Raw genomic sequence first — 57,671 nt, 5'->3', positions numbered from 1 at the left:
CTTGATCCCATTGCAGCAGCTATTGAATCAATGCATACTTATTCTTTAATTCATGATGATCTACCTGCCATGGATAATGATAACCTCAGGCGGGGTAAACCTACTTGTCATATTCAATTTGGTCAAGCAGAAGCAATTCTTGCTGGCGATGCCTTACAATCGCTAGCTTTTAGCTTATTATGCGAGAATCAACATATTGATAACCAAAGTAAAATTAATATGATTAGCGAACTCGCTAACGCCAGTGGTCTTGTGGGTATGTGTTTAGGTCAATCACTTGATTTACAGGCTGAACAACAAAAGGTAACCCTTGAACATTTACAAAATATCCATAATTATAAAACCGGTGCTTTAATTCAAGCAGCAGTTAGGCTTGGTGCTTATGCTAGTGGTGAGGTAGCCAAACCCTATTATCAAATCTTAGATGACTATGCTCAAGCTATTGGGTTAGCATTTCAAATTCAAGACGACATCTTAGATATTATTGGTGAACAAGAACTAATGGGTAAACCACAAGGTTCAGATATTGCACTTGAAAAAAGTACTTATCCAGCATTAATTGGCTTACAAAATGCAATCGAAATGACTAACGCGTTATATCGGCAAGCTATCGATAGTCTGCGACAAATACCTTATAATAGTCAACCATTACAAGATCTTGCTGGTTTTATTATTAATCGAAATAGTTAACCTAATAACTAGATGATAAAAATGAATTTAGATAAATTTCCTTTATTAAAGCAAATCAATTTTCCCACGGATCTTAAACGTTATCCGCTATCGCAATTGCCAGCGATTTGTCAGGAATTACGACAATTTTTATTAGATAGTGTTAGTCAATCTAGTGGCCATTTAGCTTCAGGTTTAGGTGTAGTCGAATTAACCGTTGCTTTACATTATGTCTATAACACTCCATTTGATAAAATTATATGGGATGTAGGGCATCAAGCTTATCCGCATAAAATCCTTACTGGTCGACGTGATCAGATGCTAACCATTCGCCAAAAAGGTGGATTGCACCCTTTTCCTCATCGTTATGAAAGTGAATACGATGTGTTAACAACTGGCCATTCATCAACATCTATTAGTGCCGCGCTAGGTATTGCTATTGCTGAACAACAAAAGCAATCAGGACAAAAAGTAGCAGCAATTATTGGTGATGGAGCATTAACCGCTGGTATGGCATTTGAAGCAATGAATCACGCAGGTCATATAAAACCTGATATGCTAGTCATTGTTAATGACAACGATATGTCGATTTCTGAAAACACCGGCGCACTTAATCAGCATTTAGCGCAACTTTTATCAAGTAAAGCTTATACCTCTTTTCGTGAAAGTGGTAAAAAAGTCCTTTCGAATATTCCGCCATTAAAAGAATTATTCAAAAAAACCGAAGAACATTTAAAAGGATTAGTGACTCCAGCCATTTTATTTGAAGAATTAGGCTTCAATTACATTGGCCCAGTAGATGGTCATGATGTCGAAACACTTGTAGCTACCTTGCAAAATGTGAGGCAGCTAAAAGGACCACAACTACTGCACATTATTACTCAAAAAGGTAAAGGCTATGGCCCTGCCGAACAAAACCCGACTTTATGGCATGGTGTTCCCAAATTTAATCCCAACGAAGGGACTTTACCGATTTCAAAGAAAGTTGCACCAACCTATTCCAAAATATTCGGAGATTGGCTGTGTGAGATAGCCGAACATGATAAACGTTTAATGGCAATTACCCCTGCCATGGGCGAAGGCTCTGGTATGACTGAATTTGCAAAACGCTATCCCAATCAATTTTTCGATGTGGCCATTGCTGAGCAACATGCGGTAACGTTAGCCGCAGGCTTTGCTATTAGTCAATTTAAACCGGTAGTAGCCATCTATTCCACTTTTTTGCAACGTGCGTATGATCAAGTGATCCATGATATTGCTATCCAAAATTTACCTGTCCTGTTTGCTATAGATAGAGCTGGTATTGTTGGCGCTGATGGTGAAACCCATCAAGGGGCTTTCGATTTAAGTTTTCTACGCTGTATTCCTAATCTTGTTATTATGACTCCGAGTGATGAAAATGAATGTCGACAAATGCTTTATACAGGTTATTTACATAATGGCCCATCAGCGGTACGTTATCCTCGTGGTGAAGGATGTGGTGCTAGCTTACAACCACTCAATCCAATACCATTGGGACAATCAAAATACTGTCGTGAAGGTGAAAATATTGCTTTACTTAATTTTGGCACATTATTACCTGAAGCTTTACAAGCAGCCGATCAAATAAATGCTACAGTGATAGATATGCGTTTTGTAAAACCACTAGATGAAAAAGTCCTTTTGCACATTGGTCAAAGCCATAATATACTTGTCACCATCGAAGAGAACAGTATCAAAGGTGGGGCTGGAAGCGCCGTCAATGAATTTTTGTTATCGAAAAAAACAAAATGTGATATTTTAAACATCGGATTGCCTGATGTGTTTATTCCACAAGGATCACAACAAGAAATGCGTGATGAAGTTGGATTAAACGCCAAACATATAATCGACAAAATTAATACATTTATAAAACTATAGGTTAAATATGGAAACTCAAGCTGTCACGGTTCAGATTTTTGGGCGAACTTTAAAATTTAATTGCCCTGTTGAAGAAGTTGACGCACTTACAAATGCGGCTAAAGATTTAGATGCACGCTTAACAAATTTACGAGAAAAATCACCACAAGTTGGCAGCGATCAACTTATTATGACTGCTGCACTAAATATATCTTATGAACTAACAAAAGAGAAAGAAAAAAGCGATGAGTTTGCTAATAGATTAAAAATGCTACAGCAGTTACTTGATTCCGCTTTAAATACCAACAATTAGTTAGCTTAAACGTAAATAATCAACAAAGACTATTGTATGATTCTCTAAATTTTGTATTATATTAATTATCTCTGAGATGCTCGGGATAAGGGTTAGTCCCCTGAGCCGATATTCTTTAATTTAGAGTGGTGTGGTTTTTGATTGGTGTGTATGCCTAATTTATTTAGGAAACCTAAAAATTAAAACATGCAACTCACCTTGAACCTTGGGTTCAAGGGTTACGACCCTAACGACATCTTGGAGTGCTTCTTTACTTTTCTTTTTCAATCGATAACTAATGAATATTCGGCAAGCGATACGTCAAAAAAGACGTGATTTATCTCCACAACAACGCTGTAATGCGCAGCAAATTATTTATCAAAAAATTAAAAATCATCCAGCTTTGAATCAAGCTGAAAATATCGCTATTTTTTTGTCATTTGATGGGGAAGTCGATACTAAACCGATTATTGAATATCTATGGCAACAAAACAAATCAGTCTACTTACCAATTACCCATCCATTTTGTAAAAATCACCTACTCTTTTTAAAGTACACCACAAATACGCCACTCATAAAAAATCATTTTGGCATCTTTGAACCAGAACTTAATGTCAATAATGTCATTCCGTTTGTACAACTTGATATCGTCTTTACACCATTAGTTGCTTTTGATGAACGAGGTTATCGTATGGGAATGGGCGGTGGCTATTACGACCGAATGCTAGCAAATTATCAACAACAACAGATATTACCTATTGGGCTCGCATTTTCCTGCCAAAAATTGGCCAATATTGATAATCAACCTTGGGATATCAAATTGCCAGAAATAATTTATGCTTAAACAGGCATTATCATAAAATCAAACAAACTATAAGTAATCAATAACTGGTTACTTTAGCTTATTCGACTTTTTCAGAATGGCTGCCATTAGCGGACGATGGCAATGATAAATCATGTCAGATTTTAACATCACTAATTCGGCTAACGGTACAGTCCAATCAGGTATTTCAGTAGTCTCTGGATGTTTTGGATCAATCGGATTATCTACAGTATAAAGCTCAGTACTAGCAAATAAATCTTGCTTTTTAGCAATATCTACATCATCACTGTCGCTAAGCATTTTACAGTTATCTAATAGTTCTTGGGCAAATTGTTCTGGCCAATCATCCGCAAAGTGCTTAAATTTAGCAAAGCTTGCAATGTGCCTCAACATATCACGAAACAGTAATAAATAGACCATTTGAACATTTCGCCCAGATAAACTAGCAAGCTGTTCGTCAGACAATTTGTTATTGAAAACACTAGGCCCCCATTTAAAAAACAGAGTATCTTTATACAAATTGATGATATGTTTAGCTGCACTATATTTCGACTTAACTAAACTATCAATTTCACGCGATAGTTGCATGGTAGGATAACCAACATTATTACGACCATTTAAGTCTCGTTCTGATAAAGATTGTGTTTTTTTGCTGGGTAAAAGTTTTTTCAAAAATCCTAACATGATATATCACTCAAACTATCTATTTTTTTGTCTAACAATTTCAAATAAGCAAATACCTGTCGCTACCGAAACATTAAGTGAAGAGACAATTCCTGCCATAGGTATACTGACTAGCTCATCACAATGCTCTTTAGTTAATCGACGCATACCTTCGCCTTCAGCCCCCATTACTAAGGCCAGAGATAAGTTTTTTGAACTTTTATAAAAATCAGTCTGATAAAGTGTGCTGGTTGCTTCACCGGCAGTACCTACAATCCAGACTTGATATTCATCTTGTAACATCCGCATAGTTCGAGCTAAATTGGTAACTCTAACTACAGGCACGCTTTCAGCGGCGCCACAAGCAACTTTTTGTGTGGTTGAGTTAAGTGGTGCAGAGCGATCCTTTGGCACAATAATAAAATTGACACCAGCGGCATCAGCGGTACGAATGCAGGCACCTAAATTATGTGGGTCGGTCACACCATCTAAAATTAAAATAACCGGAATGGGATGTTGTTCCATCAATAATGGGATATCATTTTCTTGGTAACCACGGCTTGGTTTTACCATCGCTAATATACCTTGATGAACACCATTTTTTGATTTTTCATCTAGATATTGTCTATTGGTTACTTTCACTGTTAAACTTAACTGTTCTAATTCTTGAACAAGGGCTGTCAAGCGTTTATCTTCTCGACCTTTAGCGATAAAAACTTCAATAATTCTTTCTGGAGCACGCGTTAACAATGCTTCAATGGCGTGGATACCGTATACTGTTTCACTCATCTATTAATTACTCTTTTTTTCTCTTATTACTTGATGTCGATGCTGATTTAGATTTAGTCTTAGATGCCGCTTTAGATTTTGCTTTAGCTTTTGTTCGTTTTTTACTTTTCACTTTAGCTTCTGCTTTATTTGCTACTTTAGCGTTCGCTTTTTTCTTTTTGCTATCAGGTGGACTTTTAGCTTTGCGTTTTACTGGTAAATCAGTAGCAAAACTTATATCAGCTTTATTAGCTTTATCTCTTGCCGTCTTACCTTGACGTTGTGGCTTATTATTACTGCCGACCAAAGAAAAATCAATTTTACGCTCTTCTGGATTAACATTATCGACTTTTACTTGAACTTTATCACCTAAACGATAACTAAAGCGAGTATTCTCACCAATTAGACGATTACGTGATGCATCATAAATATAATAATCATTTTCCAGTGACGAAACATGCACTAAACCATCAATAAACAGATCATCTAACCGGACAAAAAAGCCGAAATTAACCACACTAGAGATAGTACCATTGAATACCTCACCAACATGATCTTGCATATAGTCACATTTTAGCCAATCAACGACATCACGCACGGCTTCATCCGCACGACGTTCAGTCATTGAGCAGTGTTCACCAAAATAAAGCATTTCGCTAATGGTATAACGATGCCCACCAGTTTTACTGGTTTTATGTTGTTCATTCGCCAGTACCCATTTAATGGCTCGATGTAATAATAAATCAGGATAACGACGAATTGGCGACGTGAAATGAGCATATTCTTCAAGCGCTAGGCCAAAATGACCACGATTTTCGGGATCATAAATTGCTTGCTTCATTGAGCGTAAAATTACAGTCTGTAACATCTCATGATCGGGTCTTGCTTCAACATCAACCATTAATTTGGCAATATCTTTAGGTGTTGGATTTGCTCCACCGCCAAGTGATAAACCGAGTTCACTTAAAATACTGCGTAAATTATTCATGCGATCTTCATCCGGTCTATCATGCACGCGGAATAAAGACGGAATCTCAGCATTAATGACCAATTTTGCCGCAGCAACATTGGCTAAAATCATACACTCTTCAATAATTTTATGTGCTTCATTACGCTGTACTAATTCAATACTCTCAATACGTTTATCTGCATTAAAAATAAATTTTGGTTCTTCTGACTCAAAACCGATTGCGCCACGAGTAACCCGAGCATTATCTAATACCTTATATAAGCCATAAAGATTTTCAAGATGAGGCACTAACTCTCGATAGTGCTCACGTAACTCTTTATCACCTTCTAAAATTTTGGCAACCTTAGTATAAGTTAAGCGAGCATGCGAGTTCATTACAGCTTCATAAAATTGATAACCAGTTAAACGTCCTTTATTAGACACCGTCATTTCACAAACTAAACATAAACGATCAACTTGTGGATTGAGAGAACAAAGGCCATTAGATAACACTTCTGGTAACATTGGTACCACTCGTGATGGAAAATAGACCGACGTACCTCGTAAGCAAGCCTCTTTATCTAAAGCTTTACCGTTGCGAACATAATAACTCACATCAGCAATTGCTACCCATAACCGATAGCCGCCACCACGATTTTTTTGACAATAAACCGCATCATCAAAATCACGGGCATCTTCACCATCAATAGTAACTAACGGTAAATCTCGTAGATCTTTACGTCCTTTTTTAGCGTTTTCTGGCACTTGATCACTAAATTTGTTGACCTCTTTTTCAACTGCTTTAGGAAATTCGTAAGGGATTTCATGATTACGTAGCGCAATATCTATTGCTAAGTTGGTTCCCATAATCTCACCGAGAACTTCTTTAATAATACCTACTGCTTTTTGACGACGCTCAGGACGTTGTTGTAATTCAACAACCACAACTGACCCCATTCTTACGGTGCGATTTGGTTTACCCGCGATTAAAATATCAAAGTTTAATCGACTGTCATCGGGGACCACAAAACCAACACCTTGTTCAATAAAATATCGTCCAACAATTTGATTAGTTCTTGGTTCTAAAATACGCACTACTCGTGCTTCTGTTTTACCTCGATATTGGCTTCCAATTGGTTGTGCTAATATAACATCGCCCTGTAATACTTTTTTCATTTGTTCAGGTGATAAAAAGTAATCTTCCGGTTTTCCTTCTACCCTTAAAAAACCAAAGCCATCACGGTGGGCAATAACACTCCCCTTCACCATATCGAATTTTTCCGGTAAGGCATAACACTTACGACGTGTAAACACCACTTGGCCATCACGTTCCATCGCCCGCAATCTTCGATGTAATGCTTCTTTTTGTTCATCATTCTTAATTGATACTGCTTGAGCTATTTTATCTAAATTAGCTGGTTTTGCTTCTTGAGTTAAATAGTCCAAAATCAGCTCACGGCTGGCGATCGGCGAATCATATTTTTGCGCCTCACGATCATAAAATGGATCTTTTTTCATATAGAACGTCCTGCGATGGAATATTGAGTTTAGAATAACATAGAGTTGTTTAACTTAAAATCTACATCCTAACGATTATTAGCAATATACACATTATTTTAATTACACTATAATTATAAATTTATAATTTTCGAAAATTAAATAATTAACATTCTGATTAAAAATTATTAATTGTATGTTCACCTAATCGATCGGTTAATCATATGAAGTATATTATTGTTTTTATCTCCTTTATTGGGTTAAATAGCTGTTTATCAACAGCGATAGCGGCTAATAATCTAAACTCTATTAATCTGCAGCAACAAAATCAAGCATCAAATCCGTTCAGAAATAAAAGCAAAATATCTAATGCCACAATCGACAAGATTAAACCCTTAATTGAAAATTGGCTCGATTATTATCATTTAGATATAACTAATTTTTATACTGGAAATGAAAGTTCTTGGCTATTTGATAAAAATTATCACGGTATTCATAACCAAAGGTTTGAATCTGCTACTGATGATGTTTACATACCACAAATGTATGACTATTCACCAAGTAAACAAAAATATATTAGTTTTTTAAATGTTGATCATGATACCCAATCTGATAAATATATTTTTTACGGCAATGATGATTGCCAAGAAATCTATTTAATCGATCGTAAAAATAAAACCAAAAAGATCGTGCTTTGGTTTGGTACAACCCAATTTTTAGAAGCCATTTTTTGGCTAGATGAAGATCATTTTATTGCTGTTGGCTATCAAAAAGATGAGTTAAATGATAGGCATTTTATATATATATTGGGTCCCGATAATAAAATGACTGATTATTATTTTGACTCAAACTCAACAGAGCTGAAAACAGACTATTTTTATCAAAACTTAAACAAAAGAGGAGTGAAGAGAGATAATTGATTATTAATATTCATAATTTTTTTAACGCTGTTGTTATAACAATACTTAACTTTAGTAAAAGTTGATACTAACAAAAAAGGATAAAATGAGATTTTAGGCAAATACATAGTTTAATCTATCATTTCAAACCTAATCCTCCTAAGGTAGATAAACCTATCTCAATGACTCTCTCACTCAACGCCAACAATGATAGCAACCTTAGTTAGCTTTTTCGTTCACAAACGTAAATAAAGCAATATGACCCTTTATCATGAATGATCTTTGATGTTTTGATGATCAACGCTTAACTAGGGTAAGAGGTCAATAACAGTAAAATAAGTAATACCACTAAAAAGATCTACCGGCATAACCAATAGCAGTGAAATGATTTTAGCAAAGTGCTTAAAATTTACTAAAAAATAAACCAAAATGAAATAGTGAATCTTGATGACCTAAATTAAACGGCTTTAGTTATTGGTTGGATAAATTGGGTGATGAAAATTATAATGTATTTCGATATTTTTTAATTAACACAATGTGTTATTTTAATTTTTATTATATTTGATTGCTTTCTAACTGATTTTCTTCAGCAGATAAAATTCTAATAGTTCAAAAAATCGACGTAAAATATTTTCATGTATAAATTATTAACTTTTGTAAAATACCGACAAAATATCATTTAAAAGCAATTATCTAATAATGCTAACAAGCAAATTTTAAGTATTAAAATTGCTTGTTAACAATTGAGTTAGGTTGAATGTAACACATATTAACGTTCTAAAATGCTTTTTTAATTTTTTACAATATTATCGTAGGGTTATTTATGCTGTTCGCATGCGAACAGTTTGATTTTATCTTAATCAAAAAAAGGACTGTTATAGTCCGTTTCCTTGTCTAAAGAATAATCTTTCCATACCTTTTACAACATTTTTCGAGAGTTTTTCCGATAGCTTTTGTTTACGTTGATAGTTAACTGCTATGATTTTATGCGTGTCTAGATGCGATAAGATAAAATCATCACTGGTACTAATTTCGTCGACTAAGCCCTTTTCTTTAGCCTGTGTTGCAAACCAATGTTCTCCTGTAGCAATCTGTTCAATATCAATATTAGGACGATACTCTTTTACAAAGTCTTTAAATAATAGATGAGTCTCTTCTAATTCTTGTTTAAATTTTTGGCGACCTTCATCGGTGTTTTCACCAAACATGGTTAAAGTTCGCTTGTATTCACCTGCTGTTTGCAATTCAATATCGACATCATGTTTTTTAAGTAATCGATTAAAGTTAGGAATTTGCGCAACTACCCCAATTGAACCAACAATAGCAAATGGTGCTGCAACTATTTTGTTGGCTGTACATGCCATCATATAGCCGCCACTGGCTGCAACTTTATCTACCACCGCAGTAAAAGGAATATTTCGTGTTCTAAAGCGTAATAATTGCGAAGCGGCCAGCCCATAACCATGCACTACTCCACCAGGGCTTTCAAGTTTTACCACAACTTCATCTTCTGGTTTGATGATAGCTAATACGGCAGTAATTTCTTGGCGTAACTCTTCAACTTCATGTGCGTCCATACTACCATTAAATGATAGAACAAACAGTTTAGGTTTTGTCTGTAAAACTGATGTTGTCTCAGATGATTTTACAGTATCGACCGACGACGCATTATCGGTTTGTTTCTTATTTAGTTTAGCTGCTTGTTTAGCCTGTTTCTTTTCAAGTTTTTTTTGTTTTTTCAGATCTTTAGTGAATTGTTTGGCTTCGGCCTCGTCCATACTAGACATTAACATTTCATCTTTAGCTTGTTCATACTCTTTACTTATATCTTTGACTGACATTCGCCCAGCAACTGTGGATGATTTTCGACGCTGACATAAAATAAATATTAATATTGCTAGAATAGCAACAACAACGGTTACTGTTTCAGCCAGGAAAAGCGAATACTGTGAAAACCAATTCATTTGACAATTATCCTATAGTTTAAAAATTTGCCCATTATAACAATATAATTAAAGATTGTGCCGAAAATCAATAAAGATAAAATTGTTGCTTTATTCGGCATTTTAAATTCTTTATACTGACAACCTGTTTAATATTATACGAGAACGAATATGCCTTTACGTCCAATAACTGAAATCGCAAAACAATGTAATATCCCTGATGAATATGTGCTGCCTCATGGTAAATATGTCGCTAAAATTGATTTATCTATTATTAAAGCAAATCAAAATAAAGCTCAAGGTAAATTAGTATTAGTGACAGCAATAACCCCAACGCCACTCGGTGAAGGAAAAACCGTCAATACTATTGGATTAAGTGAAGGTTTAAATTATTTGGGAAAATCTGCTATCGCTTGTATTCGTCAACCTAGTTTAGGGCCAGTGTTTGGCGTTAAAGGTGGTGCAGCAGGTGGGGGACAGGCTGAAGTATTACCAATGGAAACATTAAATCTTCATCTTACTGGCGATATCCACGCTATAACTGCAGCCCATGATCTGGCTTCAGCAGCATTAGATTCTCGACTTTACCATGAAGAACGTCTGGGTGAGGAATTTACAGCACAAACAGGTTTGCCTCGTCTAAATATCGATATAAACCGTATTGTCTGGAAACGAGTCATCGATCACAATGACCGTGCGCTACGAAATATTACTGTTGGTGTCGGTGGTGGTGTTAACGGTGTTGAACGCCGAGATGGCTTTGAAATTACCGCTGCATCAGAGCTTATGGCAATTTTAGCATTAGCATCTGATCTACATGATATGCGCGCACGAATTGGACGAATTATTTTAGCCTATAACACTAGTGGTGAACCAATTACTGCTGAACAACTTGAAGTTGCTGGGGCAATGACCGTTCTTCTTAAAAATGCCATTAATCCAAACCTTATGCAAACAGTGGAAAATACGCCTGTATTAATCCATGCTGGTCCATTTGCCAATATTGCTCATGGTAATTCATCTGTAATTGCAGACCGCATTGCTATGCAATTAGCTGACTATGTTGTAACCGAAGCAGGATTCGGCTCAGACATGGGAATGGAAAAATTCTTTAATATTAAATACCGTCAAGCTGGTATCAAAGCATCTTGTGTAGTACTTGTTGCAACTGTGCGTAGCTTAAAATCCAATAGTGGTAAATATAATATCAAACCAGGACAAGCCATACCGAAAGAGATTTCAGAGTCTAATGTAGAATTACTTGAAATTGGCGCAGCTAATTTAGCGTGGCATATCAATAACGCTAAAAGTTATGGTTTACAAGTGATTGTAGCAATCAATCGATTCCCACATGATAGTGAAGAAGAATTAACATTTTTACAAAAATATGCTATTGAACACGGTGCATTTGCTTGTGAAGTCAGTGAAGTATTTACTCAAGGCGGTAAAGGTGCAGAAAAACTTGCCGAACATGTGATTAAAGCATGTGACATACCGAGCGAAATTAATTTACCTTATCCTGACAATATGCCATTAATAGATAAGATCCAAACAATGGTAAAAAAATACGGTGCGAATAAAGCTAATTTATCAGACACAGCACTTAAAAACGTTAAAGAAATTGAAGCATTAAAATTAGATCACTTACCACTTTGTATCGCGAAAACACCAATGTCAATCAGTGCTGATGCAAATTTAAAGAATGTGCCGACTAATTTTGATGTCGATATCAGCCATTTAGCAATTTCTGCCGGTGCTGGTTTTATTCGTGTTTATGCAGGTAATGTGATGACAATGCCTGGACTTGGTACTAATCCGGCTTATCGAAATATCGATATTGACAAAGATGGTAATATTGTTGGTTTAAGTTAATTTAAAAAATTATTATGCAAACACAATATAAAGCGTTAATTGATGAAGAAAATTGTATTGGTTGTGGTAAATGTATACGCGTTTGCCCAACTGATGCTATTGTGGGGAGCAAACAAGTATTACATACCATATTGCCACAATATTGTACATCTTGTAGTAATTGTATTAATACTTGTCCAACCGACTGTATTACCTTAAGTACACTAGGTGTTGCTTTAAATGAACAGGAAGAGTTACTGTTGACGCAAAAAAAACAGCAACGATTAAGTCACAATCAATTGGTACCACCAACCATTTTATTCCCTAGGTCGATGCCAATAAGCAATAGTAATGCGACTACACAAAAAGATCGCAAACAATCAATTGCCGATGCTATCGCCAGAGTGAAAGCCAAAAAAAACCTCGCTAATTAGCGAGGTTTTCATTTCTAATTTAAACTAACAAATTAAACTTGCTAGTTTTTTTTACTGACATTACTCTTTATTGCTTCTGAATGCTCGTTTACGATCATTTTCAGTTAAATGACGTTTACGCAAACGTACAGATAATGGTGTAACTTCTACTAATTCATCATCATCAATAAATTCTAATGCTTGTTCTAACGTCATTTTAACCGGTGGTGAAAGCGTAGTCGCTTCATCAGTACCCGATGCTCGCATGTTAGTTAATTTTTTACCAGTTAAACAGTTAACTGTTAAATCATTTGAACGAGTATGAATACCAATAATTTGTCCTTCATACACTTCTGCACCATGACCAAGGAATAATTTACCGCGATCTTGTAAGCTATAAAGTGCATAAGCTAACGCTTTACCTGTACCATTCGAAATCATTACACCATTATTACGTTGGCCGATTTCACCTGGACGTACATCATCATAATGGCTAAATGTTGAGTAAAGTAAACCAGTACCAGATGTCATAGTCATAAATTCAGTTCTAAAGCCGATAAGACCACGGCTTGGGATCACATAATCTAAACGTACACGACCTTTACCATCAGGTAACATATTGGTTAAATCACCTTTACGTAAACCTAAAGCTTCCATCACTGAACCTTGGTGCTGTTCTTCAATATCTAAAGTAACTTGTTCGAAAGGTTCTTGCTTTTTACCATCGATTTCTCTATAGATAACTTTAGGACGTGATACCCCAAGCTCATAACCTTCACGACGCATATTTTCGATAAGAACCGATAAGTGCAACTCACCACGACCTGAAACTTTAAATGCATCTGGGTCAGGAGTTTCTTCAACGCGTAAAGCCACATTGTGCACCAGTTCTTTGTTTAAACGCTCAAGAATTTGACGTGAAGTCACATATTTACCTTCTTTGCCAGCAAATGGTGAGCTATTAACATTAAAGAACATAGTAACAGTTGGTTCATCAACACTTAATGCAGGTAATGCTTCAACGCAACTATTATCACAAATCGTATCAGAGATACCGAGTTCGCCTAAACCAGTTATCGCAATAATATCACCTGCTTCAGCAACTTCAGCTTCATAACGTTGTAAACCTAAATGACCTAATACTTGGCCTACTTTACCAGTGCGTTTATTACCTTCACTATCAACAATAGTGACTTGTTGATTTGGTTTAACACGACCACGTTTAATACGACCAATACCAATAACACCAACATAGTTATTATAATCAAGTTGTGAAATTTGCATTTGGAAAGGACCATCTAAGTCAACTGCTGGTGGCTCAACATGTTCAACAATTGCTTCAAATAATGGCGTCATATCTTCAGCCATATCTTCATGATCAAGTCCTGCAAATCCCATTAATGCTGATGCATAAACAATTGGGAAATCAAGCTGTTCATCAGTTGCACCTAGATTTACAAATAAATCGAATACTTGATCCACAACCCAATCAGGACGAGCGCCTGGACGGTCAACCTTATTGATAACAACAATCGGTTTTAAACCATAAGCAAACGCTTTTTGGGTAACAAAACGTGTTTGTGGCATTGGTCCGTCCATTGCATCAACCAGCAATAATACCGAATCAACCATTGACATTACACGTTCAACTTCACCACCAAAATCGGCATGTCCTGGAGTATCAACAATATTAATACGATAACCATTCCAATCGATAGCCGTATTTTTAGCTAAAATAGTAATACCACGCTCTTTTTCTAGCGCATTAGAGTCCATTATTCTTTCATTGTCGTCGCCACGTAAATTATCAAGCGTACCAGACTGTTTTAATAATTTATCAACCAAGGTTGTTTTACCATGGTCAACGTGAGCAATAATGGCTATATTTCTTAAATTTTCAATCACAATTAAAATCCCAATTAGGAGATAAATTCTTTAGGCGCAATATTGTACACCTTTTTAGTAAAAATGTTGATCTATATCACAAAGTTTCTTAAAAAGAACTTTAAGACTTGATATTTAACGAGAATACTGACTTATTTTATAGAGATAACTAAGATTACTCATTGATAAATGTCGCAAATTGATGAGCAAACTCATCTACTTTGTCCCAATTTGTGTACTCAATCACTTCTTTAGTCACATCGGTATCACCTTTACCTAACCACATAATAAAACGGATCATATTACGATCAAACCAATTATATTTTGGATAATAAAGTGCGCCAGCAAATACCGCTTTAATCGTTGGTTGCCATGCAATTTTAGCTAAGAGTTTTTTAGTATATATATTCGTTTCAGGCGTATTTTTATTCGGTTTTCTTGCCACCATATTCACGCCAAAAAAGCCAGATTTGAGTGTGTTTAATTGCAGATAGTTAGCATCAATAAATTTTTTCATTGTTTTACTATAAAAACCATATCGAATAGACCCCCCAATCAATACCGCTTGGTAATTAGCAAGATCTATATGGCTATTTGGTAATAACTCAATCAAATCACAATCGCATTTACCAGCAAGCTGTGTTTTTATTCGCTGCATAATTTTAAGGGTTTGCTTTTCGTGAGTGGTATAAAGCAATAAAACCTTGATAATGCTATTCATAACAATGCTTCCTTTTATTAAAACTCTTGGTAAATATCAATAATTCTTTTTTTAGGATAAAAATTAACAATTTCGGGGTGATTTCATGGAAAACTTTGATTATAGTATTAGCCTTATTTAACCAGACCGGAACTGATTATGGCAATTTCACCTCCAAAACGTAGTGCTATTATTTTGGCGGCAGGAAAAGGCACACGGATGTATTCCAACCTACCTAAAGTTTTACATAAAATCGGCGGTAAGCCGATGTTACAACATGTTATTGATACAGTTCAACAACTTAATACTAATCGCATCAATATTGTTTATGGGCATGGCAAAAACGAACTTGAAAAATCGTTACAAAATCAGCCGGTGCAACTTGTTTATCAAGCAGAACAATTAGGGACAGGACATGCGGTACAACAAGCTATCCCTTACATTCAAGATGATGAAGATATCTTGATTTTATATGGCGATACGCCACTTATCTCAGTTGAAACTTTGCAAAATCTTATTGCTAGTAAACCCAAACAAGGTATTGCCTTATTAACAGTGATTTTAGATGACCCAACTGGCTATGGTCGAATCGAACGCAAAGATGGTAAAGTTGTGGCTATCGTTGAACAAAAAGATGCCAATGCCGAACAACAAAAAATCACCGAAATTAATACTGGTATTATGCTAGTTACAGGCAAATTACTTAAGCAGTGGTTAGCGCGTTTAACCAATAACAATGCGCAAAAAGAGTATTACTTAACAGATATTATTGCCTTTGCACATCAAGATGGTTATGAAATTTTAACTTCACATCCAATAAAGCAATTTGAAGTTGAAGGCGTCAACAATCGATTACAGTTAGCAACTTTAGAACGCCATTATCAACAGTATCAAGCCGAGCAATTGTTACTTGCTGGAGTAACTTTACTTGATCCAGCCCGTTTTGATCTACGTGGAAAATTAACTCATGGTAAAGATGTTATCATTGATACAAATGTGATTATTCATGGCGATGTGACATTAGGAAATAATGTCATTATCGGTGCAGGTTGTATTTTGAAAAACTGTACCATCGCCGATAACAGCGAAATTAGTCCATACTCGGTGATTGAAGATTCGATTATTGCTCAGCACTGTACTATCGGACCATTTGCCAGAATAAGACCTGGCAGCAAACTAGATGATCATGCCCACGTTGGTAATTTTGTTGAATTGAAAAAAGCTCATCTTGGCCATGCAACCAAAGCCGGACATTTAAGTTATTTAGGTGACAGTGAAATTGGTAGTAATGTCAACATTGGCGCTGGCACAATTACCTGTAATTATGATGGTGCTAATAAATTTAAAACAGTTATCGAAGATGATGTCTTTGTCGGCTCTGACAGCCAACTTATTGCCCCAGTCAAAATAGGTAAAGGAGCAACTATTGCGGCTGGTACAACAGTTACTAACGATGTTAACGACAATGAATTAGTGGTTAGTCGTGTAAAACAGAAACAACTTGCGGGTTGGAAAAGACCAACGAAATCGAAAGAGGGATAGACGATGTGTGGTATTGTAGGTGCAATCGCTAAACGTGATGTGGCAGATATTTTATTAGAAGGACTTAAGAGATTAGAATATCGGGGTTATGATTCTGCCGGACTTGCTATTATTTCACCAACAGGTGAATTGCAGCGAATAAGGCGGGTAGGAAAAGTACAAGCGCTTAAAGATGCGGTAAACGAACAACCAGTTGCCGGTTCAACCGGTATAGCCCACACTCGTTGGGCAACACATGGTGAACCAGTTGAACATAATGCACACCCACATATATCCGACTTTATTGCCGTTGTGCATAATGGCATTATCGAAAATTTCGAACCACTTCGTGAAAAACTTATTGCGAAAGGTTACCAATTCCGTTCAGAAACAGATACTGAAGTCATTGCCCACTTAATTCATGACATCATCAGCACTGAAGAATGTTCCTTATTAGAAGCTGTGCAAAAAGCCATTCCACTCTTACGAGGTGCTTATGGTACAGTAATTATGGACACTCGAAATCCTGATATCCTAGTTGCCGCACGTTCTGGTAGCCCACTTGTTATTGGTTATGGCATTGGCGAAAACTTTGTTGCCTCAGATCAACTGGCTTTATTACCGGTAACTCGGCAGTTTATCTTCTTAGAAGAAGGTGATATAGCGCTTGTCACTCAGCGTTCAGTAACGATTTATGACAAAAATTTCAATCAAATAACTCGCCCTTGCATTGAATCAGATGCCAAATATGATGCTGGTAGCAAAGCAGGTTTTAACCATTACATGCAAAAAGAGATTTATGAACAGCCGAATGCGATTAAAAATACCTTAGAAGGTCGCATGGCTCATGGCAAAGTAGATTTATCAGAACTAGGCCCAAATGCAGAAAATATTCTCAAGCAAGTTGAACATATACAAATCGTTGCCTGTGGCACAGCTTATAATGCGGGTATGGTTGCTCGTTATTGGTTTGAATCCTTAGCCGGCATTCCTTGTGATGTGGAAATTGCCTCGGAATTTCGTTATCGAAAACCAGCTCGTCGCAAAAACAGTTTATTTATCACCCTATCACAATCCGGGGAAACTGCCGATACCCTTGCTGCTTTACGCTTAGCTAAACAGAACAATTACCTAAGTACTCTTGCGGTATGTAATGTGGCAGCATCGACTTTAGTTCGAGAAGCTGATTTGGTTTTACTAACCAAAGCTGGCGTTGAAATTGGTGTCGCCTCAACCAAAGCATTTACCACACAATTAACGGTATTATTACTGTTAGTGGCTAAGTTAGGCCGACTTAATGATATGGCAGAAATCACTGAACAAGCAATCGTCCATGCATTACAAACTTTACCAAACCGTATAGAACAAGTATTAATGGCCGAACCTGTAATCAAAAAACTTGCTGGTCATTTTGTCGATAAACATCATGCACTATTTTTAGGTCGTGGCGATGAATATCCAATCGCTATAGAGGCATCATTAAAGCTAAAAGAGATCTCCTATATTCATGCCGAAGCTTATGCAGCTGGTGAATTAAAACATGGGCCTTTAGCATTGATTGATGCAGATATGCCAGTTATTGTTATGGCGCCGACGAATGACTTACTTGAAAAACTCAAAGCCAATATTGAAGAAGTGCGTGCCCGTGGCGGTCAACTTTATGTATTTGCTGAGCAAGATGCTGGTTTTGTTAGCGACGATACTATGCATATTATTAACTTACCCCATATTGAAGAACTTACTGCGCCAATCTACTACACAGTACCGACGCAATTACTTGCTTACCATGTCGCCCTAATTAAAGGTACCGATGTCGACCAACCTCGTAACCTAGCAAAATCAGTAACAGTGGAGTAATTTATTAGATTAAATGTGAGGACTTGCTTTAATAGTATGTTTAGCCAAAGTTCTCACATTTACTTATTAAAACCTCACAACAGGCATTTATAGTTTATAAAAATATTTGCATAGCTTCTCTTACTAATGAATTGCTAGTTGTTTAAATAGTTATCTTAACTTTATTGCCACCTTTCATCTAAAATGACTAAACTCTTTTTTATAATGTTGTTAGCAATAATAGATAATATTTTAAATATCAATAAAATAGTTAATTTATTCTCAATAAGGAATAAATTAACATTAATTAAGTTTTATTAAATTGGATTGATAAAAATAGAGTAACTATTAACTTTTACTAACTATTATTTAATAAAATTTATAAACTCATAGGGTTATTGAGCAAATTGATTTTTCATTCTAACCTGAGATTATGCCACACTGTTTTTTTTGCGGAAAATAAAATATAAAATAAATGCAACAAACATCAATACTACATGATATTTAACAAAAAATAGATAAGTATCAATTCCTGAATTTGCGGCTACAGAAGCTAATACTGGAGACAAAAATGCTGTGCTAAAGATATTAATAGCAAAAATAGCACCAGAAATAGTTGGTTGCTTAACGAATGTAATTAATGCTAATAAACTACATAACATCGCGATAAGTAAACCAAATATAGGAATAAAAATAGATATTATAGCGAAAATTAATCCAACAATTGATAGTGCTTTCATTTTACCTCTATTCAAAAAGATGCTTAATTAAATCTACTAATTAAATAATTTATTATAAAATTAATCTGAAACCAAAGCCTGTGCATATTAACAAATTATGATATAGAGATAAACATTTCCACTTGCCCTAATTAAATATTGTGTTTCAAATGCAAAATATAAATTATGCTAAAAGTCACATATTTTTTAAAAGTACTCATTGATGATTAACCGTAAATTTACGGTTTAAAAAGCTAGCGAATAATATAATAATTGATTAACACTACGTAATTTACATATCGTGTCTAAATTTGTGTATTAAGGGGTGACACATGCAACACGACGTATATAATTTGGACTAGCATCATATAAAACTGGACGACCATATCCTGAAAACACTAATAAACCTTTACCATAATCATTAGAATTTAATGCTGTACTTTTAGTCCAGTAATAATAAGAGTCCCAATTCGTGGAAGGATAACCTGAACATAAACCATTTGTATATTTATCTTTACCTATGATACTAGCTCCATTCGCTAAACAACCCCATTCATTAAATAATCCGCCAATCCATCGCGCGTTATCTTGATAACTTAATTGACGCGCATACTTATCTCCTTGTCCAGGAAAACCATTCGACCAACCAACATTAGTTTCATTAGCATTAGTAAAGTCATTTACATCAGGCAATCTATAATTGACGCCTAATTTTTGACAATAATTAATCGCTGCCATCTGATTTTCATATTCAACTTCAGGTTGCACTATGTACCAACGCATTAATCTAAATTCGTATAATAACTGACTTTTCGCTTTATCGGCATAAATTTTAAATGTAACAGGTTTAAAATCTTTATTTGTCGAATCGAATTTTGGTCCATTTAAAGTTACCTTTACAGCTGGCTCAATACCTTTATTCCAATGAGTTCCAACAAATTTACCTTTTGTGTTTTTAGAGCCTGCTCTCCATTTACTTGCAGACCAGTAACTTGTTTTGCCTGCATTTAGAACTAGACTTATGTTACTATTCTCATCAGATCTAATAATATTACCATTTATCTCTACCACTTTTTCAGGGATAATGCCGGCTAAAGTCAAATAAAAATACAGACCATCAGCACCAGTAGATGGAAAATTATTTTTAGTTATACTTGATTGACCAGAATAATTTCCACTATTAGAAGGACTAAATACTCTATAACCTTGGTAATTTGTCCAGGTTGTTCCATCATAAAATCCTGGTTCAAAACCTGAATGATAGGCTATATTAGGTTGGGCATAACATACAAAAGCTTGTTCAGCATTAGGTTTGATATAATAAGTATGGTTTCCATCACTAAATTCACTATAATTTGGTAACCCATATTTAGTTTTAATATAACCATTGGTTGTATTTATAATAAGCTTATAGATACCATTACAAGGATTAAGTTTCATTTTAGGGTTATTTTTGACTAAATCAGTGATATCTCGCTCCTCTATTTTATATGGATATATTGGACTTGATTGATAATTTTTCCATTTAATCGAAATATTTCCGGTTACTTTTGCACCACTATCACCATCTTCATCAATAAAATAGTTATAAGGTTCATCAATAAGAGTATTAAGGTTTACATTTGGATAGTTATTATTTCCTTTGTTTGCCAAAGGTACGATAGTTTGTATATTTTCAAATGTATCAGCTGTATTGGGTAAATTATTGGATTATCTTCACTAGATACATCTTTACTTGGCCTAATAATTGTATTATCAGATAGAGTTATGCCAAGCAATGAATCTGTATCATTAATTTTAGTAATTCCATTATCAAAAGTTAAATACGGCAAATGTCCATGAATTGATTTTACTGATGATGAACTCAAAGCATTAACATCATTAACATTTATAGTTAATGATAAAGTGATAGCAACAAACAAAATGATTAATGATGTAACAATAATATTGCAGAGTTGTTTATTAAAAATTAGCATAAATAGATTTCTTGATAAGAATTTAAATTATAGATAGCATTTGAACAACTATCTTTTGACATAACAATATAGTTAATTATTTTAACTATTTGTTTTGCTTACAAAAATTATATATTTTTTGTTATAAATCAAAAAATTATAAAGAAATAAGCATTATTTAGCAAACCTTGTTCGCGAGGATTTTGTTAAGAATCGTAAACATGAGCAAAAAGTATTTTCGATGTTTTAACTTTATATCTATTATTTGCAAATTTTTTATTCTTATTATTTTTGTTTATAGATTGTTTAATTTGACCATTTCCCACAATTGCAATTAGTCGGTATAATGCCTGCAATTTTATTGTTAAGTGGATTATGCATGAAAACGCTATTTGCCAGCACCTCTCGCGGGCTTGAAGAGTTATTAAAAAAAGAGTTAGAAAATATTGGCGCGGTAAATTGTAAAGTATCGCAAGGTGGTGTCTACTTTGACGCTGATCAATCAACCATGTACCAATCATTATTATGGTCGCGTTTGGCTTCTCGGATCCTATTACCCATTGCCGAGTTTGATATCTATAGTGACCTAGATCTCTATTCATGTGTGATGAATATCAAATGGAACGATATTTTTGCAGTTGATAACTCATTTATTATCAACTTTGTTGGCTCTAATGACTTTATCCGTAATAGCCAATATGGAGCGCTAAAGATCAAAGATGCAATTGTTGATCATTTTATGCGTCAAACCAATCAACGCCCAAATGTTGCCAAACAAAATCCAGATATTCGTTTACATGCTTATCTAAACAAAAATCGAGTTACCTTATCATTAGATTTAAGTGGTGAAAGCCTACATCAACGTGGTTATCGTCAGCAAACAGGTCAAGCACCGTTAAAAGAGAACTTAGCTGCAGCAATTATTCTCCGTTCAGGCTGGCAAACAGATGAACCTCTTATCGATCCAATGTGTGGTTCAGGAACCTTACTAATTGAAGCTGCGATGATGGCCTCTAATATTCCACCTGGACTGTTACGTAAACAGTGGGGATTTTTTGCTTGGCAAGGATTCAACCCAACACTTTGGAATGATTTACTCTTTAAAGCTAAGCATAATATCCAAAAAACAAAAACTACTTTTATCGGTTATGACAATAATCCTATGGTATTAGAACGTGCCAAACAAAATGCTATCTATGCTGGTGTTGGTGATTTAATTACTTTTACTTTGCAGGACGTAACCCAATTAACCAATCCACTTGATCGTAATATACATGGTATGATCATTAGTAATCCACCTTATGGTGAACGGTTAGAAAGCGAGCCAGCTTTAGTTGCTTTGCACTCAGCCCTAGGTCGACAAATTAAACAACAGTTTGGGGGGTGGCGATTATCGTTATTTAGTGGTACACCACAACTATTAGATTGTTTACAAATGCGGGCTGATAAACAATTTAAAGCCAAAAATGGACCTTTAGATTGTGTACAAAAGAATTACTCAATTGCTGATCGCCAATCTGATCAACCACTCACTAAGCAAAATTTACCCGCAGCCGATTTTGCCAATCGTTTACGTAAAAATTGCCAAAAATTTGAAAAATGGGCTAGTCAAGAACAACTTGAATGTTATCGTCTTTATGATGCAGATTTACCTGAATATAACGTGGCAATCGATCGTTACAAAGACAAAATTGTGGTACAAGAATATGCTGCACCAAAAAATATTGATCCACAAAAAACTCGGCAAAGACTTTTTGATATTATCAATGCGACCATGTCTGTACTAGAACTAACCGCTGATCAGCTAGTACTAAAAACTCGCGAAAAACAGAAAGGTAAACAACAATATCAAAAACTCGGACAAAAACAGGATTATTTTTTAGTCCATGAATATCCAATTAACAATAAACAAACACAGTTTTGGGTTAACGTAGTGGATTATTTAGATACTGGATTATTTTTGGATCACCGCTTAGCCAGAAAAATGATTGGCCAAATGAGTGCCGGAAAAGACTTTTTAAATCTATTTGCTTATACAGGTAGTGCTACAGTTTATGCTGGTCTTGGTAAAGCTAAATCGACGACAACTGTTGATATGTCTCGTACCTATTTAGAATGGGCTGATCGCAATTTAAAACAAAATGGCTTAACCGGTAAAAATCATAGATTAATACAAGCAGACTGCTTGCTCTATTTATCTCAAGCAGATGAACAATTTGATCTGATTTTTATCGATCCACCAACATTTTCTAATTCTAAACGAATGAACGATACCTTTGATGTTCAGCGTGATCATCTAAAATTAATGAATGATTTAAAACGTTTACTCAGACCAAATGGTGTAATAGTATTTTCAAACAATAAACGTGGGTTCAAAATGGATGCCGATGGTATGCAAAAACTAGGGCTAACCTTTCAAGATATCACCGATAAAACTTTATCGCTCGATTTTAAACGCAATAAACAGATCCACTGCTGTTTTATTGTTAAACATCAATAATAAATAAAATACCGCCGCAAGGCGGTAACTTCTTACCACTTTTATTATTATTTAAATCAAATTGATCTTTGCAATCTACTATTGATTATTCTGCTTGTTTTAATTAATATGATAAAATAGTTAAATAACTAATGAACAATTAAACTATAAAACAAAAAAAGTTAGTTTACACATAGGCCAATACATTAAACATATACATTGACAGCCCTATTTTAGCTAAGTATAGCAAAGCAAAAGGTTAATAAAATGCAAGAAAAAACAGTCAATTCATCAGCCATTATTATTTTAACTTCATTAGGATTTTTCATGTCAATGATAGATTCAATGATAGTCACCACAGCCACTACCGCCATACGGAATAATTTTCAAATATCAGTTAATTTATTACAGTGGTTGTTGAATATTTATAATATAACCATAGCGGCATTATTACTTGTAGGTGTCTCACTAGGCGAAAAAATAGGCAGAAAAAAAGTCTATCTTGTTGGTATCGCTATTTTCACTATCGCTTCCATATTTTGTGCTTTATCGAATAATATTATTGAATTAATCATTTCTAGAATGATACAAGCTGTTGGTGCTTGTGTTATGACACCAATGTCAATGGCAATTTTAACCCATTCATTACCCGCAAATATACGTGGAAAAGCGTTGGGAATATGGAGTGGTATTGGTGGTTTAGCGCTTATTGTTGGGCCTGTTTTAGGTGGGTTTATTGTCGCTACTTTATCTTGGCAATGGATATTTTGGATTAATTTACCTATAGGTATAATAACAATCTATTTTTCCCATATATTATTACCTGAAAGCAAAGGCAAAGAAGATAAATTAAACTTTACTGATTTTCTACTTATCACCATCTCTTCAGCGGGAATAATATGGTCATTATCAGAGATAACGACACAAACCTCGCACGTTATAACGACTATTACCGGCTTATCTTGTCTAGTTCTTGGTATTTTATTTATCATTAGACAAAAAATGACTACTACCCCTATGATTCCGTTGATATTATTTCATTCAAAAGTATTCACTAACGGTAATATCGCAACTTTTTTATTATATGCATCTATGTTTGGCGTATTATTCTTTTTACCTCAATATTTCTTAGTGTTTGAAAAAACTAATCCACTGATAGCTGGGTTACAATTATTACCATGGACAGCAACATTAGTAGTAATAGCACCATTTGCTGGCAACGCAGTAGATAAATTTGGTGAAAAGATTATTGCAACATTAGGATTATTTTTACAGGGAATAGGTTATTTGCTAATTATTCTTTTAGTTAATGTAACTAATTCATATATAGCTATGGCAATACCTTTAATGATCGCCGGTATGGGACTTTCAATGGCTGGACCAGCTCTGCAAAAATCAGTGTTAAGTGCTGTCGAGCCAATATATTTAGGGAAAGCATCTGGGATATACAATATATTTCGCTTATTTGGCGGTGCCATAGGTACAACAATATCAGTAATTATATTCAATATTTTTGGTGGAATAACTAATTCGATAGCTTTTGCCCACGGATTCGATGCGGTACTTATCACAACAGGAGTGATATCATTATTAGGAATAGTTTTTTCACTCAAATTAACGACAAGGCGCAAATTATAATAGTTAATAAACATCCAGTAGTAAACTCAAGATTAAATCAACATTTAAATATATTAAAGACTATCAAAAAAGCCTGTAACATATTTATCAAATATTGATTTATTCAGTCCTATATATTTTTCTCTAGCACTTTTTCTTACATTAATTAATTCAGCTTGTTGTAATAACCTAAAATGATAAGTTCCCGAAGGTTTACTGATACCAACCGCTTGGCCTATTTCACCACAAATGACCTCAGTTCTTATGTTTTTTAAGTATTTAATTATTTCAATTCTAACTGGATCAGAGAGTGCTTTGAAAATAAGCACCATTTTTTCATTTAGTTTGTTGTCAATTGAATTATTATTCACAATAGGTGTAAAGTTTAATTATGAGTGAAAACAATTATAGCATGTGATAAGTTTATTCACCTTAAAAAAACTCCTTTGCTAAACGTTTCTAGTTTGGTGGATTTCGAGCGTTATAGTTTTAATCTACCTACACGGCAGTGAACGAATTGGCAGACGGGTACCATTTGTCAAAAAATTTCTAAACTACCTACACGGCAGTGAACAAAAATGGTAACTATAAATTTGGGAAACATCATTTCTAAACTACCTACACGGCAGTGAACCTCCCCGCTCCAGCTCCAGTCGAGCCAACCGATTTCTAAACTACCTACACGGCAGTGAACTAGAACCCGATATACTATAAATGTTGTTGGCAAAAAGGCAAAGTCTATTTTTACCAAAAAAAAACCTTTTTTTGAGCCATTTTTCAACCTATTGATTTTTTAAATATTTTATCTTAAGTCAAAAAAAAGGGTTAGTGATGGGATGGATTTTAGTCTTCAAAAACCCCGTTCATCAAATTTTTATTTTTAGATAACCAATTATTTAAGTTTGGTCGATCAGTATTAACTTTAATTACAATAATTAGCTAGTTCGACAAGATTTCCAACTAGATCTCTTAGATATAGGCTTTTGATATTACCTTTAGCACCGTGTCGTTCAACAATCCCTTCTACAAGGGGATAGCCCTTTTTTTCGAACTCTTTTTTTACGATTTCAATATCGTCTTCAACAATTAAACAAAAATCTTGGCTTCCATATTCTGGGAGGAATACCGCTGGTTGAAACTCACCTTTTTTGGCATGAATATTGATTTTTTGATTGCCAAAAACAAAGGCATGTCGTCCGTCACGTTCGACATGTTTCAATCCTAAAATATCTTAATAAAATACGATACTTTTACTGAGATCTTGGCTGGTAATAACAAAATGATCGATGTTTTTAATTTTCATTTTTTCTCCTTAAGTTGAGATGAAAATTGTTAATAATAGGTAAATCGATAGATTTTGTGTCTAAATGAATAACAACATAATGCCCTCATTTAAAGGGCACTTTGATTATAACTGAATTAGCGAACTACTAACACTGATGTTTGTGCGCCTCGCACCACTCCTGAGGCATTTGATCCCAGTAAGTGTGTTGAGATATTAGGACGTCTTGAACCTAAAATAATAAGATCTGGTTCAATTTCTTCGGCCAGACGTAAGATCTCATCTCGTGGATTACCAAAAGCGATTGAAAAAGATAAATTTTCCCGAGGTAAATTAATTGTATCAATCAAACGATGTAACCACTGTTCTGTTTGTACAGTAGCTTGATCTTTAAACTCATCAAAACCAAATGAGTAAGCATTCACGATAGCCGATGCAACCGGTAAGGTATGAAAGAAGATAACTTGTGCATTAGATAATTTTGCTAAACACTCTACATGAGGGATCACTTTTTGAGTGAGTTCATCTTCAAGCACATCAATCGGAACTAATATTTTTTTGTACATAACGCCTCCTCACAATATTTAAACTTGGCTTTACCATTTTATTGGTGAAGGCCAACGGTATTGGTTCAGTATGATACTAATTTTAAATGAAATCCAGTCGTTACATGACTATCCTAACGCGAATTTAAAAGATTGAAATAATTTTTTTGCAAAACCATGATGGAGATCAACTATAACGAACATTATTTATCATCATGACCTCAAACCGACAGTAAAACAATATTTCTCTTAAATCGGTTATGAAACTAAAATCAGCGAGCGCTAATAATAAAAGTTTATTTTTATCAATCGGTTATGTGAATTTTATCTAGCGACATTAGCAATGTGCTGACAACTGAGTGAGGTTAGCATGACAAACAGGGATGTTTGGCAAGGCTGTGTTTTGTCAGGAACAAATACAGCCGGTGCGTTAACAGCGAGGCCGTCACATCGTGACCACTTGCGTGGTCGCCTCGGGAGTTAGTAAAGAGGGTTCGCGCAAACCCTCTTTACTCGGACGTAATCACCACATAAAACTAGCCACCAAACAACAAAACGTCCGAAACTCACCAAATAAAAAAATTTGAGGAAAGGGGTTTTTTGAGCTTAAAATCCATCCGATAAATCACTAAAACCCGCTATGATATTAGCTAGTGCCAATAATAAAAGTTTATTTTTATCAATCAGTTCGGTGAGTTCTATCTAGCGGAATTAGCAAAGTGCTGACAACGGAGTAAGATTAGCATGGCAAACAGGGATGTTTGGCAAAGCTGCTCTTCGTCTGGAACAAATACAGCCGGTGCGTTAACAGCGAACGATGGCGGAATGCCGTCACATCGTAACCACTTGCGTGGTCGCCGCGGGAGTTGCTAAAGAGGGGCGCGCAAATCCTCTTTACTCGGACATAATCTTGGTATTGAAATTGCCACCAAACAATAAAGCGTCTGAAATTCAATGAACAAAGATTTGTTGCAATTACTTGTAGTTTAACAGATTTAGTAGTAAATAAAACTTATCGAAAAAGAGTGATTAATAAGCCTTTTAGACAATAGCCCCAAAATAACACTGACCATCGTTGCATAATAAATTTATAACATAAGAGACAGTTGATTATTACCGTCATATCGGTTTTAATGCTCATCTTTCCCCATGAATCTCAAGAGAATAGTTGCAATGAGAATTATCTTAGCATCGACATCGCTATCACGTAAAAAGGTATTGGAAAAATTAGCCATTCCGTTTGAGTGTGTACCACCCATTTGTGATGAAACGCCTTTGCTAAATGAAAGTGCACAGCAATTGGTGGTGCGTTTAGCTAATGCCAAAGCACAGTCGTTAGTGGCTAATTATCCTGATAGTTTGATTATTGGTTCTGACCAAGTAGGTGTATTGGATGATCAGATTGTTTGCAAACCACATACCGTTGAAAATGCCCAACAACAATTGAAAAATAGCAGTGGCAAAGCGTTTTACTTTTATACCGGAATGACCGTCATTGATACTCGTACTCGCCAATCGCAAACAATTTGTGAACCGTTTAAGGTTACTTTTCGCCGGTTAACTGATGCAGAAATTGATGCTTATATCGCTAAAGAAATGCCTCTACAATGTGCTGGTAGTTTTAAATGTGATGAACTAGGTATCACCCTTTTTGATAAGCTTGAAGGTGATGATATTAATTCATTAGTTGGATTACCGCTCATAAAGTTAAATAAAATTATGATCGATATGGGCTGTAATCCACTACTCTTATAATTAATAATAAAGCCATAAAGGTAAATTAATTAATCAATTAATCTACCCGAAGACATTTTTAACGTTCTTTGGCTATAATTTGCTACATCATTATCATGAGTAACAATTAATAGTCCTGTACCTTGTTGGTGAATCTCGGTTAATAACGCCATAATTTGTGCGGAGCTTTCTTCATCAAGATCGCTGGTAGGTTCATCGGCAATCACTAATTGTGGTCGACAAATCAGCGCACGTAAAATAGCAATTCGACGCATTTCTCCTCCCGACATATTCGCCGGATAAGTATCTTTTAAGTAGCCGATTTTAGCCTTTTCAAGCAGATCCAGCGCATAATTTAAGCTGGATTGGTTTTCCCGTTTAGTTAAATAAAATGGTAATCGAATATTTTCCAGTGCAGTCAAATTGGGTAATAAACTACTACCTTGTGGAATGTAGCCAATATTTTGATTACGAAATGCTGAAACCTGCTTATCATCAAGTTCAAATAAGTTGGTACCATTAATGGTAATTTTACCTTGAGTAGGAGTTAATAACCCAGCAATCATATTAAGTAACGTCGTTTTACCACTGCCTGATTTGCCCATAATACTGATGAAATCGGTTTGTGCCATTGAAAAACTAACATTATTTACCGCTGAGAAATGTTGCGAACCACGTTGATAATCTTTGCGAAGGTTTTTGACATCCAATAACATTATTCACCCTCTCTTAATGTTTGATAAGTATCAAATTTAGTCAACGATAATGCCGAATAAATACTAGACAGTGGACCAATAATCAACGTCAACATAAATACCATTAATGCATAAATTAATCCGTCAGTAATGGAAATGTTCATACATGGCAAACCTATCGACTGGCAAATCAATAAGCTAAAGGCATAAATTAATACACCAGCGATCACAATACCTGCAATGCCACCTAAGGCGCTAATAATAAGTGATTCTCGCAGTAACATTTTGACCAGATCACTACGTGAAGCGCCTAAAATACGTAATAGACTTATTTCACGTTTACGTTCATTAAGTGATGATGAAAATATCACAAAGATGACAATAATTGCCAATACCCAGAAAATTGCCGATAAACTATAGACAATAGTTGAAAAACCAGTTAGCCATTTGGAAATATTACTTAACATGCCTTTGGTCATCACAAAATCAATATTGTAGTCAATAGCATATTTCGGCATGATTTGATTAACAACATCTTTAGGCTGATAATCAGGATCGACTTTAACAAAAATCGATGATACATAGTTAGCAAAGTGTTCAGTATCGCCTTCAATTAGATTCGCTTCTTTCATCAGTAATTGTGCCGTCGGAATTGTCATAAATACAGAGGTATCAAAACCCATTCCGGTACTATCCATTTTGGCTGCGACTTTAAATGGATGATTAAAAAACTTAATTTCTTCACCTACATTGGCGGTAATTTTGCTACCAACAACAACCTGATTATCGATCAACGGTTGGCTTAACTGCGTTTGCAACCATGGTTTGATCACAAAATCACTTTCTTGATCAAAACCAATAAGTTGTACTTTAGAGGTACAGCAGCCAGCACTTAACGAAGCAATAAACAATTGTGGCGAGACCGCTGTAATTCCCTTAATATTTTTAATTTTATCAATCAAATCCGCTTTTAGATAAAAACTACTTGGTTCACCACGTAACAATGCAACTTCAAGATTTTTTTCATAACCGTAAGGTACAACAAGAATATCCGCGCCTAAACGATTAGCCATACCGGAAATACCTAAACTCAGATTTTTCATTAACACGCTACCGCCAAATAGCGTAGCGGAAAACAGCATAATAATGATAATCAAACAACAACTCCGAAATGGTCGTCTTTGAATGTTTCGCCATGCTAAATTTGCTATAGTAATCGGTTTTTCTTGCATGTTTTAGTTCTCGTTTTCTATATCTTGTTGTATTAAGGCTGATATTGACTAATGTTGATTGTTGATACTTACTTAATACTGTTTATCTTATTTGTTTATTTACTTGTTTATTCAAATAGAGCACATTGCTAATTGCTGCAATTACTAAAACGATAGCTAATAAAATCAGTGCAGGTTTGGCACCCATATTACAACGCATCATCTCATTGCCACAGACACCGATTAAAATAGTTGGAATAGCTGCCGCTAAAACTGCAGTGCAAGCTAACGCCATACTCAATCCCATACGGACAAATAGTGAGCGACTAAATAGTACTAACGCACCAATGGCAATCACTAAACTACCAATACCAATTTCAGCCCTTGCAGTCCAAAAGCATTTCATGATTTTACCTGGAGTTGAATGCATATGCCCATCCCCTGCCATCGTTGTAGCAGGTATAGCTTGCGCATCAGGTAACGGGCAGACAGGTAAAATATAAAGCGGAAATAAAATAAGTAGCGCCCCAACGAATATAAACAATACAGATGAAACAATGCGATTTTTCATAAATATAGACCCTTTAATCATTAATTATTGATAATACTTGCTACCTTACCATGTTCAAGAACCACCGTAGTCTGCGCATGTTTTGATACTTCAGGCGAATGCGTAACAACGATGATTGTACTTCCTTCTTCGTGAAGTTGATGTAGTAAGTTCATAACCATTGCTTCATTACTTTCATCTAAGTTACCAGTTGGCTCATCAGCTAAAATCAGTTTTGGATAATTAATTAATGCTCTGGCAATACAGACCCTTTGCTGTTCACCACCAGATAATTGGCGCGGTAAATGTTTGGCCCGTGCCGCAAGTCCAACTCGTTCTAATGCCTGTAAGGCTTCTTTTTCATCTACCATACTGTGATAATATTGCGCCACCATTACGTTTTCTAATGCAGTTAAATAGGAAACAAGATGGAATTGTTGAAAGATTAGACCAATCTTATCACGGCGAATTTCCGTCAGCTGTGGTAATGACAACTGGGTAATATCTTGTCCATCTAAAATCACAGAGCCTAATGACGGTTTATCCATACAACCAATAATATTCATTAAGGTTGTTTTACCACTGCCTGATGGTCCCATAATAGATAACCATTTACCCTCTTCAACGGTTAAGTTAATTTCAGACAAGGCATGTAATGAGCCATAGATTTTAGAAACATTATTCACTTCGAGCATATTCATACTTTACTATCCTATTCGCCACGTAAAACTAATGCTGGTTCAACTTCAAGTGCACGTTTTACTGGAATCAAACACGCAATAATGGTTACCACAGCCGAAATAATAATCGTTGTTGGTATTAAATAAAATTCAATTACAATTGATCGCCCAAATACATTAGCACTGATTACTTGGGCAAAAATCAGACCACAAATTACGCCTATCACGCCACCAACAATACCTAAAATTAATCCTTCGGCTAAAAATTCTTTGGCAATACTTTTATTGGTTGCACCAATAGCCTTTTTCAGACCTATCTCTTTACGGCGCTCCATAACGACGGTCATCATAGTGGTGGCAACACAGATCATTGTCAAAATTAACACCACTAGTGTAACCAAATAGAGTAAAGATGACAGTTTACCGAGCACCGATGCTTCCGATTGTGTTACCCATTTTATAAGATGGGGGTCGACCGAGCTGGAATTATCTTTAATGGTTTGAATATAGCGCTGTAACTCATCTTGCGTTGCCGTAATACTTATTTCGACCACTTCGGCTTGATTGTTTTCTTCGAGTAACGTTTCAAGATCATTGAGTTCAATAAAGATAAAGTTATCCTCAGTTCGACCGGTTTTGACGATGCCGGTAATAGTTAATTCTTCATCGAAGCGCGAATTTTGTTTAGATTTTCCTGAAATTGGTATGGTACTACCAATTCTAAGCTTAGCAAAATGGGCAATATCGGTACCGATCATAATTTCATTTGGATTTTTCGGCACTTCACCTTCTATTTTCCAATAAGGGCTAGTATTGATAACTTGATCAAACTGCGTGCCGACAATGGTATAAGGCTGTTGATTACTGCGGATAGAGTCATAACGAAATGGGGTAACCCCTAATAGCTTATCTTGCGGGAGTAAGCTAACGGCTTTTTTTACTTCCGCCATTGGCATGGTAGGTTGATTATTAGCCGGCATCAACAGCAGATTAGCACCATAAGAGCGAAACTCTTGTCCCATTTGTCTTGGGATATCATAACAAAGTGTAACCATACCAAGTAAAACCGTGGCTCCTATCGCTACACCGAGTAATGCAATAGCAATCCGGGAACGACGGCGAATTAACGAACTAAGCAGCGTTTTTAAAATAAAGCGTTGATTTTTATTCATCATCATTTAGCCTCACTTACCGACCATGCAACACATCGGTTGGGCGTAAAAACATCATAATACGTAATGCCGGTAAGCTACCTAATAATGTAATCATGCTTACCATAATTAACACCAGTGGAATAATTATCATCTTAGGTTCAACAAACGAACCAAATACCGTTTGCCCAATAATTTGCGCAAAGCCAAGACCGACAAAATAACCAACCATCCCTCCGAGTAAAGCAATGATCAGTATTTCAGTAAGGATTAACATCGCTACCGAAATATTTGTTGCTCCTAACGCTTTTAATAAACCAATTTCAGTACTACGCTCAATCACATTGGCAGTAACTAAATTGGATATTGCTAGCGCCGAGCAAATTAAGGATAAAACAGTTAACAATAGCATTAATAACTGCGTTTTTTGTAAGATTGATCCTTCTGATTCAGCGACTTGCATAATTGCTTTAACTCTAACATCGGGCATTAACTCCTCCAATTGATAGGCTATCGAACTGATATAAGCGGTACAGTACCATGTATCCCATTCAGTTCGTGATAAGCTATTAGGATCTTGTGCTGCTTTACGGGCTAAATCATTTTCAGGCGTGGTTAATGCACTCACTTCTACCCGTTCAACCAAACCGTCTTTATTAGCCAGATTTTGCGCAACAGGAAGTGACACATAAAGCTCAGCATCTTCGATTCCACCACTGTGGAAGATGTTATTTACAGTTAAAGTCACTTTTTTATTTGTTAATGGTGAAATTAGCTCAAGGCTATCGCCTAGTTTCAGATTTAATTGCGTGGCAATAGTCTCACCCACCATTACACCTTGCAAATTATCATCCTTCATAGTGTTGCCTTCAATTGACCACCATGACTTCATAGCTAACATGCCAGTGTCAACCTCATCACCAGTTGGAATAGTCAGATGTTTATTAAACCAAGTTCCAACGAGGGTAACTGGTTTATCATTAACTGTTACTTGTGTAGTAAGATAAGGTGCAAAATCAACAATATTATATGCCCAGAAGATCATCTTAATCTTTACTAAATCATCTTGCTTGATATATTGAATAGCAGCTTGTGTATCAGTATTATCCAGTTGATATAACTCATTAACTAATGCAGCCCCTTTGGGAACGATATTTAAGTTAGCACCGTAGGCTTTTAATTCCTGATTAACTTTATCACCGACATCAAACATTACATTTAACATGGCAGTCGCCAGCGACACACCTAAAGCAACAGTTAAGGCGATTAAAAATAGCTTCTTTTTTTGACGAACTAACACGCTAAGTAACATTCTACGAAACATATTTTCTTCCTTTTAAAACCATTTACTTAAAACGACTTTTTTCAGCTTCAAGATGCGTAGGTCGAATAATCATATTGCCATCTAAAATCTCATATTTAAGTGGAACGGGATTACAACCGCCAGAAAAACCAATAGTCGCAATATTCATCACGACATCACATAAAATACAAACAACTTGATTTCCTCGTTGATAATAACCACTTGCCCCACAAATATCACAAGCATCAAAACCAACCCCATAAGCATTTTCGCTTTTCTTAATCACAATAAATCTTACTAATGTGCCATCGGTTGTTTGATAACCATAACGATGCAAATTGCCATCATTAACTTGTTCTAATGGAATAACAATTAAACCATCAGCATTTAGCGTAACTGGTTCAGCAGGGGTAAGTTCGACCCCTTTTTCAAATATATAACGAGCACGAGTAACGGTGTAGGCAGTAATAGCCACTCCCGCCATTAACAACAATGATGTACGACGATCACGTCGTAAACTTGCTTTAAGTTTGCGTATTTGAGCGGGATTATTACCAACCAGCGAGGTGGTTTTTGCTTTGGTATATAATAAAACAGTGAGTAGAAATACCAACACCATAAAGATAAAAGTAAACAAGTTGACATGTGCTAAAATAAAAATCACCAAATCCATCATCCATTGTTGCGGTGAGATAAATCGTCTGACAATTAATATTTGTAGTAAATTAATGGCGTTTTGAATGGTAAAGATAATAATGGCAAATGTCGCAATCACCATCACCAATCGAGTTGATAACCTAGCGCAAAGGCGATAAATCAACCAGCCAATTAAACCACAAACTAATAGAGCAAAGCCATAACCAACCCATTTAAACAGATAATCATTATTGAATATTGACTCCATGCCAACATCAAATCCAAATGGGTACAGTAAAATATTCGGTAAGCATTGAGCTGTAATCAGCCCTATGGCAACTGCAGTTAATACAGCCAATAGAATCTTAATAATAGGTTGTTGAAACGAATTTCTGAGCGACCAACTGATAAGCAATGGAATGACAATGATGCACCAAGGAATAATCACACCAAGGTCATAGTACTCTCGAACAGCAATACCGGTATTACGCTTTAAGATGGCATAAATGATTGCCGCCAGCATTCCCAATAAAAAACCAATGATAAGATATTTTTTACCACTATAAAGGTTTGACTGAACAAACACTGCACTAACAAGTGCCAATATGATCACAGGTACAAAAGTATTATCGGTAATACTGATAAGATATTGGAGCATAACGATTGCCTAAAGATTACAACGTATATTGGCGAGTTGTTACACTCGCCAATGGTTTAGCTAAATATTTATTGAGTTAACTCATTTAAAAATAATCATTACCATGCACGAGGGATGTAGTCAAAGTCCCAAGAAACCTCGATTGGTTTAGACCAGAAACGACCTTCAACACCCGTTTCTTTATCTACATGCAATAAATAACCTTGTTTTTCAGGGTTTTCGATTGTGAATGTAACTTTATATTTACCAGCACCATCTAACTTAATATTGTTACCATAGTGTGGGCCGTCTGATGCATTCATCGGCATAAAATTACCTTCGATAGTTTTGTCACTACCTTGTTTTTGAATTTTATATTTTACAGTTAAGTAAGGGACAAAATCACCTACACCAAAACCTAATTTATTACCTTCGGCAGCAGAAATATCGGCTTCGATATGCATATCTGACTTAGAAGCAGGTAAGCCACCCATACCAGCAGGCTCCATATCTACAGGTTGGAAGTAAACCGCACCAATATGTAATGGACCAACAGTGACTTCTTCACCGATTGGAAACTCTTCAAAACCTTTTTCTTCACCTGGTGCTGGCGCAGCAGCATTTGCCATTGAAGAAAGTGCAAGTATTGACGAAATACCAGCAGAAATAATTAGTTTTTTCATTGAAAACTCCTTAATTTTTTTAACAACTTGTTTTACTCTTTAATAATTAGTCAATAAATTAATAACTAATCAATTACAAATTACTGCCAATGTTTTCATTACTATTCAAGTTTAAATTACACCAAGAATAATAATATTATTTAATTTTTATGATATTTTTTGTAATACATAATAGAGAGCATTACGACAACCAGCATGACTAGCTGTGGCACTAATGTCTCAACCGTTGGATAGATGCCTAATACCTCTACTGAATGGACAAAATCTACTGGGGTGACCGAAATAATATCCGCTTCTTGTAACTCTTTCACACCACCGCCTGCAAAGGCTATCGCCATAAGATACATTAATGCACTGGTACAAATAAAAAATGGTTTAAGCGGTAATTTAACACTGCCAAAGCGGATAACAATAAATACTAAAGTCAACACGATTGTACCAACACCTAGTCCATACCACACCATATCCATGTGATCTTTAGCATCAGCTAACATAGCTTGATAAAATATGATCGTTTCTGCTCCTTCACGAAATACAGCTAAAAAGGCAGCAAACCCTAAAGCAAAACTGCTTCCGGTTGATACCGCACTTTGCACCTTACCTTCAACATAATTTTTCCATGCTTTCGATTCTGACTTAGATAGCATCCAGTTACTTATAAAGAACAGCACCACTGTTGCGAGTAACATGGCGGCACCTTCCATAATTTCTTGATTGGCACCACTTAAACCAACAATAGTATGCAAGGCGATAGCAGCTAACACGCTGGCAAACACCGCAAATAAACTGCTTAGATAGACGACTTTAAGCATTGGCTTATTATCTGAACGAACTAAATATGCAGAAATTGCCGCAATCACCAGTATCGCTTCTAATCCTTCACGGAAAATAATAATAAATGAGGCAAAGAAAACACTCCAGCCACTCTCTTTTTTACCATCTAACTCGTTAGCATCCTCGTGGAGCATTTTCAAAATAACATCAATCTCGGTTCGCACGACTTTGTTAGGCGCGCCTTGACTCATTAATCGTTTAATTTTAGCAAATTGGTATTCGGTATCAGTGCCACGTTTACCGGAAATGTAAGACATTACCGCTCGTTCAACACCATGCTTTTCATAAAAGCCAAAATAAGCATTGTTTACTCGATCTTTGGCAGCCTCGCTGTCTTTCATGAAATAGATGTTATAAGCATCATTTAAAATGATATCCATCTCATCCACAATCGCATTCCAGCTTGCATACTTCTTTTCAGTTGCGTAAGAAGGGGTACTAAAAATCGCTAAACTGGCAATCAGTAGTAACATTAAAGTTAAATACTTTTTCACTGCTTACTCCTTATTTTGCTAACAACATTATCCCTATTGGTTTGCTGTTTTCTGGCAATTGTAACGATTGACTAATAATCTCAGGTTTAATTGAATGGATGTAACGAGTGCTAAGTTTTAATGCCGCCGCAGACAAATAGACATTTTGACTCATAGCTCCAACGGCAATTTGACTAAAATCATTGGCTTTTTGTGCATCAAAATCATTGAGATTAGTACCATCAGCTACAAAAATAAGAATATACGGTGCTCGCTTAGTAAAATTTTGCATACCAATGTCAGCACGAATATCTTGCTTAGTTATCTCACGAAGATAGTGTCCTTCCCATTCATATAAAAAGGCACCTTTATCGCTTGCTACATAGAGGCGAACATAAGGTTGTTTACCATTAGCCATTGGCACCGTCCAACCATTTTTACCTCGATTTAATCCCGTTGCCGACCAAAGCACGCTTGATAGTTCATCATCAGAAACCATTCCGGTTGGAAACCCACCGCCTGAAGTTGAAGCACGTTTTTTAAGACTATCAAATAACCCCATGCCATCTTTCATTTGTGGCGAAGGTAAAGTGATATCAGCATAACTTATTGATAAAAAAAATAAAGACATTAATAAAGCAATTGTAACATTGCGTAACCAGCACAACATGGCATAGACCTTAAAATAGTTGCAAATATTTGTTAGCTATCTTATTGCTAATGCTTTCAATTATCAACAACAAACAATAATTATTATCATTAAGATAAAATAACTTAAGTAAAATAGTTGATATAGTTGATAAAGTAGAAATCGACATTGACTGCAAAGGACTGGTTAAGGTATTAACCAATCAATGCCGATTTTTATTTTTCTGTTTATTAAGTATATACTGGGACAATTTTTAAATTTTAAAGTAAAAATGAGTATTGATTGTTATGCCATTATCAACGTTAATTGTTTTACCACTTTTTATCTTAACCATTAGTTTAGCTTCGTTTTTTAAACAAAAAAAATGGCAAGTATTCACCATCATTTTAATGACAGTTATTATTGTGATGGAGCTTACCTCAATTTATTTTAGTGGTGGATTTATTGATTATCAGTTTTACGTCAATCTGAACGTGAATGATATTATTGAAGGATTATTCATCTTTAAACTGCAAGCGCTATTAGTGATTGTGGTATTTTTGGGGTTAGTGGTTATCCTCAGCAAATTAGCTAACTGGTTTCGCCATAAATATAAATTACACTGGCGATTACTATTAGTCATCGTTGCCGTTGCCTCAATTAGTTATCATAACGGCCCGATTAGTCGTGCTTATGAAATCTATCAAGTTACTTGTGCCCCAAAAGCAACTTTTGCCCAAGCGTTACAAAACTTAAATATGAATGATTATGTTGAAAAATCACAACTTGATAGCCAAAAAGGCAAAAATATTATTGTGTTGTCGTTAGAATCCTTCGAACAAGGATTTTTGGATTTTGCTGATATCACGCCAAATTTAAGACAACTCAGGCAACAATACACTTTCTTTGCTAATATGCCAATGAGTGCAGGTAGTACATGGACAACAGCTTCTATGTATACCTATATGACTGGTGTGCCATTTTTAATCGGAGAACACTCAACTTCACCATTAAAAGGTGCAAATACCACCCAATTGGTTACTTTAGGTGATGTGCTAAAACAAGCCGGTTATCAAACTCGCTATGTTATGGCTGGTCCGGATTTCGCAGGAATTGGCCACACCGCCGAAGTAATAGGCATGCAAGTCGTTTCAGAAAAAAATTATGTAGGCAAATATCCAAATGCACCATTTGGATTGTATGATAAAGATATATTAGACATTGCTAAACAGCAAATACAAGAGTTGCAAAATGCAGATAAACCCTTTGCGCTATTTATCTCAACTGTCTCAACTCATGCTCCAAACGGTTTTAATGATGAGCGCATGACATCAGTAATCAGCCCAAAACCAGATAATATGTCTTTTGTAGCCGCTTCGCTCGATTATAATTTAGGGGAATTTATTAACCACCTAAAACAGCAAGGTATCTTAGACAACACCGTGTTTTATATCTTCCCTGACCATTTAATGATGGGGGCAGGTACCGAAACGGTTAAAAAGTTATCAGAAAAAGAGCGCAAACTCTATTTGTTAACCAATGCAAATGTTGATGATTTAAAAAAATCACCCAATCAAAGTATTTATCAAATTGATTTACCGAGATTGATTCTAAATGGTGCACAAATTAAAACCAATGCAAAATTTTTAACCGATTACTTAAGCGGTGAGAACGTTGATAAAAAACAATTTATAGAACAACATAAAGCAAACATTGCAACCTTAAATAATGCAGCTCAAAAGTAGTGGATAAATGACAATTGATTGTTTAATTTTAGTTATTACCATTAGCTGTTTAGGCATGATATCCCCTGGACCAGATTTTTTTCTGGTCTTAAAAAATAGCTTAAGTTATAACCGAAAAATGGCATTAATGACCTGTTTAGGGGTGATAAGCGCGATCGCCATTCATATGAGCTATTGTGTGGCAGGTATTGCGGTATTAATCACCGCTACCCCGTGGCTATATAATGCCTTGCGTTATGCAGGCGCCACTTATCTGCTATGGATAGGTATTAAAGCGTTATTGGCTAAAAGTAGTGCTACCACTTATGTCAGCAAACAAACTCAGCCAATTAATGTCACCGCAAAGGCGGCATTTATGCAAGGGCTATTATGTAACTTACTAAATCCGAAAGCGACACTGTTTTTTCTAGCTATATTTACCCAACTGCTCAATGCTGATTCAACTATAATGGACAAATTGCTTGTTGCATTTATTATTTGCCTTGAAGCCCTACTTTGGTGGCCATTGGTAGTATTTATCTTTCAAACCCAAATCGTCCAGCGACGTTATTTCAAACTTCAATTTATTATTGATAAATTATTAGGTGTAATATTGATCTTACTAGGGATTAAAGTAGCGTTGGGATTTTAATACTTCAAAAAACCATTGCTCAATTTTTTCTTGAAAAATAACGTTCGGCAATAGTTAATCCGCCCAAGGGCGGAAATAGATTATCTAAATATTTTATCGTCAACCCTATAAAACTACTTTAAGTTACTGTTAAAATAAACAATAAGCCAAAAAATAATTATTAAGGATAGACACAAGCAGCGTGCTGATTATAGTATCGGCTATCATTACTGATGGCTATCCCACCTATGTTCGAGGCCACATAGTAGTATGGGGGTCTGAAGCTATCTCCTGCCACATAAAATCTACTATTGAAATTGATTCCATAGTTGTCCGTATTGCCCCATTCCGAAAATAATCCGGCACCAATAACACGCTGATAAAGATTATTAGGTGATGCAGGCTTAGCACTGACTAGGTCGGCAGAATTTCCTTCACAGTAATGTGTGCCCACTCCCTGACAAGATGCATTAGTTAAATCCCTAACTTTTGCAAGACGATATCCTATTAGTTGACACCAATTCATGTGCTGCAGGATTCTAGAAATATAAGGCCTATTAATAAACCACTGCTTTAATTTAAATCCATATTTAACAATCTGATTACCACGACTATCTCTACCCACAAGCTCAAAAGTCTGGGGTAATATTGGTTTAGCTACAGTGCTAGCTGGACTATTTGAATTTATCTGTGACTTAGTGGCAAAAGGTCCTTTTAATGTAACGCGAACACTTGTATTTGATACATTCGAAATGATAGCGCTAATTCCGCCACCAGCAGATGAAGACCAAGATAAAGTCTCGTTACTACCACCAATTTCTAAATCAAAATATAAATCATTAACACCTGTTGTCGGGAAATTTAGATGATAAGACGATGGGTCAGTAGACTGTGGAATAAACCCTCTATTTTCATTCCACATGGAGGTTGGCCCACGGTAATCGTGAAAACCACCATCAGGAAAATTCCAAGTCGTACCATATTCTAAGCTAGGTTTAGCAAAACAAATCACTGGTGTTGCTTTAGGGTTAATGTAATAAGTCACACTACTGGCATTAAAATTACTGCTATTTGGCACACCGTAACGGGTTTGTAATATGCCTTTAGTACTAGTTAATTTGACTTTATAAGGTGAGTTACAAATTGTTAGTACAGTATTACGTGACACAGATTGATTAAACTTATCAACAATAGATAAATTTAGATCACCAGTAGCCGTAATACTAGCATCACCATCATCATCTCGCCAATAGTTATACGGTGAACCAATAAGAGAAGTTAACGAAATTGAATTGCTATTAGTTGGTATCATCATGCCAATATTGGCAAAACTTTCCCCTTGATTGGGTAACACAATAGGTGTTACCGAAGAATTATTTGTTTCTGGAGTAATTTTTTCACCATTCGATAACGTTATAGCTAATAAATTATTAGTATCAGTGGCCCGTGATCCTCCACCATCAAAAGTCAAATATGGCGCTGTACCGTGAATAACATTTGTCGTATGAGTCGACAACGCTTGACTATTAAATGAAAATGACAGGAATAGAATAAACAGAAAAGTTAACAAAAATGGGGAGAATAAAAATGATCTTAATAGTGTTCTGAAATTTTGCTGATAAAACTGACTATGCAGATATAATGAACTTAGCTTATTAAAACTAAACCAATTTAAAGGGTAAGTTTGGCAGGTTGGGTGTTGTAAATTATAATCCATTTCGACAGTCACTGTCAAGTAATCCTATGTTTTATTTAACTTTATATTATCTAAACTGCCTACTTCCTCATCGAAAAGTTCGGCTTAAATCATCCATAAAGTATAGTAATAAAAAAGATCTACGCAACTTTATTTAACGGTTAAATTGTTAAATTTTGTAAATATTATTACTGACTGAAGTATAAAAAATAGAGTTTTAAACTTTTTAAAAAACTGTTCCTCAATTTTTTTGCTATTGAAAAAACTTTCTTAAATATTCTTTCACTAATTTTGTTTTTTAATTCTAAAAGCTTTTTGAATATTCAATAGTTAATTGTTAGACTATCTAACATAATCTGATTAAATATAATCATAAAATTGATTATAAATTTAATTTTTGTGTAAATTTAATTCTATAGGCAAGTAAACATGGATAAATTGTTACAATATGGTCGAGAACTTCTTGAACTTGAACTTCACGAAGCACAAAAGTTACCAGCACGGCTTGGCAAAGACTTTATTAAAGCTTGTCAGTTCATTTTGTCCACCAAGGGAAAAGTTGTCGTGTCAGGTATTGGTAAATCAGGACATATTGGAAAAAAAATCGCCGCTTCATTAGCTAGTACCGGTAGTCCGGCTTTTTTTATGCATCCCTCAGAAGCGCTACACGGTGATTTAGGCATGGTAACTGAAAACGATGTAGTAATTTTGATCTCTTATTCTGGTCGAGCAAAGGAGTTTCAATTTATTTTACCAATCCTTGCAGCCATGAATATTCCGGTTATCGCTATTACTGGTGGACTTGATTCGCCACTTGCGACAGCAGCACAAGCTGTATTAGACATTTCAATTGAGAAAGAAGCATGCCCAATGGGACTTGCACCAACCTCAAGTTCAACCAATACATTATTAATGGGTGATGCATTGGCTATTGCCGTTATGCGAGCTCGTGGTTTTAAAGAAGAAGATTTTGCTCGTTCACATCCTGCTGGTAGTCTAGGCGCTAAATTGTTAAATCACGTAAAAGATATTATGCGTAAAGGCGATTTAATTCCTAAAGTTTCACAATCAGCAACGGTACTCGATGCGATGTTAGAATTAAGTCGAACGGGTGTAGGATTAGTGGCAATATGCCAAGATGATAATAAAATTGTTGGCGTTTTTACTGATGGGGATTTGCGTCGTTTACTATTAAAACATGGTACACTACAAGACAATATTATCGAAGTAATGACCAGTCCAGGACATCAAATACCGGAAAATTGGAAGGCGGTCGAAGCCTTAAAAACATTTAATGATCATAATATTACAGCTGCCCCAGTAGTCAATAATCAAGGTGAATTAGTTGGTGCACTTAATATTCATGACCTACATCAAGCGGGGATAAGTTAACTGATTAGTAAATACCTGTTGCAAAATAGGGCTATCTATTGAGATAATTACCGACCTAAATTTTTGTCGTTAGACGGAGATCCAAGAAAGTTACACAATTCAAAGGCAAAATGATGATAAAAATCATTGCAAATTGATATTGTGTTGTAAATTTTAACCAAAATTAATAGATGATGAAACTACAATGGCAGAAAAGCGAAATATCTTTCTAATTGGCCCAATGGGGGCAGGAAAAAGCACAATAGGCCGACAAATTGCACAACAGTTAGGCATGGAATTTTTTGACTCTGATCAAGAGATTGAAAAACGTACAGGTGCTGATATTGCATGGATCTTTGACTTAGAAGGTGAAGACGGATTCCGAGCCAGAGAAGAGAAAGTCATTAATGAATTGACTGAAAAACAAGGTGTAGTACTTGCTACCGGTGGTGGTTCAGTACTATCGAAAGAGACGCGTAATCGTTTATCAGCACGCGGTATTGTCGTTTATTTAGAAACAACAATTGAAAAACAAATGGCAAGAACACAAAAAGATAAACGTCGTCCTTTATTACAAGGTGGCAATACCCCTCGCGAACTTTATGAAGAATTAGCTCAGGAACGAGATCCTCTTTATGAAGAAATTGCTGACATCACAATTAAAACCGATGAGCAAAGTGCTAAAGGTGTTGCTGGATATATCATTGATAAAATAGAACAAATTTAAATAATTGATCGATAAACCATGGTTGGTTATAAGGCATTAAACCTATTAATAGGTTAAGGAGTTAATATGCGTGTAGATAAAGATGATCGTTATATATCAGAACAATCCAATAAGCCGTCTACGCCCTCATTTAGTATTGCCAATTTTTTTCAGCATTATTCGAAAAAGAAATTGATAATTATGGGGTTAACTATTGTTATTATTGTCTTATTAATTAGCGCAATGTTATTGCGTTCGTCAAAACCCAAAACACCTACCCCACTAACTCCACCTGAAGTTAGCGGTGTTTCGACGATGCAAGAACCTGAACCAACCATAACAACGCAAGCCAATGACGTTGCAACAGATACAACTCAAGGTCAAGCATCTAGTACGGTACCAGCGCCTATGGCGCCGGCACCAATTACCGATGTTAATGAACAACAAAACAGTAGCGAATTGACCGGTAATAATGGTAATGGAGCCAACAGTCAACCTTTACCAGAGAGTAAACCTGAGTCACAGATTGACCAGAATACTCATCAGGATAATAATTTATCGCATAATAATGTGAATAATAGACCAACCTCGCCGAACAAGGTTGAATCTAAAGCAAATAATAACCTGACTAAAATTGACAAAATAAAGAGTAATCAGTTTTCGATTCAACTTAGTGCATCAACTTCGCTTGAAGGTTTAAAAAAATTGGCAAAAAAACATAATTTAACCAATTACCAAGTTTATGAAACTAAAAGAAATAATGCCAAATGGTTTATTTTAGTTAATGGTACGTATGATTCTGCTGCTGAAGCTAAAAAAGCAATCAACTCTTTACCTGATGCACTAAAAAAAGATAAACCTTGGGTTAAATCTGGCGCAACGATTAATAAAGAAAAATCGGCAAAATAGTAAAGGATATCGTTCATATATCCTACCAATGACAAAATAGGAGTTTCCGTTGAAGAAGCGACGAGCCTTTTTAAAGTGGGCTGGAGGAAAATATGAGCTTGTAGACACTATAAAACGGTATCTACCGGAAGGTGAACAACTCATTGAGCCCTTTGTAGGCGCTGGTTCCGTTTTTTTAAATACTAACTTCAAAAGTTATATTTTAGCTGATATCAATCATGATCTAATTGCACTATTTAAGTTATTACAATCCAATCCGGAGCAGTTCATTAATGATCTTAAATTACTATTTAATGATCAAAATAATCAGGCTGAAGCATTTTATCAACTACGTGACGTGTTTAATTATAGCAAAGATCAATATTTGCGATCGCTTTTATTTGTCTATTTAAATCGTCACTGTTACAACGGCCTATGTCGTTATAATAATAGTGGTTTATTTAATGTGCCATTTGGCCGTTACAAGACTATTTATTTCCCGGAAAGGGAACTCTATTTCTTTGCCAAAAAGGCACAAAATGCTGAGTTTGTCTGTACGCCTTATCATAAAGCGATGAAAATGGCGAAACGTAACTCAGTTATTTATTGTGATCCACCTTATTTATCACCTAATGAAACAGCAGGTTTTACCGCCTACTATTCTAATAATTTTGGGTTTGATGAACATCAAAGGTTGTCACAATTAGCGGAGCAAATTGCCTATAAAAAAGAGATTCCAGTTCTGGTATCAAATCATGATACTCACTATACCAGAACGTTATATAGTAAAGCGCGCCATCTTTACCGAGCAGAAATGCGGCGCTCAATTAGCTGCGCTGGCGAAGGACGCAAAAAAATTGATGAAATATTGGCCTTGTACCAAAAATCCTAAGCTATTTTTAAGTATAAGGTGTTTATGAGTAGAGGTATGTTATGAATGAATTTATTATTGCACCATCAATACTATCCGCCGATTTCGCTCGTCTTGGTGAAGATACCCAAAAAGTATTAGATGCAGGAGCGGATGTTGTCCATTTCGATGTGATGGATAATCATTTTGTTCCCAATTTAACAATGGGTAGTATGTTTTGTAAGGCATTGCGAGACTATGGAATTAGTGCACCAATTGATGTCCATTTAATGGTTTCTCCAGTTGAAGAGCTAATTACCTCTTTTGCCAAAGCTGGAGCAACAAACATATCTATTCATCCTGAAGCGACAATTCATCTAGATCGTTCATTACAATTAATTAAAGATCATGGTTGCAGTGCCGGTATTGTGCTTAATCCGGCAACACCACTTGACCATTTAGACTATGTGATGGATAAAGTTGATATTATTTTATTGATGGGTGTTAACCCAGGTTTTGGTGGTCAATCATTCATCCCAGCAACGCTTAAAAAGTTGCAGCAAGTTAAACAACGCATTATTGATTCAGGTAAAAATATTCGCCTAGAAATTGATGGCGGTGTAAAAGTAGATAATATAGCTGAAATTGCCAAGGCAGGAGCCGATATGTTTGTTGCTGGCTCAGCGATATTTGGTCAACCTGACTATAAAACGGTAATTGATGCAATGCGTAAAGAGTTAGCAGGAGTAAAACATGGCTAAATTAGATGATATTCAAGCTATCGCTTTTGATTTAGATGGAACATTAGTAGATAGCGTACCTGGACTTGCTTTAGCAACCCAGAAAATGTTGGCAGATCTAAACTTACCAACAGTTACCAATGAACAAGTTAAAAACTGGGTAGGTAATGGTATTGATGTGATGCTTGAACGCGTTTTCAAAGCTATTGATATTAATCCGTCAAAAGTATATTTTGCTGAAGCTAAACAAATATTTAGTCAGCATTATGATAAGGTTATGGATGAGCAGACAACACTGTTTCCTTATGTAAAACAGACCTTAAAAGCTCTTTATGAAAATCATTACCCTTTAGCTCTTGTAACTAATAAACCGGCACAATTTTTACCGGGATTACTAAGCTCATTAGGTATCAAAGAGTATTTTTCATTAGTACTCGGCGGTGGTGATGTAATTAAATTAAAACCACACCCTGCTCCGCTTTATCAAGTCATGGCAACATTGGGATTATACAATGATCAGTTATTATTTGTTGGTGATTCGAAAAATGATATTACCGCTGCCAAAAATGCTAATTGCCCTACTGTTGCGTTAAGTTATGGTTATAATTATGGCGAATCAATTGCAACAAGTGAACCCGATTTTTTATTTGATGATTTTCAAGATATATTAACCCTACTACCTCAGCCAAAAGCTGATGCAAAAAAATAATAAGTTAAAATTAGGAATAAATTATGAGTAAACCAATTGTATTTAGTGGCGCTCAGCCATCAGGAGAACTAACATTAGGCAACTATTTAGGTGCTTTAAAGAATTGGGTGTCTTTACAAAATGAATATGATTGCGTTTATTGTATCGTCAATCAACATGCGATCACGGTACGCCAAGATCCTAATAAGTTACGTAAAGCAACACTTGATACATTAGCACTTTATCTAGCCTGTGGTATTGATCCACAAAAAAGTACTATTTTTGTGCAATCCCATGTGCCTGCACATGCTGAATTAGGTTGGGCATTAAACTGTTATACCTATTTTGGTGAACTTAGTCGTATGACACAATTTAAAGATAAATCTTCTCGTCATTCAGAAAATATAAATGCCGGGCTTTTTGATTATCCAGTGTTAATGGCTGCCGATATTTTGTTATATCAAGCTAATTTAGTTCCTGTTGGTGATGATCAAAAACAACATCTTGAACTTTCTCGCGATATTGCTATACGTTTTAATGCCCTTTATGGCGATATCTTCACTGTTCCTGAACCATTTATTGCTAAAGTTGGCGCACGGGTTATGTCGTTACAAGATCCTAGCAAAAAAATGTCTAAATCAGATGAAAATCGCAATAATGTTATTGGGTTACTTGAAAATCCAAAAGATGTCGAGAAGAAAATTAAACGGGCAATGACCGATTCTGATGAACCACCTGTCGTACGTTATGATTTAAAAAATAAAGCGGGTGTATCAAATCTGTTAGATATCTTAACCGGTATTACGGGTAAACCTATTGCTGAACTTGAGAAAGAATTCGAAGGTAAAATGTACGGCCATCTAAAAACTGAGGTCGCAAATCAAGTTATTGATATGTTAACTGGTTTACAAGCGAAATATCATCAGTATCGTGATGATGAAAATTATCTTCTGAAAATTATGCAAGAAGGTGCACAAAAAGCTCGTGCAAAAGCAGAGCCAACGTTGAAAAAAGTTTATGACGCAATTGGTTTTGTATAGTTAACCGTAAAACTAGATTGCAATTAACGCTAAACAATATCAATTGGCTTTAATGACTAAAAGGATTATCGTTTTTATTAATGATAAATGCCGTTGAAGCCTTTTTGATTATCATAGGTTAGTTATGAAAATTATCATTCTTGGTGCAGGTCAAACAGGTAGTGCTCTTGCCGAATATCTGGTTACTGAAAAACAGAACGATGTGACAGTTGTAGATGAAGATCATGACAAATTGCAATCATTGCAAGAACGTTTTGATTTACAAGTTATTTGTGGAAAATCATCTTATCCACAAGTATTAGAAAGTGCTGGTGCAGAATCTGCCGACATGTTAGTCGCTGTTACCAATTCTGATGAAGTCAATATGATGGCTTGTCAAATTGGGCATGTTATGTTCAAGATTCCTCAAAAAGTGGCACGAATTCGAGCGCCTGAATATAATGATGAAAGATACTCGTTTTTTAATAAGGATTGTATTAATATCGACCATATTATTGCCCCAGAAAATCTAATCACCAATCATATCAGCCAGCTAGTGCAATATCCTGGCGCACTACAATTTGCCTCATTTTATGATAATCGAGTCTGCTTAGTTGCCGTCACAGCTTACTACGGTGGTGCATTGGTGGGTAGTGAATTATCAGAGCTAAAAGAACATTTACCTCATGTCGAAGCTCGGGTGGTGGCTATTTATCGTAAAAATCGTTTTATTCGTCCGATCGGTTCAACCTTGATTGAAGCTGGGGATATGGTTTACTTTATTACCCCACCGCTTAACATCAAAGCGGTAACCAGTGAATTACAACGGTTAGAAAAGCCTTATAAACGAATAATCATTAGTGGTGGTGGCGGCATTGCTGTTGCTTTAGCTAAGCGATTAGAAAACGATTATCAAGTTAAATTGATTGAACGTAATGCCGAAAAAGCAGAACTAATTGCCGAGCAGTTAGTTAATACGACCGTATTACATGGTGAATCATCGGATCAAGAACTCTTATCGCAAGAACAAGTCGAACTTACCGATCTTTTTGTTGCAGTGACGAGTGATGATGAATCGAATATTATGTCATCAATGCTTGCCAAAAGGATGGGAGCAAAAAAAGTCATCGTACTTATTCAACGACAAGCTTACTTAGAACTAATTAACGATAGTGTGATTGATATTGCCATTTCACCACAACATGCCACTATTTCAGAATTACTCAGTCATGTAAGACAAAATGGCGTGGTAAAAGTTGTCTCACTACGGCAAGGTGAATCAGAAATTGTCGAAGTGATTGTTCGTGGTGATACTGAAAATTCTAAACTAGTAGGTAAAAATATTAACAGTCTAAAATTGCCTTCAGGGGCAACTATTGGTGCGGTGGTGCGTGGTGAAGATGTGATTATTGTTAATACCGATTTAATGATCGAAGATGGTGATCATTTAATCATTTTCTTACCAGATAGACGATCTATAAGCGATATCGAAAGATTATTACAATAGCTTGTATAAAATATAAACTCAGTACATAATAAAACTGTTTTTATTAATTGTTTTTTGACTCGGGGTGTTTTTTGTTACTACAAAAAACTGAGATTTTACCCGTTGAACCTGATCTGGCTCATACCAGCGTAGGGAAGTCTTCGTCTTAATTATCCGTTTTGACACATTCTTCCCTTAATATCAATAATAAATAAGGAAAGAATATGTCTACCATTCAGTTATTTCAAAATAATGATGCCATTCCCTTTATTGAGCAAGTTAAACAACAACGACCGTTAGTCCATTGCATTACCAATGATGTCGTACAGAATTTTACCGCTAATGTCTTATTAGCCATTGGAGCTTCACCAGCAATGGTCGTTGCTAAACAAGAAGTTGAAGACTTTGTAACTATTGCCAGTAGTTTATTAATTAATATTGGTACCATTGATGAGCACAGCGCAAATAGTATGTTGTTAGCTGCAGCAAAAGCTGAACAAACACAGACACCATGGGTACTGGATCCTGTAGCGGTTGGTGCGGCACTTAAATATCGCACTGAAATTGCCAAACAATTGATAACTTTTAGACCAAGTGTTATTCGAGGAAATGCCTCTGAAATTCTCGCATTGAGTGGTCAACAATCATCATCGAAAGGGCCTGATGGACTTGATTCTACCGATTCTGCATTAAATGCAGCAATACTATTAGCACAAAAATATCAAACCATTGTCGCAATAACAGGTGAGATAGACTATGTCACAGATGGTGAACAAATTTATAGCATTGTCGGTGGCGATATCGCTTTAACTAAAGTAACCGGTACCGGCTGTTCGTTATCTGCGATGGTAGCAGCATTTATTGCAACCTCTAGTGATCGTTTAACCGCTACCGCAACAGCTTGTTTTATGATGAAAAAAGCTGGTGAACTCGCTAACAAACAATCAGGTTTAGGCACTTTTGCTATGGCAATAATTGACCAACTTTCCCTATTTAAGCAAAATTACCAATAAGGATATTTGATGAAAAAGCAACTTGATTTAACTCTCTATTTAGTCCTCGATCCGTTATTATGTGGCGGTATAGATGGCATGGTCACTACTACCAAAATTGCCGTTGAGAATGGTGTTACCGCAGTGCAACTACGTTCAGAACAAGAATACTCTGGTAAAAATTGGTATGACGCCGCACAAGCGCTCAAAGAAGTGTTAAGCAGTACCCAAGTTCCGCTATTTATCAATGACCATGTTGATATTGCTTTAGCCATTGATGCCGATGGTGTGCATATAGGACAAAGCGATCTACCGGTCGACGTTACTCGACGCTTAATTGGCAGAGACAAATGGTTAGGACTTTCAGTTTCAAATCAATCACAACTAGAGAATGTTCCGTGGCATTTAGTCGATTATCTTGGCATAGGGCCTATCTATCCAACCGCAACCAAAAAGGATGCCGCAGCTGCGACTGGCATTGCTCAATTGAAAGAACTGGCTAAAGCGAAACAATGCCCTGCCGTAGCGATCGGTGGTATCGGCGTGAATAATTTAACCGAAGTAATCCAAACTGGCATTGAAGGTATTGCCGTTGTGTCGGCAATATGTGGACAAGCTAATCTTGCCAAAGCGACATCAGACCTAATCAGTAAAATAAAACAAGCAAAATAGGAAACCAAATCATGACAACAGTTGCATTAACAATAGCGGGCAGTGACCCTAGTGGTGGCGCAGGTATTCAAGCTGACTTAAAAGCATTTTCAGCACTTGGTGCTTATGGTATGTCAGTAATCACCGCATTAACCGCACAAAGTACGCAAAGCGTTAATGGTGTACATGCCATTCCCTCTCAATTTATTGAAGCACAGTTTAATACGCTGTATCAAGATATCTACATTGATAGTGTTAAAATTGGCATGCTAATGAATAAAGAGATTGTTACTACGGTTCATCAGCTATTAAACAATCATCCTATTGCCAATATTGTGCTTGATACCGTAATGATTGCTAAAGGCGGACATCCATTGTTAAAAGCTGATGCCATTTCTGCTATTCGAGATCTATTATTACCATTAGCCACAATTATTACCCCAAATCTACCTGAAGCTGCTGCATTACTTGATTGTAGTGAGGCAAAAAACGAAGAGCAAATGCAACAACAGGGGTATGAATTACTTAAATTAGGTTGTCAGGCAGTATTAATGAAAGGCGGACATTTGCCAAGTCAAGAAAGCCCTGATTATTTAATCACTCACAACAACGTCATCAGAATGACATCACCAAGGATCGCAACGAGAAATACCCATGGTACAGGTTGTACCCTCTCTGCGGCAATTGCAGCCTTATTACCGAAACATCATTTAGAAGATGCAATAAAACATGCTAAAAACTACCTACAAGGGGCTATTGAGCATGCAGATAGTTTAAAAATTGGTAAGGGAATTGGACCTACTCACCATTTTTATCAATGGTGGTAACTGCAAATTTTTACACTGAATAATTAAATATTTATTTTTCTACAAATGGTTATCCAAAATAGTAATTAAAAATATGGTTAGAAAAATTGCTCAATAAGTTATATTTGATAAGAAATAATATATTTTTAAATCATTTTAAATTAATTTTTGATATGAATTAATTTAAGATATAAATAGGATTAAAAAAATAATATTAAAAATATTAAATGGAATTAGTTGGTTATAATATGATTTGTATAAAATATCTTATCTCAGTTGTTTTGTTTTTACCTTGTTTAGTATTAGCAATTGACTTAGATGTTCTTAAGGCGAACATTGATAAATATGATGTTGAATTAAATTTTAAAGATGGCGGTGATCTCGATATTCTTATTGAGAATGAAGAAATTAACAATATAGAGTTATTACAAAAAAGATTGACAGATGATTTTTATTTTAAAATGATACTTTCCTATAAAAAAGGTCAAGGATTGAAACCAACAGGTTTAAATATTTATAGTAAAAAAAATGACCAATTATTTCAGACTATAGATAATTTGCAAGGATTTGACTTTTTAGGAGAATATTCAGTAGGTGCGGTTAACCATATAGATGATAGCTATCGTTTTGCACCAGATTTTTTTGATCACAATGGCATAGAAATAGACTACAATTTTGATGGTAATTATAATGATTTTTATATAGCCAGAGCCGTTGATGATATGGAAGATGGACCTATCATTTATCGGTACTATTCTTATGATGAGAAGAAAAAAGAGTTTGTTTATCTCAATTTAGATGGTCGTTACATCGATTTTGATCCCAGCAAAAAAATAGCAAAAAGGAAAAAAATTTGCGAAGTAAATAACTATTCTGCAGTTATTTTAAATGAAACCTATCGGTTTATACCTAAAAATGGCAATTATACTTTAACAAATTCAACCTGTATTTATAAAGAATACCAATTTTTTAGAAATTATGAGGGCAAAGATCCTAAAGTTTCCCGTCAATGTTCTCAGAAAGAAATGAATTTCTGTATTAACGAAAATGAACTTGATAAAGATTTTGATTAATTGCTGCTTAAATATAACTGTGAACTCACTATATTTTGATGAGCTATTTAAGACTAAAATGTTTGGTAATAGTTTTTTTTTATAAGCTATAAATATCAACCTGAATTCACTTGTTATAGATACGAAAAGGGCGCAAATGTTTTTTAGGTGAAGGATATATTAAATTGACACACAGATATACTTCATCAACAATCCAAGTCGATGAAGTATACAAAAACTGTTAATAGATGATTTGATAAAAATACTCTCTAAGCTTTAGGCGATAATCATAATCGTCTAAAATTTAATAACGCTAAATACTGTTAATAAGCAATACCGACAAACTCAAATCCCGCTTCATTAATTGCCGCAATTGCCGCTTCTTGCGAGATAGTACCTCCGTCAATATCAACTTCATGCTTAGCTAAATCAACAGTAACTTTTGCTTTAGGATCAATATCATTAATTGCTTTAGTAATGGTTTTAACACAATGTTGGCAACTCATATTATCAACTATTAATTTCATCATTAACCCCTTTTGGTTATTTAATCATTTACCGGTAAACTATCAATACCAACAGATAGCAAAATCAAATTATTCTTTAAATAAACAAATTTGCTAGCTATTGCCATTAATTAAATAAAATTTAATTCTTATATTACGCCAAAACAAACTAAAACCAAGCTTACTTAAAAAATAAATTAACCTAATTTTAATAGACTTACCAAGATTAAGTTAAACATATCATCCAGTTATACAGCTAATTATTATGATTGGAATAAAAGTTATAGTATTAATTACTCGTTATAATAAAAAAATCCCAGTTGTTAAACTGGGATAATATTATTTGCCAAAAATTTTAATTCCGTAATGGAAGCATTCATAACACCAAACACCTAATGCTAAAGGAAACCAAATACAAGCTGCTTTACCAGCTAAACATATATCATGAATACCAAATTCAAAAGCTATATCATATTTAATCAACAATATTAATGAGATGAGCAAGCGCATTATAATAATTAATAAAAATCCCATGAAAGGTAAAAAGATTAAATAATTTAATAATACTAAATATTTCTTATTTTTTTTCATGATTATTTTCTCAATATTATCTTGTACACTATCTCCAACAAAAGTAGAAATAATGCTTTCGAGTGTAGCGCTATACTATGAGGCTAGTTTTATTCAGCTATATTTCTTTTTCCAGTTCCTAACTGTGAATCTCTTTTGTTACCAACTAATTATGCTGGTAAAAGATCTTTTTATTGAATTGTAATGAATGTACATATCCACCCACTACCTAACAGTACAAATTACTGTGACACAAATTATCTTTTACCGTGAGTAAAACTCCTTACTCCACATATAAACATAACCATCTGATATTCCTTCTCCTGTAGCTACGCTTTTAACATTTTGATTAACTCTTATTAGGTTAAATATCTATTGCCTTTTTAATCCAAATTATAACTAGAAACAGGTTTATCACCATAACCTACTGATATTTCTATATTCATCATAGTTCCTAATATCTTTATAGCTATTTTTCACTCTCATTTTTACTGCGAGCAATAGTTGTAGCAATATCATCTATATCGCAAACTATAGTTACACTAGATCTACTACTATTTTCACTTTTATATGCCTCTGGTTCTTATGTTTACATAAATAATAGTTTCAGTTTTGTTGATGCTAATTTTTGCTCTGTTGCTACTACGTCAGTATTGATATCTCCGTAGCTAATCAATCGGTCATGCATTTTAGTCATCAATAAATTGAAACCTTATGCATCTAAACAACAGTGCTCGGCTTGACGAGACTGTTTATTGATAAGAATAAACTAAGGTAATTTATCTCGCTCTAATAATTGCATCTGATTAATACTCAAATAGAAAAAAACCGATGAGAAATGAATATCTCTAGTTTCATAAGTAGTAGGTAATAGATGTATGTCAGGCGATGAAAGTATTGATGAATATTGAAGAGCTTTATCACGATTTCTTGGATGGATAAGTTGTTGCGTTGTTGGTGGTTCAGCTAACGCAACAAACGAGGGTATGATAATGGCCCCCCAAGCAAATAAATATTTTTTTATCATTAAATTCATCATATTGACTACGCGACAACATCACATAAAAAAAGATATGAAACCATGTTAACAACAAAATACAGGAAGATCCATGAATAAAGTTGATATATATCAATTTATAATATCTTTTAATGTTTTATTTATATTACTTATTTGATTATCTTTTCCTTTTTATAAAAATCAGTAATAAATAAGATTAGGATTGTTTAATAACAACTCATTAGCAGATCTAAACTCTGCACAACGACCTAATCTATTCCCACATTAAATCTTAATACCTAATCCCCCTAATTTCAGCATAGGCTTGTAATTAAGGGGCTATCTTAGCAGGAACAACCCCATTTGATACAGTAACTTTAATGGATCAACTGCTCCAATTGCTGTAGCTGGTTTAAGTCAGTTTCACTGTTGTACTTGCTGGAATGGCATTACTTCCTACTACTTTAGCTTCGGCTCAAATAGAGCTGGAGCTAAAACTTATCTCCTTCCGCTAATTCTGATTTAGTTTATTGAGATTTTTTGTAAAAATAATTGAGGAGTGTATGCCGTCTTATTGATATTTGAATATCCGTGGGCTATTAATAAAGCAATAATAAGTCGCTGAAGATAATTTTAGACATCAGGATTTGGACATACTAAACGAACTCAATAAAACAACATTAATGTGAAATTAAAATCAGTAATAATATCTATCCCCCCTTTCCTTAAAATTTTTAGGTAAAGGGGATTAGAGGTAAGTTAAAAAGTAACTAAGTTGTGGTTTTAGGAATTTTACCTGTCCACCAAATTGGTTTTTCATCAGGTTGTAAATTATCGAAAACAGATAAAGGGATCTGACTGTAGCTTACACAATAAGGGATGGTAGTAATTGCTACCATTACAGGTTCGTAGTTATAATCAGGACGCGATTTGAACGCTTCATAACTTACTATAGCACATTCAATACACTCATAAAATGCTTCAAAATATTTACCAAAAATTTCAAATAAAGTTGATTTAGCTCTATCTAAATCACTTTTAACTTGACCTGATAATATTTTACTCCAATCAAATGCTTCTCTATCCAACTGTTTAAACTCTTTTTCTACCAATTTCATTAATGCTACGGCAGCATCTAACTCTTCTAATTTTAAATAACGACGATATAAGCGGTCAGTAATCAGTGACCAATTTTGGTCAGGATATTTAGGTAGAACATAATATGAAATACAGTCAAAAAATAGCTGCATATCACTGTCTGTACCTAAATTAAATATTGATCCTCCACCTATAAAACCGTTTTTTAGTGACATAATTTATTTACCTCAAAGTTCATCTGTTAAAAATCGAATTTGTTCTAGCTTAATTATTCCATTTGATTTGCTTTCAATACCACCCCTTATTTTATTTTTTTGTGCGGCAGTTATTTTTTGACCGCGAATATCTATTACAACTAATTGTTGTACTCCTGATGGTAGATGTTTTTTTCTCTCAATGGCTTGTTTGGAAACATTATCAATCAAACCATTTATATTATTTTGTATATCATAATTTTTTACTTCTATTGAACAAGTAGTCCCGTTACAAAAATCTGGCCTTACACTCCCGTCTGTTCCCCATTTTACCTTTTGACCATTCAGATAGCTTTCCTGAGCATTAAAATCAGGCGTTAACGTTTTACCAACATCTCTTTCTGAATCCACTGGAGTTGGACGACCATTAGTCGTTGTTCCGGTATTTCCTGGTGATGGGACATTTATTTTCTCATTTTTTTCAAAAATATAATATGAGCCATTGTTTTTATAAATTGGATTTCCCGCAGCATCAACTTGACCTGTATTTGTATAAACGCCACCTCTAGGTCCAACTATATTATCGCCTTGTTTGCTATAACCAGTAG

The 57,671-nt window shown here is 35.2% G+C and carries 53 protein-coding genes, 1 other RNA gene, 1 pseudogene, 1 CRISPR repeat array and 1 riboswitch (1 of these 57 running past the window's edge); of the genes and pseudogenes, 28 read left to right on the top strand and 27 right to left on the bottom strand.

Annotation, left to right across the window (positions count from 1 at the left end):
* From ispA to H3T80_RS00250, 5 genes are all read left to right on the top strand, one after another.
* Positions 1-690: the 3' portion of a (2E,6E)-farnesyl diphosphate synthase gene (gene ispA / locus H3T80_RS00270; protein WP_370548243.1), read on the top strand. 183 nt of this gene lie to the left of the window's left edge; the window shows 690 of its 873 coding nt (coding positions 184-873); its start codon lies beyond the left edge, outside the window; its stop codon occupies positions 688-690.
* A 12-nt stretch (positions 691-702) separates the two neighbouring features.
* Positions 703-2,568, top strand: coding sequence for a 1-deoxy-D-xylulose-5-phosphate synthase (dxs, locus tag H3T80_RS00265; RefSeq protein WP_370547999.1), 1,866 nt, complete (start codon positions 703-705; stop codon positions 2,566-2,568).
* A gap of 7 nt (positions 2,569-2,575) precedes the next feature.
* Positions 2,576-2,860 (top strand): cell division protein ZapA, encoded by a 285-nt coding sequence (zapA, locus tag H3T80_RS00260; RefSeq protein WP_034903801.1) that lies wholly within the window; start codon positions 2,576-2,578, stop codon positions 2,858-2,860.
* Positions 2,861-2,925: 65 nt separating this feature from the next.
* Positions 2,926-3,108: non-coding RNA, 6S RNA (gene ssrS, locus H3T80_RS00255), on the top strand.
* Between the two features lie 29 nt (positions 3,109-3,137).
* Complete coding sequence (locus H3T80_RS00250) at positions 3,138-3,683, top strand: 5-formyltetrahydrofolate cyclo-ligase (protein ID WP_110448349.1); 546 nt, start codon at positions 3,138-3,140, stop codon at positions 3,681-3,683.
* Between the two features lie 48 nt (positions 3,684-3,731).
* On the opposite strand, the gene H3T80_RS00245 is transcribed toward H3T80_RS00250, so the two are convergent.
* The 3 genes from H3T80_RS00245 to rnr are packed head-to-tail and all read right to left on the bottom strand — an operon-like array spanning position 3,732 to position 7,560.
* Complete coding sequence (locus H3T80_RS00245) at positions 3,732-4,334, bottom strand: hypothetical protein (RefSeq protein WP_198199137.1); 603 nt, start codon at positions 4,332-4,334, stop codon at positions 3,732-3,734.
* A 27-nt stretch (positions 4,335-4,361) separates the two neighbouring features.
* Positions 4,362-5,114, bottom strand: coding sequence for a 23S rRNA (guanosine(2251)-2'-O)-methyltransferase RlmB (rlmB, locus tag H3T80_RS00240; protein ID WP_198199136.1), 753 nt, complete (start codon positions 5,112-5,114; stop codon positions 4,362-4,364).
* Between the two features lie 7 nt (positions 5,115-5,121).
* The gene (gene rnr, locus H3T80_RS00235; RefSeq protein WP_198199135.1) at positions 5,122-7,560 is read right to left on the bottom strand and encodes a ribonuclease R; all 2,439 of its coding nucleotides are present in this window, start codon (positions 7,558-7,560) and stop codon (positions 5,122-5,124) included.
* A 203-nt stretch (positions 7,561-7,763) separates the two neighbouring features.
* Between rnr and H3T80_RS00230 the strand changes: the two genes are divergently transcribed.
* Entirely contained in the window at positions 7,764-8,459 is a 696-nt protein-coding gene (locus tag H3T80_RS00230) for a hypothetical protein (RefSeq protein WP_198199134.1), read from the top strand.
* A gap of 854 nt (positions 8,460-9,313) precedes the next feature.
* Here the strand turns inward: H3T80_RS00230 and sohB are convergent.
* Entirely contained in the window at positions 9,314-10,402 is a 1,089-nt protein-coding gene (gene sohB, locus H3T80_RS00225; protein WP_198199133.1) for a protease SohB, read from the bottom strand.
* Between the two features lie 150 nt (positions 10,403-10,552).
* On the opposite strand from sohB, the gene H3T80_RS00220 reads away from it, so the two are divergent.
* Positions 10,553-12,253 carry a formate--tetrahydrofolate ligase gene (locus H3T80_RS00220; protein ID WP_198199132.1) on the top strand — a complete coding sequence of 567 codons (1,701 nt, stop codon included), beginning with the start codon at positions 10,553-10,555 and terminating at the stop codon, positions 12,251-12,253.
* A 14-nt stretch (positions 12,254-12,267) separates the two neighbouring features.
* Positions 12,268-12,666, top strand: coding sequence for an RnfABCDGE type electron transport complex subunit B (locus H3T80_RS00215; RefSeq protein WP_086363703.1), 399 nt, complete (start codon positions 12,268-12,270; stop codon positions 12,664-12,666).
* A gap of 60 nt (positions 12,667-12,726) precedes the next feature.
* Here H3T80_RS00215 and typA read toward each other — a convergent pair whose 3' ends face one another.
* Both typA and hemG read right to left on the bottom strand, forming a co-directional pair.
* On the bottom strand, positions 12,727-14,550 hold the full coding sequence (typA, locus tag H3T80_RS00210; RefSeq protein ID WP_065578484.1) for a ribosome-dependent GTPase TypA: 1,824 nt from the start codon (positions 14,548-14,550) through the stop codon (positions 12,727-12,729).
* Between the two features lie 154 nt (positions 14,551-14,704).
* The gene (gene hemG / locus H3T80_RS00205; RefSeq protein ID WP_370547447.1) at positions 14,705-15,241 is read right to left on the bottom strand and encodes a menaquinone-dependent protoporphyrinogen IX dehydrogenase; all 537 of its coding nucleotides are present in this window, start codon (positions 15,239-15,241) and stop codon (positions 14,705-14,707) included.
* 147 nt (positions 15,242-15,388) lie between these two features.
* On the opposite strand from hemG, the gene glmU reads away from it, so the two are divergent.
* Both glmU and glmS read left to right on the top strand, forming a co-directional pair.
* Positions 15,389-16,771, top strand: coding sequence for a bifunctional UDP-N-acetylglucosamine diphosphorylase/glucosamine-1-phosphate N-acetyltransferase GlmU (gene glmU, locus H3T80_RS00200; RefSeq protein ID WP_065578485.1), 1,383 nt, complete (start codon positions 15,389-15,391; stop codon positions 16,769-16,771).
* 3 nt (positions 16,772-16,774) lie between these two features.
* Positions 16,775-18,607, top strand: coding sequence for a glutamine--fructose-6-phosphate transaminase (isomerizing) (glmS, locus tag H3T80_RS00195; RefSeq protein WP_198199130.1), 1,833 nt, complete (start codon positions 16,775-16,777; stop codon positions 18,605-18,607).
* 410 nt (positions 18,608-19,017) lie between these two features.
* On the opposite strand, the gene H3T80_RS00190 is transcribed toward glmS, so the two are convergent.
* Positions 19,018-19,326 carry a hypothetical protein gene (locus H3T80_RS00190; RefSeq protein WP_110448359.1) on the bottom strand — a complete coding sequence of 103 codons (309 nt, stop codon included), beginning with the start codon at positions 19,324-19,326 and terminating at the stop codon, positions 19,018-19,020.
* Positions 19,327-19,623: 297 nt separating this feature from the next.
* Positions 19,624-20,958 (bottom strand): hypothetical protein, encoded by a 1,335-nt coding sequence (locus H3T80_RS00185; RefSeq protein ID WP_198199129.1) that lies wholly within the window; start codon positions 20,956-20,958, stop codon positions 19,624-19,626.
* Positions 20,959-21,639: 681 nt separating this feature from the next.
* On the opposite strand from H3T80_RS00185, the gene rlmKL reads away from it, so the two are divergent.
* Together rlmKL and H3T80_RS00175 are read left to right on the top strand one after the other, a co-directional pair.
* Positions 21,640-23,760 carry a bifunctional 23S rRNA (guanine(2069)-N(7))-methyltransferase RlmK/23S rRNA (guanine(2445)-N(2))-methyltransferase RlmL gene (gene rlmKL, locus H3T80_RS00180; protein WP_198199128.1) on the top strand — a complete coding sequence of 707 codons (2,121 nt, stop codon included), beginning with the start codon at positions 21,640-21,642 and terminating at the stop codon, positions 23,758-23,760.
* A gap of 246 nt (positions 23,761-24,006) precedes the next feature.
* Positions 24,007-25,377, top strand: a complete 1,371-nt coding sequence (locus H3T80_RS00175; protein ID WP_198199127.1) for an MFS transporter — start codon at positions 24,007-24,009, stop codon at positions 25,375-25,377.
* A gap of 53 nt (positions 25,378-25,430) precedes the next feature.
* Here the strand turns inward: H3T80_RS00175 and H3T80_RS00170 are convergent, their stop codons facing one another.
* From H3T80_RS00170 to H3T80_RS00160, 3 genes and pseudogenes are all read right to left on the bottom strand, one after another.
* Positions 25,431-25,688, bottom strand: a complete 258-nt coding sequence (locus tag H3T80_RS00170; RefSeq protein WP_232350120.1) for a helix-turn-helix transcriptional regulator — start codon at positions 25,686-25,688, stop codon at positions 25,431-25,433.
* A 153-nt stretch (positions 25,689-25,841) separates the two neighbouring features.
* Positions 25,842-26,050: a CRISPR direct-repeat array (repeat unit 29 nt; unit sequence ATTTCTAAACTACCTACACGGCAGTGAAC).
* 228 nt (positions 26,051-26,278) lie between these two features.
* Positions 26,279-26,659 (bottom strand): annotated as a pseudogene (locus H3T80_RS00165) (VOC family protein).
* Between the two features lie 116 nt (positions 26,660-26,775).
* Entirely contained in the window at positions 26,776-27,204 is a 429-nt protein-coding gene (locus H3T80_RS00160; protein ID WP_110448364.1) for a universal stress protein, read from the bottom strand.
* Between the two features lie 723 nt (positions 27,205-27,927).
* On the opposite strand from H3T80_RS00160, the gene H3T80_RS12185 reads away from it, so the two are divergent.
* Positions 27,928-28,056, top strand: a complete 129-nt coding sequence (locus H3T80_RS12185) for a hypothetical protein (protein WP_255547691.1) — start codon at positions 27,928-27,930, stop codon at positions 28,054-28,056.
* A 300-nt stretch (positions 28,057-28,356) separates the two neighbouring features.
* On the top strand, positions 28,357-28,938 hold the full coding sequence (locus H3T80_RS00155) for a nucleoside triphosphate pyrophosphatase (RefSeq protein WP_198199124.1): 582 nt from the start codon (positions 28,357-28,359) through the stop codon (positions 28,936-28,938).
* A 29-nt stretch (positions 28,939-28,967) separates the two neighbouring features.
* Here H3T80_RS00155 and H3T80_RS00150 read toward each other — a convergent pair whose 3' ends face one another.
* The 10 genes from H3T80_RS00150 to H3T80_RS00105 all read right to left on the bottom strand — a co-directional run bounded on the left by H3T80_RS00150 (position 28,968) and on the right by H3T80_RS00105 (position 38,440).
* Positions 28,968-29,633 carry an ABC transporter ATP-binding protein gene (locus tag H3T80_RS00150; protein ID WP_110448367.1) on the bottom strand — a complete coding sequence of 222 codons (666 nt, stop codon included), beginning with the start codon at positions 29,631-29,633 and terminating at the stop codon, positions 28,968-28,970.
* A complete protein-coding gene (locus H3T80_RS00145; RefSeq protein WP_198199123.1) occupies positions 29,633-30,844 on the bottom strand; it encodes an ABC transporter permease in 1,212 nt (403 codons plus the stop codon). Before H3T80_RS00145 ends, H3T80_RS00150 begins: the two co-directional genes overlap by 1 nt.
* A gap of 82 nt (positions 30,845-30,926) precedes the next feature.
* Positions 30,927-31,394 (bottom strand): DUF4418 family protein, encoded by a 468-nt coding sequence (locus H3T80_RS00140; RefSeq protein WP_198199122.1) that lies wholly within the window; start codon positions 31,392-31,394, stop codon positions 30,927-30,929.
* 20 nt (positions 31,395-31,414) lie between these two features.
* The gene (locus tag H3T80_RS00135) at positions 31,415-32,074 is read right to left on the bottom strand and encodes an ABC transporter ATP-binding protein (protein ID WP_065614032.1); all 660 of its coding nucleotides are present in this window, start codon (positions 32,072-32,074) and stop codon (positions 31,415-31,417) included.
* A gap of 11 nt (positions 32,075-32,085) precedes the next feature.
* Positions 32,086-33,225, bottom strand: coding sequence for an FtsX-like permease family protein (locus H3T80_RS00130; RefSeq protein WP_198199121.1), 1,140 nt, complete (start codon positions 33,223-33,225; stop codon positions 32,086-32,088).
* Positions 33,226-33,241: 16 nt separating this feature from the next.
* Entirely contained in the window at positions 33,242-34,528 is a 1,287-nt protein-coding gene (locus H3T80_RS00125) for an ABC transporter permease (RefSeq protein WP_198199120.1), read from the bottom strand.
* Between the two features lie 22 nt (positions 34,529-34,550).
* On the bottom strand, positions 34,551-35,801 hold the full coding sequence (locus H3T80_RS00120; protein ID WP_198199119.1) for a Fe-S-containing protein: 1,251 nt from the start codon (positions 35,799-35,801) through the stop codon (positions 34,551-34,553).
* 98 nt (positions 35,802-35,899) lie between these two features.
* Positions 35,900-36,463 carry an iron transporter gene (locus tag H3T80_RS00115; protein WP_065578501.1) on the bottom strand — a complete coding sequence of 188 codons (564 nt, stop codon included), beginning with the start codon at positions 36,461-36,463 and terminating at the stop codon, positions 35,900-35,902.
* A 140-nt stretch (positions 36,464-36,603) separates the two neighbouring features.
* Entirely contained in the window at positions 36,604-37,791 is a 1,188-nt protein-coding gene (locus H3T80_RS00110) for an FTR1 family protein (RefSeq protein WP_198199118.1), read from the bottom strand.
* 10 nt (positions 37,792-37,801) lie between these two features.
* A complete protein-coding gene (locus H3T80_RS00105; RefSeq protein ID WP_198199117.1) occupies positions 37,802-38,440 on the bottom strand; it encodes a nitroreductase family protein in 639 nt (212 codons plus the stop codon).
* A 266-nt stretch (positions 38,441-38,706) separates the two neighbouring features.
* Between H3T80_RS00105 and H3T80_RS00100 the strand changes: the two genes are divergently transcribed.
* Complete coding sequence (locus H3T80_RS00100; RefSeq protein WP_198199116.1) at positions 38,707-40,143, top strand: LTA synthase family protein; 1,437 nt, start codon at positions 38,707-38,709, stop codon at positions 40,141-40,143.
* A gap of 7 nt (positions 40,144-40,150) precedes the next feature.
* On the top strand, positions 40,151-40,774 hold the full coding sequence (locus H3T80_RS00095) for a LysE family transporter (protein WP_198199115.1): 624 nt from the start codon (positions 40,151-40,153) through the stop codon (positions 40,772-40,774).
* Positions 40,775-40,934: 160 nt separating this feature from the next.
* Here the strand turns inward: H3T80_RS00095 and H3T80_RS00090 are convergent, their stop codons facing one another.
* Complete coding sequence (locus H3T80_RS00090) at positions 40,935-42,482, bottom strand: hypothetical protein (protein ID WP_198199114.1); 1,548 nt, start codon at positions 42,480-42,482, stop codon at positions 40,935-40,937.
* 396 nt (positions 42,483-42,878) lie between these two features.
* Here H3T80_RS00090 and gutQ point away from each other — a divergent pair, with 396 nt between their 5' ends.
* From gutQ to H3T80_RS00030, 12 genes are all read left to right on the top strand, one after another.
* Positions 42,879-43,841: an arabinose-5-phosphate isomerase GutQ gene (gene gutQ, locus H3T80_RS00085; RefSeq protein ID WP_065614018.1), complete on the top strand. Its 963-nt coding sequence runs from the start codon at positions 42,879-42,881 to the stop codon at positions 43,839-43,841.
* 184 nt (positions 43,842-44,025) lie between these two features.
* Positions 44,026-44,547: a shikimate kinase AroK gene (aroK, locus tag H3T80_RS00080; protein ID WP_034901329.1), complete on the top strand. Its 522-nt coding sequence runs from the start codon at positions 44,026-44,028 to the stop codon at positions 44,545-44,547.
* 66 nt (positions 44,548-44,613) lie between these two features.
* The gene (locus H3T80_RS00075; protein ID WP_198199113.1) at positions 44,614-45,435 is read left to right on the top strand and encodes an SPOR domain-containing protein; all 822 of its coding nucleotides are present in this window, start codon (positions 44,614-44,616) and stop codon (positions 45,433-45,435) included.
* Positions 45,436-45,484: 49 nt separating this feature from the next.
* Positions 45,485-46,306, top strand: coding sequence for a Dam family site-specific DNA-(adenine-N6)-methyltransferase (locus H3T80_RS00070; RefSeq protein ID WP_110448378.1), 822 nt, complete (start codon positions 45,485-45,487; stop codon positions 46,304-46,306).
* 41 nt (positions 46,307-46,347) lie between these two features.
* Positions 46,348-47,025 carry a ribulose-phosphate 3-epimerase gene (rpe, locus tag H3T80_RS00065; protein WP_110448379.1) on the top strand — a complete coding sequence of 226 codons (678 nt, stop codon included), beginning with the start codon at positions 46,348-46,350 and terminating at the stop codon, positions 47,023-47,025.
* Positions 47,018-47,713: a phosphoglycolate phosphatase gene (locus H3T80_RS00060; RefSeq protein WP_198199112.1), complete on the top strand. Its 696-nt coding sequence runs from the start codon at positions 47,018-47,020 to the stop codon at positions 47,711-47,713. The genes rpe and H3T80_RS00060 overlap by 8 nt, the downstream gene beginning before the upstream one ends.
* 23 nt (positions 47,714-47,736) lie before the next feature.
* Positions 47,737-48,732, top strand: a complete 996-nt coding sequence (trpS, locus tag H3T80_RS00055) for a tryptophan--tRNA ligase (RefSeq protein WP_198199111.1) — start codon at positions 47,737-47,739, stop codon at positions 48,730-48,732.
* A 124-nt stretch (positions 48,733-48,856) separates the two neighbouring features.
* The gene (gene trkA, locus H3T80_RS00050; RefSeq protein ID WP_198199110.1) at positions 48,857-50,218 is read left to right on the top strand and encodes a Trk system potassium transporter TrkA; all 1,362 of its coding nucleotides are present in this window, start codon (positions 48,857-48,859) and stop codon (positions 50,216-50,218) included.
* A gap of 50 nt (positions 50,219-50,268) precedes the next feature.
* A riboswitch (TPP riboswitch) is annotated at positions 50,269-50,370 on the top strand.
* A 60-nt stretch (positions 50,371-50,430) separates the two neighbouring features.
* A complete protein-coding gene (gene thiM / locus H3T80_RS00045) occupies positions 50,431-51,210 on the top strand; it encodes a hydroxyethylthiazole kinase (protein WP_370548241.1) in 780 nt (259 codons plus the stop codon).
* 9 nt (positions 51,211-51,219) lie between these two features.
* A complete protein-coding gene (thiE, locus tag H3T80_RS00040; protein ID WP_198199108.1) occupies positions 51,220-51,861 on the top strand; it encodes a thiamine phosphate synthase in 642 nt (213 codons plus the stop codon).
* Between the two features lie 11 nt (positions 51,862-51,872).
* Entirely contained in the window at positions 51,873-52,667 is a 795-nt protein-coding gene (gene thiD, locus H3T80_RS00035) for a bifunctional hydroxymethylpyrimidine kinase/phosphomethylpyrimidine kinase (RefSeq protein WP_198199107.1), read from the top strand.
* A 206-nt stretch (positions 52,668-52,873) separates the two neighbouring features.
* The gene (locus tag H3T80_RS00030) at positions 52,874-53,719 is read left to right on the top strand and encodes a hypothetical protein (RefSeq protein WP_198199106.1); all 846 of its coding nucleotides are present in this window, start codon (positions 52,874-52,876) and stop codon (positions 53,717-53,719) included.
* A 302-nt stretch (positions 53,720-54,021) separates the two neighbouring features.
* Here H3T80_RS00030 and H3T80_RS00025 read toward each other — a convergent pair whose 3' ends face one another.
* The 5 genes from H3T80_RS00025 to H3T80_RS00005 form a co-directional block, all read right to left on the bottom strand.
* Entirely contained in the window at positions 54,022-54,225 is a 204-nt protein-coding gene (locus tag H3T80_RS00025) for a heavy-metal-associated domain-containing protein (RefSeq protein WP_198197801.1), read from the bottom strand.
* A 318-nt stretch (positions 54,226-54,543) separates the two neighbouring features.
* Positions 54,544-54,795, bottom strand: coding sequence for a hypothetical protein (locus H3T80_RS00020; RefSeq protein ID WP_110448385.1), 252 nt, complete (start codon positions 54,793-54,795; stop codon positions 54,544-54,546).
* Positions 54,796-55,543: 748 nt separating this feature from the next.
* A complete protein-coding gene (locus H3T80_RS00015) occupies positions 55,544-55,801 on the bottom strand; it encodes a hypothetical protein (protein WP_198199105.1) in 258 nt (85 codons plus the stop codon).
* Positions 55,802-56,541: 740 nt separating this feature from the next.
* Entirely contained in the window at positions 56,542-57,084 is a 543-nt protein-coding gene (locus H3T80_RS00010; RefSeq protein WP_198199104.1) for a hypothetical protein, read from the bottom strand.
* A 12-nt stretch (positions 57,085-57,096) separates the two neighbouring features.
* Positions 57,097-57,671: hypothetical protein (locus H3T80_RS00005; RefSeq protein ID WP_198199103.1), on the bottom strand; the 575-nt coding region annotated here is incomplete at its 5' end.

Source organism: Gilliamella sp. W8145 (genome assembly GCF_016101145.1).
In the GTDB taxonomy this organism is placed as follows: Bacteria; Pseudomonadota; Gammaproteobacteria; order Enterobacterales; family Orbaceae; genus Gilliamella; species Gilliamella apis_A.
The sequence above is the reverse complement of the archived record's forward strand: the minus strand, read 5'-3'. Positions and strand labels throughout refer to the sequence as shown.

Coding starts and splice junctions, on each gene's coding strand:
- aroK (WP_034901329.1), top strand. CDS start 44,026: ATGGCAGAAAAGCGAAATATCTTTCTAATTGGCCCAATGGGGGCAGGA.
- H3T80_RS00020 (WP_110448385.1), bottom strand. CDS start 54,795: ATGAAAAAAAATAAGAAATATTTAGTATTATTAAATTATTTAATCTTT.
- rnr (WP_198199135.1), bottom strand. CDS start 7,560: ATGAAAAAAGATCCATTTTATGATCGTGAGGCGCAAAAATATGATTCG.
- glmU (WP_065578485.1), top strand. CDS start 15,389: ATGGCAATTTCACCTCCAAAACGTAGTGCTATTATTTTGGCGGCAGGA.
- H3T80_RS00190 (WP_110448359.1), bottom strand. CDS start 19,326: ATGAAAGCACTATCAATTGTTGGATTAATTTTCGCTATAATATCTATT.
- H3T80_RS00140 (WP_198199122.1), bottom strand. CDS start 31,394: ATGAAAAATCGCATTGTTTCATCTGTATTGTTTATATTCGTTGGGGCG.
- thiE (WP_198199108.1), top strand. CDS start 51,220: ATGAAAAAGCAACTTGATTTAACTCTCTATTTAGTCCTCGATCCGTTA.
- H3T80_RS12185 (WP_255547691.1), top strand. CDS start 27,928: ATGGCAAACAGGGATGTTTGGCAAAGCTGCTCTTCGTCTGGAACAAAT.
- rlmKL (WP_198199128.1), top strand. CDS start 21,640: ATGAAAACGCTATTTGCCAGCACCTCTCGCGGGCTTGAAGAGTTATTA.
- H3T80_RS00120 (WP_198199119.1), bottom strand. CDS start 35,801: ATGCTCCAATATCTTATCAGTATTACCGATAATACTTTTGTACCTGTG.
- trpS (WP_198199111.1), top strand. CDS start 47,737: ATGAGTAAACCAATTGTATTTAGTGGCGCTCAGCCATCAGGAGAACTA.
- H3T80_RS00175 (WP_198199127.1), top strand. CDS start 24,007: ATGCAAGAAAAAACAGTCAATTCATCAGCCATTATTATTTTAACTTCA.
- H3T80_RS00125 (WP_198199120.1), bottom strand. CDS start 34,528: ATGTTTCGTAGAATGTTACTTAGCGTGTTAGTTCGTCAAAAAAAGAAG.
- gutQ (WP_065614018.1), top strand. CDS start 42,879: ATGGATAAATTGTTACAATATGGTCGAGAACTTCTTGAACTTGAACTT.
- H3T80_RS00030 (WP_198199106.1), top strand. CDS start 52,874: ATGGAATTAGTTGGTTATAATATGATTTGTATAAAATATCTTATCTCA.
- H3T80_RS00025 (WP_198197801.1), bottom strand. CDS start 54,225: ATGAAATTAATAGTTGATAATATGAGTTGCCAACATTGTGTTAAAACC.
- H3T80_RS00095 (WP_198199115.1), top strand. CDS start 40,151: ATGACAATTGATTGTTTAATTTTAGTTATTACCATTAGCTGTTTAGGC.
- thiD (WP_198199107.1), top strand. CDS start 51,873: ATGACAACAGTTGCATTAACAATAGCGGGCAGTGACCCTAGTGGTGGC.
- H3T80_RS00135 (WP_065614032.1), bottom strand. CDS start 32,074: ATGAATATGCTCGAAGTGAATAATGTTTCTAAAATCTATGGCTCATTA.
- H3T80_RS00150 (WP_110448367.1), bottom strand. CDS start 29,633: ATGTTATTGGATGTCAAAAACCTTCGCAAAGATTATCAACGTGGTTCG.
- H3T80_RS00215 (WP_086363703.1), top strand. CDS start 12,268: ATGCAAACACAATATAAAGCGTTAATTGATGAAGAAAATTGTATTGGT.
- H3T80_RS00160 (WP_110448364.1), bottom strand. CDS start 27,204: ATGTACAAAAAAATATTAGTTCCGATTGATGTGCTTGAAGATGAACTC.
- H3T80_RS00075 (WP_198199113.1), top strand. CDS start 44,614: ATGCGTGTAGATAAAGATGATCGTTATATATCAGAACAATCCAATAAG.
- H3T80_RS00145 (WP_198199123.1), bottom strand. CDS start 30,844: ATGCAAGAAAAACCGATTACTATAGCAAATTTAGCATGGCGAAACATT.
- H3T80_RS00100 (WP_198199116.1), top strand. CDS start 38,707: ATGCCATTATCAACGTTAATTGTTTTACCACTTTTTATCTTAACCATT.
- sohB (WP_198199133.1), bottom strand. CDS start 10,402: ATGAATTGGTTTTCACAGTATTCGCTTTTCCTGGCTGAAACAGTAACC.
- H3T80_RS00230 (WP_198199134.1), top strand. CDS start 7,764: ATGAAGTATATTATTGTTTTTATCTCCTTTATTGGGTTAAATAGCTGT.
- H3T80_RS00105 (WP_198199117.1), bottom strand. CDS start 38,440: ATGTTGTGCTGGTTACGCAATGTTACAATTGCTTTATTAATGTCTTTA.
- trkA (WP_198199110.1), top strand. CDS start 48,857: ATGAAAATTATCATTCTTGGTGCAGGTCAAACAGGTAGTGCTCTTGCC.
- rlmB (WP_198199136.1), bottom strand. CDS start 5,114: ATGAGTGAAACAGTATACGGTATCCACGCCATTGAAGCATTGTTAACG.
- glmS (WP_198199130.1), top strand. CDS start 16,775: ATGTGTGGTATTGTAGGTGCAATCGCTAAACGTGATGTGGCAGATATT.
- H3T80_RS00155 (WP_198199124.1), top strand. CDS start 28,357: ATGAGAATTATCTTAGCATCGACATCGCTATCACGTAAAAAGGTATTG.
- dxs (WP_370547999.1), top strand. CDS start 703: ATGATAAAAATGAATTTAGATAAATTTCCTTTATTAAAGCAAATCAAT.
- rpe (WP_110448379.1), top strand. CDS start 46,348: ATGAATGAATTTATTATTGCACCATCAATACTATCCGCCGATTTCGCT.
- H3T80_RS00010 (WP_198199104.1), bottom strand. CDS start 57,084: ATGTCACTAAAAAACGGTTTTATAGGTGGAGGATCAATATTTAATTTA.
- H3T80_RS00115 (WP_065578501.1), bottom strand. CDS start 36,463: ATGAAAAAACTAATTATTTCTGCTGGTATTTCGTCAATACTTGCACTT.
- H3T80_RS00060 (WP_198199112.1), top strand. CDS start 47,018: ATGGCTAAATTAGATGATATTCAAGCTATCGCTTTTGATTTAGATGGA.
- H3T80_RS00015 (WP_198199105.1), bottom strand. CDS start 55,801: ATGATAAAAAAATATTTATTTGCTTGGGGGGCCATTATCATACCCTCG.
- zapA (WP_034903801.1), top strand. CDS start 2,576: ATGGAAACTCAAGCTGTCACGGTTCAGATTTTTGGGCGAACTTTAAAA.
- H3T80_RS00220 (WP_198199132.1), top strand. CDS start 10,553: ATGCCTTTACGTCCAATAACTGAAATCGCAAAACAATGTAATATCCCT.
- H3T80_RS00130 (WP_198199121.1), bottom strand. CDS start 33,225: ATGAATAAAAATCAACGCTTTATTTTAAAAACGCTGCTTAGTTCGTTA.
- H3T80_RS00250 (WP_110448349.1), top strand. CDS start 3,138: ATGAATATTCGGCAAGCGATACGTCAAAAAAGACGTGATTTATCTCCA.
- H3T80_RS00170 (WP_232350120.1), bottom strand. CDS start 25,688: ATGGTGCTTATTTTCAAAGCACTCTCTGATCCAGTTAGAATTGAAATA.